The sequence below is a fragment of the Kribbella pratensis genome, assembly GCF_004365355.1.
Taxonomy (GTDB): Bacteria; Actinomycetota; Actinomycetes; order Propionibacteriales; family Kribbellaceae; genus Kribbella.
This window is the reverse complement of sequence record NZ_SODP01000001.1, coordinates 813,473-871,143: the sequence shown is the minus strand read 5'-3', so window position 1 is coordinate 871,143 and position 57,671 is coordinate 813,473. Positions and strand designations below refer to the sequence as shown.

Genomic DNA, 57,671 nt, shown 5'->3' with positions numbered 1-57,671 from the left:
CGGCCGTCGCCGCGAAGGACGGGTTCAACTGGGGGTACGACCCGTACCACTGGCTCGCGCCGGAGGGTTCGTACGCGACCCAGAAGGACGGGCTGGCGCGGGTCTCGGAGTTCCGCACGATGGTCGGCGGGCTGCACAAGTCCGGGCTGCGGGTCGTCCTCGACCAGGTCTACAACCACACGCCGGCCGCCGGCGAGGCGCCGACGTCGGTGCTCGACCAGATCGTGCCGGGCTACTACCAGCGGCTCAACGCCACCGGCAAGGTCGAGAACTCGACCTGCTGCAGCAACATCGCCACCGAACACGCGATGGCCGAGAAGATCATGGTCGACGGCACCGTCAGCTGGGCGAAGAACTACCACGTCGACGGCTTCCGCTACGACCTGATGGGCCATCACTCCAAGGCGAACATGCTGAAGGTCCGCGCCGCGCTCGACAAGCTGACGCTCGCCAAGGACGGCGTCGACGGCAAGTCGATCTATCTGTACGGCGAGGGCTGGAACTTCGGCGAGGTCGCGAACGACGCGCTGTTCGTCCAGGCCCGCCAGGGCAATCTCGGCGGGACCGGGATCGGCACGTTCTCGGACCGTCTCCGCGACGCAATGCGCGGCGGCGGACCGTTCGACGACAACCCGCGGATCCAGGGCTTCGGCTCCGGCGAGGCGAGCGACCCGAACGGCGACCCGATCAACGGCACGGCGGACGAGCGTGCGAAGCGGCTGGCGCACGACACCGACCTGGTCCAACTCGGCCTGGCCGGCAACCTGCGCTCGTTCACCTTCCGCTCCGTCGAGTCGGGTACGACGGTGCGCGGGGACGGAGTCGACTACAACGGCTCGCCGGCCGGGTACGCCGATCAGCCGGACGAGGTGATCAGCTACGTCGATGCCCATGACAACGAAACGTTGTGGGACACGCTGACGTACAAGCTGCCGACGGATCTGCCGATGCCGGACCGGATCCGGATGAACACGTTGTCGCTGGCAACGACCGCGCTGGCCCAGACGCCGTCGTTCTGGCACGCGGGAGCGGACCTGCTGCGGAGCAAGTCGCTGGACCGCAACTCGTACGACTCCGGCGACTGGTTCAACACCCTCGACTGGACCGGCGCAGACAACGGCTTCGGCCACGGCCTCCCGCCGAAGGCCGACAACGAAGCCAAGTGGCCGTACATGAAGCCACTGCTCGCCAACCCGGCGCTGAAGCCGTCGCCGGCCGATGTGGCCACGGCGTCTGCCGCGGCGGCCGATCTGCTGAAGCTGCGGTTCTCGACGCCGCTGTTCCGGCTCGGCACCGCCGACCTCATCAACCAGAAGCTCAGCTTCCCGCTGAGCGGTACGACGCCTGGTGTGATCACGATGCGTATCGACGACACAGTGGGCCCGAATGTCGACCCGGCGCTGAAGGGCGTGGTCGTGGTGTTCAACAGCACGGGCTCGGCCGTATCCCAGCAGGTGCCTGGGCTGAGCGGCGCCAACCTGTCGCTCTCACCGGTGCAGGCTGCCGGGTCGGACGCTGTCGTCAAGCAGACGACGTGGAATGCCGCCACCGGTACGGCGACAGTCCCGCCACGCACAGTCGCCGTACTCGTCCAGCGTTAGAGCCCGGCGAAGCGAGCAGCAGCTACGAAGGCCGCCAGCGCCAGAAGAATGGTGTTGGCGGCCGTCGAGCGTGGCTCGCGGAGCGACGAGTGTGAGGTGGCGGCGCCGATCATCACAATCACCAGACCGCTGGCCGCGAGCGGGGTGAGGACGCGGGCTGTGTCGGTCAGCCATGGGGCGAAGAGGCCGGCGACCGCCAGCAGTTCGCAGACAGCGACGAAGCGGACCAGCGGCATCGGGAACGGTGCGATGCCGGTCTGGCCGCTGGCGATCAGGCGGGCGCGGGACATCGCGGCCTTCAGGACGCCCGAGATCGTGAAGACGACGGCGAGCATGCCGGTGAAGATCCAGGTGATCGTGTTCATGTCGATCGCAGACGATCGACAATCGACTCCTGTGACAATCGGCATGCTGTCACCGGGAAGACCGGTCGATCGTCTGTGAAGGTGTGATGGAGGAACTCAGACCGCTGCTGCTCTCGATCGCCTACCGGATGCTGGGCACGTTCGGTGACGCCGAGGACGTCGTCCAGGAGGCGTACCTGCGCCTGCATCGCGAGCCCGAGGTCGCCTCCCCCAAGGCGTTCCTCACCACCGTGACGACCAGGCTCGCGATCGACCAACTGCGCTCGGCACGTCGCCAACGCGAGCAGTACTTCGGCCCGTGGCTGCCCGAACCCGCCGTGGACGAGTACGTCGATCTCGCCGACCGGGCCGCGCTCTCGGACTCGCTGTCCACCGCGTTCCTGGTCGTCCTCGAGCGCCTCTCCCCCGACCAGCGCGCGGTCTTCCTGCTCGGCGACGTCTTCGGCTACTCCTACGACGACCTCGCCGGCATCCTCGGCAAGACGCCGGCCAATTGCCGCCAGCTCGCCGTCCGCGCCCGGCGCCGGATCGCCGACAATCGACCACGCTTCGATCCCTCGCCCCAGGAACGCGACGAACTGGTACGCCGGTTCGTCGCGGCGGCCGAGGAGGGCGAACTGGAGGCCCTGGTCGCGCTCCTCACCCCGGACGTCACGTTCACCGGCGACGGCGGCGGCAAGGGCGGCTTCCCCCGGCCGGTGCATGGCGCCGGCAATGTCGCCCGCCTGCTCATCGGCGCGTTCGGCAAGTTCCGCCAGCTGACCACCGCGCCGGTGCATGTCGGCGGTCAGCCGGCGCTCAGGATCCACGACCGCAGCGACCGCACCGTCGCGATCTGGTCGTTCGTGGTGGCCGAGGGCCGCATCAGCGCGATCCACGGCATTGTCAACCCCGACAAGTTGACCCACGTGCAGCCGTCAGTGCAGCCGTCAGTGCAGCCATCGGTGCAGCCATCAGTGCAGCCCTCGGGGCCGGCGCCGGTGCAGCCGTCAGGGCACGCGGACGACGAGCGCTGACGGATCCACCTCCGCGACGAGCGACGTACCTTCGGCGATCGCGTCGCCGTCGAGCTCGCGGCCTACCACCCGGTCGGCGCGCACCTGGATCCGCTTGCCGGTGAAGCGCTCGACATGACGCTCGCGCCAGGACTTGATCACCAGACCGAGCGCCAGCCGCGGCCAGTGGCTGATCCGGCGCGGCGCGAGCACGACCACGTCGATCCTGCCGTCGTCGGGCGTGGCGTCCGGGAAGAGCGGAATGTTCGCCTGGAGCGTGCCGACATTGCCGATCACCACGGTCCGCGCGCGACGGCGTACCGGCGGCTGGTCGTCGACGACGATCTCGACATTGACGAACGGGTGGTTCAGGTTCTTCAGCGTCGAGACGACGTACGCCGCCCAGCCGACCCGCTTCTTCAGGTCGTCGGGCGCGTCCTCGATGATCGCGGCGTCCAGACCGAGCCCGGCCATCACCACGAACCGGTCGCCCGGCAGCTGGTCGCCCTCGATCAGCACGCTGTCGATCCGCTGCTCCGAACCGTCGAGCAGCTCGTGCAGCGCGACGTCGAGCTCGAGCGAGATGCCGAGGTTGCGGGCCAGCAGGTTCCCGGTCCCGCCGGGCAGCACCGCCGCCGGGATCGCGGTCCCGGCCAGCTCGGCACACACCACGCGGACGGTGCCGTCACCGCCTGCGACGAGCACGAGATCGACCTGTTCGTCGATCGCCTGCCGGGCCATCCCGACCCCGGCATCGTCCTCGGTCGTCTCCAGCCACAGCGGGTCCGCGTACCCCCGCTCGGCCAGCGCGGTTTCGACGGCACGACGGAACGCGTCGCCTTCGACCTTGACGGGATTCACGATGACGGCTGCCCGCCTGGCAGGACTCACTTATTTTTGTCCGTTCGGAGAGATAGCGTGCTCGGCGTGAGCAGACTTCCACGGAGTACGCCAGAAGCCCAGGGGCTGTCCGCCGCGGCGCTCGACAGTTTTGTCGGGGCGCTCGACGCCGGCGAGCCGGAGATCCAGACCATTATGCTGCTGCGGCACGGGCAGGTCGTCCTCGAGGAGGCCTGGGCGCCGTACCGGCCGGAGGATCCGCACCTGCTGTTCTCGGTGTCGAAGAGTTTCACGTCGACGGGCGTCGGGCTGGCGATCGACGCGGGTCTGCTGTCGCTGGACGACCAGGTGATCTCGTTCTTCGACGCCGACGAGCTGCCGGAGACGGTCAGCGACAACCTGGCCGCGATGAAGGTCCGGCACCTGCTGACGATGACGACCGGGCACTCGCAGGACACCGTCGAGGCGCTCAGTCGCGACCGCCGGATGGTGAAGATCTTCCTCGGCCTCGACGTGGCGCACGAGCCCGGCACGGTGTTCGTCTACAACAGCGGCGCGACCTACATGCTGTCCGCGATCGTGCAGCGGCTGACCGGTGAGCGACTGCTCGACTACCTGCGGCCGCGGCTGTTCGAGCCGCTCGGCGCGACCGAGGCGACCTGGCAGGTGTCGAGGGAAGGCATCACGACCGGCGGCTGGGGTCTCAGCATCAACACCGAGTCGCTGGCCTGCTTCGGGCAGCTCCTGCTGCAGCACGGCGAGTGGAAGGGCGAGCAGCTCGTCCCCGCCGAGTGGTACGAGGCGGCCACCTCGAGGCAGGTGCCCAACGACAACGAGGAGAACCCGGACTGGAAGCAGGGCTACGGCTTCCAGTTCTGGCGCGGGCGGCACAACACGTACCGCGGCGACGGCGCGTTCGGGCAGTTCTGCCTGATCTTCCCGGAGTACGACGCTGCGCTGATCATCACCAGCGCGACCACCGACATGCAGGGCATCCTGAACACGGTCTGGGAATATCTGCTGCCCGCGCTCGAGGGCAAGGACGTCCCGTCGGTCTCCCGCCCGTCGCGGCTGGAGTTGCTGCCGCCAACTGGTTCAGCGCCGGCAGGTGGCGATGGGCGGACGTATCGGTTCACCGGTCGCAACGATGCCGGGCTGACCGCCGTCCGGCTCGACCCGGACGGCACCGGGGTCTTCACCTTCGAGGAGTTCGGTGGGTCCGGATCGCATGACATCGTCTGCGCGCCTGGCGATTGGCGCGAGCAGTCCGCTCCGGGCACAGTCAACGACGCAAGCCCCGAGGCCGGGATGCGGGTCGTCACGAGCGCGTACGGCGACGGCGACGCGTTCGTGGCCACGGTCCGCTGGGTCGAAACGCCGTTCGTTGCCAGGTTCACCTGTCGGGTCGCCGGTGATTCGATGACCGTCGACGGCAAGCTCAACGTGTCGTTCGGTCCGACCGAGTTCACGCTGACGTCCGAGGTGTGATCCGGGTCATGTCACAAACCTGAGGTCGCCGCGTGTCCTCCGGGTCGTCACAGCAGACGACGGAGGACGACATGAAGGTCTTGGTAGCAGGTGCGACCGGTGGATTGGGTCGGTCGTTGGTGCCGCAGCTGATCGCGGCCGGGCACGAGGTGACCGGGATGACCCGGTCGGAGTCCGGCGCGAGCAGCGTGCGGTCGTTCGGGGCGGACGTCGTGCTCGCGGACGGGCTCGACGCCGCCGCGGTCCGCACGGCCGTGGAGAAGGTCCGCCCGGAGGTCGTCGTACACCAGATGACCGCGCTCAAGGGCGGGATCGACTTCAAGCACTTCGACGACAGCTTCGCGATGACGAACCGGCTGCGGACCGAGGGCACCGACAACCTGCTCGCCGCATCCCAGGCTGCCGGCGTACGACGGTTCGTCGTCCAGTCGTACGCCGGCTGGAACTTGCAGCACGGTGGATCCGCCACGAAGACCGAGGCGGACCCGCTCGACCCGAACCCGGTGCCCGCGCAACAGCAGACGATGGCCGCGATCAAGCATCTCGAATCGGCGGTCCTGAACGCGGACGGGATCGAGGGCGTCGCGCTGCGGTACGGCAGCTTCTACGGTCCGACCGGCGACATCGGCAAGGGCGGCTCGATGGTGGAGATGATCCAGAAGCGCCGCCTGCCGCTGATCGGCGACGGCACCGGGATCTGGTCGTTCATCCACTACGACGACGCGGCGTCGGCGACCGTGAAGGCGGTCGAGAGCGACGTGACCGGGGTGTTCCAGATCGCGGACGACGACCCGGCGCAGGCGGCGGTCTGGTTGCCGGAGTTCGCCCGCATTCTCGGCGCGAAGCCGCCGCGGCACGTGCCGGCCTGGATCGGGCGGCTCGCGGTCGGCGATGTCGGAGTCGCGGCCTTCACCGAGATCCGCGGGGCCGACAACACGCTGGCGAAGCAGACCTTCGGCTGGCAGCCCGGGTACGCGTCCTGGCGCGAAGGCTTCCGCAAGGGGCTGTGAGGCAGCCAACGGTGAGGGATCTCGGTCCCTCACCGTTTGCCGCATCCGGTGAGAGGATTCCTTTACTTTCGCGTTACACGCGAGGACGACCGCTGAAACCGGCGCGTCCTGAACTGGACAAGACCCGCCGGGACGGCGGGGCGCCCCTAGGGTTCCGCTGCTGGTCGAGCTGACGGCAGGACTGGTCCGAGAGGGGAGGCGGCGCTCGCAGCAGAGCGCCGTTCCACGGCGGGACAAAAGCCCGGGAGGCCTTGAAAGGCCCCGGGCTGCTGTGCGTGCATTCCGGGCCTGATCTCCAACGGAGGCCGGAATGTCAGCACCCCCTGAAACACTGACCACGGATCAACTGGGCGCACGCGATCTCGGCCACTTCGGCTATGCCCAGCAACTCTCGCGCCGCGTCGGCAGCTATGCCTCGTTCGCGGCGGGCTTCTCGTTCGTCTCGATCCTCACCACCGTCTTCCAGCTCTTCGGCCTGGGTTTCGGCTTCGGCGGTACGGCGTTCTTCTGGACCTGGCCCGCGGTCCTCGCCGGGCAGTTGATGGTGGCGTTGTGCTTCGCCGAGCTCGCGGCGCGGTACCCGTTGTCGGGCGCGATCTACCAGTGGGCCCGTCGTCTCGGCGGGGCCGTGGTCGGCTGGTTCGCGGGCTGGACGATGGCGATCGCCCAGATCATCACGCTGGCCACCGCGGCGATCGCCCTCCAGGTCGTTCTGCCCGCGGTCTGGCCCGGGTTCCAGCTGGTCGGCAGCGATCCCGCGCTCGCGTCGAAGGACGGCGCCGCGAACGCCGTACTCCTCGGCTGCATCCTGCTCGCCGCGACCACTGTGCTGAACGCGACCAGCGTGCGGATCACCGCGGTCGTGAACTCGGTCGGGGTGACGTGTGAGCTCATCGGCGTCGTTCTGATCGTGGTCCTGCTGACGATGCGCGCCGAGCGCGGTCCGTCCGTCGTACTGCACACAACGAACCTGGACAGCACGACCGGGTACGTCGGTCCGCTGCTGATCTCGGCGTTGATGGCGGCATATGTGCTCGTCGGCTTCGACAGCGCGGGCGAGCTCTCGGAGGAGACGCACAAGCCGCGCGCGACGACACCGCGGACGATCATCCGGGCCGTCGTTGCCTCCGGTATCGGTGGTGCGTTCCTGATCGTCGCGGCGCTGATGGCCGCGCCTTCGTTGACCGACGGCAATCTGGCCACCCAAGGTCTCCCCTACGTGCTGACGAGCAGGCTCGGCACGACGCCCGGGAAGCTCCTGCTGCTCGACGTCGCGCTCGCGGTCTGCGTGTGCACGCTGGCGATCCAGACTGCCGCGGCCCGGATGATCTTCTCGATGGCACGCGACAACGTCCTGCCGGGATCGCGTCAACTGCGCAAGGTGTCCGAGCGGACCGGTACGCCGGTAGCCGCGACCGTCGTCCCTGGCGTGCTGGCCGCCGTCTGCCTGGTCGTGAACGTAGGAAACGCGGGCCTGTTCCTGGGCCTCGCGAGCGTCTGCATCATGCTGCTGTACGTCGCGTACCTGATGGTGACTGCGCCCTTGCTGGTCCGCCGCCTGACCGGTGGCGGTCTGCCCGCCGGAGTCGACGAGAACGGCAAGCCGCTGTTCTCGCTCGGGCGCTTCGGTCTGATTGTCAACACCGTCGCAGTCGCGTACGGGCTCGCGATGGCCATCAACCTCGGCTGGCCGCGCGCCGAGGTGTACGACCCGGCCGGTGACGGCTGGTACCTCCACTACCTCCCGCTGATCACCCTCGCCGTCGTCGCCGCCGGCGGGCTCCTCGCGTACCGGACGCAGCGCACCGCGTACTACGCCTCCATCGGCGTACCGCTCCGCACAGGCGCGCCGACCGTCGAGGCAGAGGGAGCCAGCGCGTGAACCACGAGATTCCCGGCGATGCTGCCTGGTCCGTGCCTGTTCGTGCGGGTCGCACCGTCACGCTGACTGCTCTGGCGGACGGCGCGAATGCGACGGTGCTCATCATCGGCGCAGACCGCCTCGACCGCCTCAATATCCCCGACACCCTGAAGTCCCAGATGTCCGCACGCATCAAGCCCGGCATGGTGCTGATGTCGGACCGCGGTCTCGCCCTCGCTACCGTCATCGCCTCAACCCTCGACTGGCACGACTGCCTCACCGGCGCCCTCCCGGACCGCCTCCTCCTGCTCGAACTCACCAAGCACGGCTTCGGCGAAGCGGACCTGCACGGCTGCATCCACTTCTTCAGCAAGGTCGCCGTCGCGGACGACCCGCGGGCCTCACTCGCCTACGTCCCCGACCACGCCCACGCAGGCGACACCGTCACCCTCCGGGCTGACCAGGATCTCCTGATCTTCGTCTCGACCGCACCCCACGCACTGTCGGACGGCCCCGCCGCAGGCGTCGCCGTACAGCTCGAATCGCCTTCACACGTTGAAGATCCCGTCCTGCGCGAGGAAGCGGTCCGCGCACTGCGCCTGACCCGGGAGCTGATCGCATGACCATCACCGCGACGACCGTCGCCCTCGACTCCGTCGTCGAAGCCGGCGACGGCGCACTCGTCAGCGTGCCGGCCGGTGGGCGCCTGCGGATCGTCGACCTGCACGGGAACCAGGCCGTCGACACGCTCTTCTACGACGCCCACGACATCGACAACCGGTACTCCGCCTTCGACACCATCCGCGAGCAGCGCGCGGTGTTCCTGACCACCGGATCGCGCCTGATCTCGACCAGGCTCGACGAGCTCGCCGTGATCACCGACGACACCTGCGGCCGGCATGACACCGTCGGCGGCGCCTGCTCGCAGGAGAGCAACGTCATCCGGTACGGCGAGTTCACGCGTCACCAGCACGCCTGCCGGCAGACGTTCCTGCGGTACGGCGCACAGGCCGGCATCGGCCAGCGTCAGCTCACCCACAACATCAACTTCTTCATGAACGTACCGGTGACGTCGACCGGCGGGCTGACGTTCGAGGACGGACTGTCGGCGCCGGGCAAGTACGTCGAGGTCACAGCGAGCCGCGACCTGTTCGCGCTGATCAGCAACTGTCCGCAGGTCAACAATCCCTGTAACGGCTGGGATCCGACGCCGATCCAGCTGCTGGGCTGGTGGTGACGTTGGCCGTCATCACAGTTGTTGCCCAAGGCACCCAAACCACGGTGCAGGATCTCGCCGGCCGGCCCGGTCTGTGGGATGTCGGCGTACCGCCGTCCGGAGCCGCCGACGAACTGACGTTCGCGCTGCTCAACGCCGCGGTCGGCAACCCGGACACCGCGGCCGGACTCGAGTGTGTGCTCACCGGACCGGTGCTCACCTGCGACGAGGATCGGCTGGTCTGCGTCGGCGGCGCGGTGCGCAATGCGACTGTCGACAAGCTGCGCCTCAGGCCCGGGATGGTCATCCGGTGGCCGGCCGGCTCCGTGCTGGACATCGGCCCGCTCGACGGTCCCGGGATGCGCGGGTACGTGGCGATCCAGGGCGGCCTCGACGTACCGCGGGTGCTCGGCAGTCGGTCGACGTTCATCCTCGGCGGTTTCGGCGGTCACGGCGGGAAGCCGCTCGAGGCCGGCGACCAGATTCCACTCGGCCGGCAGGAGAACCTGCTGTCCCCGTTGTCGGTGGAGCTGCCGACGATGTCGGACTCCTGGCAGCTCCGCGTGATTCCCGGGCCCCACGGAGCGCCCGAGCATCTCACCGCCGAAGGCGTCGACGCGTTCTTTGCCAACAGCTGGATCGTCGACCATCGGTCCGACCGCACCGGCGTCCGGCTGATCGGGCCGACGCCCGGCTGGGCGCGGACCGACGGCGGCGAGGCCGGTCTGCATCCGTCGAACGTGCACGACTCGGCGTACCCGGTCGGCGGCATCATGCTGTCCGGCGACACCCCGGTCATCGTCGGCAAGGACGGCCCGTCGCTCGGCGGATTCGTCGTACCCGCCGTCGTGATCGAGGCCGACCGGTGGATGCTCGGACAACTGCGCGCCGGCGACTCGGTGCAACTAGTTCCGGTGACACTAGTTGCAGCGACCGAGGCAATCGAGCACCGCCGCCGTTGGCTGACAGACCTGCGCCAGGAGCCAACCTCCGTCGCCGTTTCAACCGGTACGCCGAGTCGTCCGGAGCTCCTGCACCACGGCGAACAGTCCGGGACCGCGCCGTCGTACACGATCAGATGTGCCGGCGAGCGCCACCTACTCGTCGAGGCCGGACCGGCCGAGCTCGACCTCACCGTCCGCGTCTGGATCCACCTGCTGGCCCAAGCCCTCCGGGAGAACAAGCCGGCCGGCGTCGCGGAGATCGTCGAAGGCGTACGGTCCGTGCTGGTCGCGGTCGACTCGTCCCGGCTCTCACTGGCCGCGCTCGCGGAGCGGCTGGCGTTCCTCGCCGCCGGGCTGGACGATCCCGAGACCGTGGTGTTGCCGGCCCGCGAGGTGGTGCTGCCGATCGCGTTCGACCACCCGGAGGCGCACGAGGCGATGCGCCGGTACGCGACTTCGGTCCGGCCGGACGCCCCGTGGTGCCCGGACAACGTCGAGTTCATCCGGCGGGTCAACGACCTCGACACGCGGGACGAGGTCTTCGAGATCGTGCAGGCCGCGACATACCTGGTGGTCGGCCTCGGCGACGTCTATCTCGGTGCGCCGGTCGCGGTGCCGGTGGATCCGCGGCATCGGCTCGTCACCACGAAGTACAACCCGGCCCGGACGTGGACGCCGCAGAACGCGGTCGGGATCGGCGGGATCTACCTGTGCGTGTACGGGATGGAGGGTCCCGGTGGGTACCAGTTGGTCGGACGCACTGTCCCGGTCTGGCGGCTGTCCCCCTCCGACGAGCAGCCTTGGTTGCTGAGGCAGTTCGACCTGATCAGATTCACGCCGGTCAGCGCGGAGCAACTCGCCCACGAGCGGGCCGAGATCGCCGCCGGGCGGGCAGACCTGAAGACCACCCCGGCGACGTTCTCGATCTCCGACGTACGCCGGATCGAGCAGGAGGCACCTGTGGACATTGCGACCGTGCGGGCCAGACGCCGCGCCGCGTTCGAGGCCGAGCGGGCCCGGTGGGGCGCATGAACAACGAGTGGATCACCAGGGTCGACCCGGTCGAGCCGGCGGACGGGCCACTGCGCGGGCTGACGATGGCGCTCAAGGACAACATCGATCTCGCCGGGGTGCCTACGACGGCCGGGGACCCGCGCAACTCGCGGCCTGCAGTGGACAATGCGTTCGTCGTCGAGCAGCTGATCGCGGCCGGCGCCGTACCGCTAGGGAAGACGAACCTCGATCAGTACGCGACCGGGCTGGTCGGCACGCGATCGCCGTACGGCGCTTGTCACTCGGTCTTCTCCGAGCGGCATGTGTCCGGCGGATCCAGCTCGGGCAGCGCGGTCGCCGTCGCGACTGGGCAGGTCGACTTCGCGCTCGGTACGGATACGGCGGGCAGCGGGCGGGTGCCTGCGGCGTTCAACCGGCTCATCGGGATCAAGCCGAGTCGCGGGCTCGTGTCGGCGCGCGGCGTCGTACCGGCGTGCCGGTCGCTCGACTGCGTGACGGTGATGGCTCGGGACGTGGCGACTGCGCGGGCGGCGTACGAAGTGATGGTTGCCTATGACCCCGATGATGCCTGGTCGCGGCGTGCCGTAGATCTACCTGGCCCGCGGGGCGGGCGCGTGATCGGCGTACCGGATATTGGGTTGGACCTGGATCCGCTGCACGAGGCCGCGTGGCAGGAGACGCTCGCTGAGGCTCACCGGCTTGGTGAGGTTGTGAAGGTGGATGTGCGGCCGCTGTTGGAGGCGGCTGAGCTGCTGTACTCCGGGCCGTGGCTGGCCGAGCGGTGGCTCGCGTTCGGCGACAAGCTCGACGACGTTCCGGCCGTCGATCCCACAGTGCGGGCGATCGTGCGGGGCGGTGCGGCGTTAACCGCGTCCGCGGCGTTCGCAGGCTTCGATCGGCTCGCGACGCTCGCCCGGGCGAGTGAGCATCTGTGGACGCAGCTCGATGCGCTGCTGCTGCCCGTGACGCCCGGGCATCCGACGCTGGCAGGGGTCGCGGCGGATCCGATCGGTGTGAACAGTCGGCTCGGTCGGTTCACGAACATGGTCAATCTGCTGGATCTGTGCGCTGTCGCGTTCCCGGGGCCGGATCGGGCCGACGGCTTGCCGTTCGGGATCCAACTGCTGGCACCGGCCGGTCACGATCATGCGCTGATCGATCTGGCGGCGCTGTGGTGCGGTGAACCTGTGCCGACGCCGGCTGATGGGACCGACGTCCTGCTGGCGGTCGCGGGCGCGCATCTGTCCGGGCAGCCTCTGAATGACCAGCTGGTACGGCGTGGCGCTCGGCTCGCGTTCGGTGCGCGCACCGCAGCGTCGTACCGGATGTATCTGGTGGACGGGCCTCGGCCGGGGCTGACCAGGACGTTGACGGATGGGGACGGTCCGGGGATCGAGGTTGAAGTCTGGCGGGTGCCGGCGGCTGAGCTCGGCGGATTCGCTGCGACCATCGAACCGCCGCTGGCGATCGGGCCGCTGGAGCTGTCGGACGGACAACGGGTCCTCGGCTTCGTGTGCACGGCGGACGCTGCGGACCCGGCCCGTGACATCACCTCAGCGGGAGGCTGGCGCGCGTACCTGTCCGGCCGCTGAGCCTAAGGTTGGTGGGCATGAGCCTGACACCCGCCGAACAGAAGGTGCTGGACCGGATCGACGAGGACCTGCTGGTCCGCGTCACGCAGGACCTGGTCCGCGCCCACGGGCAGAACCCGCCCGGCGAGGAGGCCGCCACCACGGCCGTCCTCGCCGCGGCGGCTGGTGAGCTCGGGCTCGACGTACAGCTGTCACCGGTCGAACCCGGCCGGGACAACCTCACGATCACGCTTGCCGGAGGCAACAATCCCGGCCTGCTGCTGCTCGGCCACACCGACGTCGTCCCGGTCGGCGACGGCTGGACGGTCGACCCGTACGGCGGCCTCCTCCGCGACGGCCGCATCCACGGCCGCGGCGCATCCGACATGAAGGGCGGCCTCGCCGCAGCCCTGATCGCCCTGGCCGCCCTCCGCAACACTCCCCTGTCCGGCCCGGTCGAACTAACCGCAGTAGTAGACGAAGAAGAAACCGGCAAAGGCATCCGCGCCCACATCGCCGCCGCTGTGGATAACGCCGGACCCGGCAAGCCCATCGCCGATAGACTTGAAGCGGAAAGGTCAGGGGCGAGGCATGACTCACCCAGTCGGTCCATCAACAGCCCGTCCGTGAAGAGCCCGTCGCAGCGGTACGTAGGCTGCATCACCGCCGAGCCGACCGACCTGCAGACGATCATCGCCGCCCGTGGTGACTCTTATCTTCAGGTTTCGGTGCACGGTCGCGCCTCGCATGCGGGCAACCCCGACGGCGGCGCCAACGCGATCTACGGCGCGGCTGCCGTCGTCGCCGAGATCGAACGCCTGCACGCGGAGCTCGCGACCGCACCCCATCCCCTGCTCGGCCCGGCGACCTGGAGCGTCGGCCAGATCAACGGCGGTACCGGCGGCTCGATCGTCCCCGCCGAATGCGTGGTCGTCGCCGATCGCCGCCTCCTGCCCGGCGAGTCCCCCGCCGAAGTACTCGCCGACCTCGGCCGCCGCGTAGCCGCCCTCCACCTCGAGGACCGCGGCCTGACCGTCGAACTCGCCATGCCCATGGAGATGCCCGCCTTCGAGACCCCCGACAACGCCGACCTGGTCCGCATCACCGAAGCCGCCCGCCTCGACGGCGGCGGTCAGCCGATGCCGCTTGCCGGCTGGACCGCAGCCTGCGACGGCGGCTACATCGCCCGCGACCTCGGCGTACCCGTCGTGGTCCTCGGCCCCGGCTCCGTCACCACCCAGGCCCACCGCGCCGACGAGTCGGTCCCCATCACCGACCTCGTCACCGCCGCCCGCACGTACGCCCTGGCAGCCCTCCGCCTTCTCACGTAGGCGTCCCGCGTGAGGTTTGACTCTGACACTGTGTGAGGTCGTAGACCGGCGGTATGAGGACAGCTGGAGAGATTGCCGAGTGGATCCGGACCGGGGAGGTCACCTCGCGTGAGGTGACCGAACAATTGCTGGAGAGGATCGCCGACGACAAGACGATCAACGCGGTAGTCGAGGTCCGGCCGGAGTACGCCCTGGCCGCGGCGGATGCGGCAGATGCGACATCGCCGGTCGGCCCGCTGCACGGCGTACCGATGACGGTCAAGGACTGCCTCAACGTCGCGGGCCTGCACACGACCTGGGGCAATCCGGCGTTCGCGGAGTATGTCGCCGATCAGGACGCGACTGTGGTGGAGCGATTGCAGCGGGCCGGCGCGATCATCATCGGGAAGAGCAACGTGCACACGATGCTCGCCGACTTCGGGCAGACCGCGAACGAGATCTACGGGCGGACGAACAACCCCACCGACCTCGGTCGCACGCCCGGCGGCTCGAGCGGCGGCGGGGCGGCCGCACTCGCCGCGGACCTCACCTACCTCGAGTACGGCTCGGACCTCGTCGGCTCGATCCGGCTCCCAGCGGCGTACTGCGGGGTGTACGGACTCAAGCCGACCAACGGTCTCGTCCCGCAACGCGGTTTCCAGGTCCCCCGTATGCCGTACCTGCCGAGCGAACTGCCGAACTTGTCGACACTCGGACCACTCGCCCGCTCCGCCGCCGATCTGCGCATCGCTCTCCGTGCGACCGCCGGCCCCGAAGCGCCGTACTCGTGGCAGCTGAGGCCGCCGCGGCACCAGCGACTCGAGAACTTCCGCGTCGGCGTGGTGACCGATCACCCGGCAGCGCCGGTCTCCGGCGAGGTCGGCGACGCGATGGCTGCCACCGTCGACCAGCTCGCCCGGAGCGGCGCGAAGATCATCGAAGGCTGGCCGGACGAGGTGGATCCGGGTGAACAGGCTGAGGAGTTCGGTCGGCAGGTCGGTCTGTTCTTCGCACTGCACGGAGGCGAACCGACCGAGCTGACCGTCGACGAACTGCTCGCAACCGAACGCGCGCGGATGCTCGCTCGAGCCAAGTGGCAGCGGTACTTCGAGGACGTCGACGTCTTCCTCTGTCCGACCAGCTTCACGGTCGCCTTCCCGCACGGCTCGACGACAATCGACGGACAGCCGTACGACGCGCAGGTGTTCTGGATCTCCCACGCCGCATTGATCGGCCATCCCGCGCTCAGCATGCCGATCGGGCGCACCACGAGCGGCCTGCCCGTCGGCGCTCAGGTCATCGGTCCGTGGCACGAAGACGACACCGCGATCACCTTCGCGGAACTGCTGGCTGGTTGACTGCATCCCATGTTCGCGATCGGTGAATTCGCGCGGCACGGACGGGTGTCGATTCGGATGCTGCGGCACTACGACGCCCTCGGCCTGCTCCGGCCCGCGTACGTCGACCCGTCGACCGGTTACCGCAGTTACACCGCCGGGCAGCTCGCCGATCTGAACCGGATCGTCGCGCTGAAGGATCTGGGCTTCACGCTCGAACAGGTCGGCGCGCTGATTGCGGACAATCTCGGTCCGGCTGAGCTGCGCGCATTGCTGACCATGCGACGAGCAGAATTGCAGACGACTGTGGCCGAGAGTTACGCGCGGCTCGCGCAGGTCGAGTCGCGGTTGCGCGGTCTGGAGGCCGATGTCCCGCCTGCGGACATCGTCGTCAAAGAGCTCCCCGCCGTGCGGCTGGTTGCTCTGACGGCGACCGCGGCGAGCTTCACACCCGAGGACATCACGCCCGTGGTGCGCCCGCTCTGCGCGGAGCTCGGCCGACGGTTGCCCGATGCCGACGTACGTCCGGCCGGCCGATTGACCTGCCTGTACGAACGCAATCAGGAATCCGAGGACGAGGTCCTCGTCCGGGCGACCGTCCCGGCCGCGGTCGATGCCGGGGGCAACCTCAATGGACTCGACGTGATCGACCTACCGGCGACGCGAGCCGCGACGCTGGTGCACCGCGGGCCGATCGATCAGGTGTTGCCGGCGTGGCAGGCGGTGGCGCGCTGGATCGACGAGAACAACCATCGCGCGGTCGAACCGGCGCGCGAGCTCTACCTCGACACGCCGGAGGACCCCGCCGACTGGGTCACCGAACTCCAGGAACCGATCAGCTAGCCGGATTCTTCTCGGCGAGTGATGCCAGCCCGGCAACGATGACCGCGATGCCGAATTCGAACCGCTCGTCGCCGGCCGCGCCGGATGTGAGCGCGCCCGCCAGCGCCACGGTCAACGGGAAGCGGTCGGCCGGCAGCGACTCGAAGTACGACCGCAGTCCGCTGACGAATCGCTCGACATCATCGGGCGTCCAGTCCGTCGCGCTCTGCACCGTCTCCTCGAACGCGATCGCCGTCACGTAGAGCGGAATCAGGTCGACCGCCCACGCCGCGGCCTGGTCCGGGATGTTGCCGGCCTTCAGCAGCGTCAGCATCCTCTCGGTGCTCATCAGCGCCCGCTCCCCCAGCGGTACGGCGCCGATCGCGGCCCGCGCGACGCCCGGATTCGCCCGCATCGCGCGCAGCATCTCGCGCATCATCGCCTTCAACTGCTCCTGCCAGCGGGCCGGATCCACCGGCTCGTCGTACCTCATCTGCGCGGCCGCCCGCTCGACCAGGAGCTGATCCAGCTCGCGCTTGTTCGCGACATGCGCGTAGAGCGACGCCGGTCCGGTGCCGAGCGCCTGCGCGACCTTCCGCATCGAGACCGCCTCGTACCCCGACTCCACGAGCACCCGCATCGCGGCGTCGACGATCCGCTCCCGGTTGAGCGGCTCCTTCGGCGTCCGGGCGGGCTTCGCGGGGGTGATCGGCTGCCACGGCGATTGCGTCATACGAACACTGTACTTGACGCGAACACTGTTCGGTAGTAGAACGGTGTTCGTCAACGAACACCGTTCGCAATCTCTTCGAGGGGGCCGCTATGAGCACCGCACTTGACAACCCGCCCGGAACCACGAGCGTCGCGCGAGGTACGCCGTACCGCTGGCGCTGGATCGTGCTCGCGACGATCCTCATCGCCGCCCCCTCGATCCGCGCCGAGCTGGGCGGCTCCGAGTCCGCCATGCAGTGGATGCTGGCCGGCTACACACTGGCCTTCGCGATCGGGCTGATCACCTTCGGCCGGCTCGGCGACCTGGTCGGCCGCCGGCGGCTGTTCGTGATCGGCGCCCTCGGGTTCACCGTCGCCTCCGCGGTCTGCGGCCTGGCGACCAGCCCCGAGCTGCTGATCGGCAGCCGGGTCGCGCAAGGCCTCCTCGGCGCGGTGATGATCCCGCAGGGCTTCGCGATCCTGAAGTCGATCTTCCCGTCCGAGGAGCTCGGCAAGGCGTTCGCGATGTTCGGTCCGGTGATGGGGTTGTCGGCAGTCGCCGGCCCGATCCTGGCCGGCGTACTGATCGACGCGAACTGGTTCGACGCCGGCTGGCGCACGATCTTCTTCATCAACGTGCCGATCGGTATCGCCGCCCTCGTAGGCGCATGGAAGTTCATGCCTGAGGTGAAGACGCCCGGCGCCTCCCGCCTCGACACCGTCGGCGTACTGCTGGTCAGCCTCGCCTCAGGGCTGCTGATCTACCCGCTCGTCCAGGGCCGCGAGCTCGGCTGGCCGGTGTGGACGATCCTCATGCTGGTCAGCTCGATCGTCGTCTTTGCGCTGTTCGGCTGGCGGGAGCGCCGCTCCGGCAACCCGGTCATCGACCCGTCGCTGTTCCGCAACCGCGGGTACGTCGCCGGCCTCGGCGTGATCACCACATTCTTCCTCGCGATGAACGGCTTCATGCTCGTCTTCAACCTGTTCACCCAGCTGGGACTGCACTACAGCCCGCTGAAGGCAGGCCTCGCGATGGTGCCGTTCTCACTCGGCATCGCGATCGGCGCCCCGCTGTCCGGCGGCCTGCTCGCCCCGAAGCTCGGCCGCAAGGCGCTGCAGCTCGGCGTTGCGGTGATGACCGTGGCGATGGCCGGCGTCTGGTTCACGCTGCACGCGTACGGCGACGCGACAACCGTCTGGAACCTGGTGCCGGCGACGCTCGCCACCGGGATCGGCGCCGGCCTGGTGTTCGCTCCGCTGTTCGACATCATCCTGGCCTCGATCGACGACCAGGCTGCCGGTTCGGCGTCCGGCGTGCTGACCGCGATGCAGCAGTACGGCGGAGCGATCGGCGTCGCAGTGATCGGCACCGTGTTCTTCCAGTTGCTCCCGGCGCACGCGTTCCTCGGCGCCACCAAGACCTCGGTCCTGGTCGCGATCGGGCTCTTCGTGGTCAGCTTCGCCGTCACCTTCGCACTCCCGAAGCGGGCGCGCGAATCGGCGGTCAGCCACGGCTGACGAAACCGTCACCAAGTCTGGACGTGCCGAAGCCCCTGGTCACCGGGAGGTGCCAGGGGCTTCGGGGGTAGATCAGTTGAACGAGTCGCCGCAGGCGCAGGAGCCGGTCGCGTTCGGGTTGTCGATCGTGAAGCCCTGCTTCTCGATCGTGTCCACGAAGTCGATCGACGCACCCTTGAGGTACGGCGCGCTCATCCGGTCGGTGACAACGCTCACGCCACCGAAGTCGGCCACCACGTCACCGTCGAGCTGGCGCTCGTCGAAGAACAGCTGGTACCGCAGCCCGGAGCAACCGCCCGGCTGCACGGCGACCCGCAGCGCGAGGTCGTCGCGGCCTTCCTGGTCGAGCAGCGCCTTCACCTTGGCGGCGGCCCCGTCGGTGAGGAGAACACCAGTGGCGACGGCCTGCTCGGTCTGCGCTTCAGTCATCCCTGACTCCAGTCATCTACTAAGTGCCGACAGACAGCTCGTCAGCACGGAAGTCTCTTGTCAACACGCACCAACGTCGGCCGGTCCGCGCTCATTCCCATGGTCGCACACCAATTTCACGGATCAACTACCACATCGTCGAAATGGTCGATCCCTGATCAGCGTGCCCAGGTGCGGGCGACACGCTCCGCGACCGTCGCGAGCGAGCCGTGCGGGTCCGCGAACGCCCGCTCCTCGCCGACCACGTCGACCAGCGCGTACGCCGACTCGACGCCCATCGTACGCATCTCCCGCGACCCGATCAGCACCTTCCCGGCGAGTACGACGCAGGGCCGCATCGCGTCGTTCGCGACCTTCGCGACGCCGGCGATCACCTTCCCGTCCCGGGACTGGAAGTCGAACGCGCCCTCACCGCTCAGCACCAGGTCGACCCGCGCGGCCTTCTCCTTCAGGCCTGTGAGCTCTGCCACCAGGTCGATTCCGGACACGCGCTCGGCGCCGAGCAGCAGCAACGCATAGCCGAGTCCCCCCGCGGCACCCGCGCCCTTCTTGTCAGCCGTCTTCCGATCGGCGAGCTCCGCGAAGTGCGTCAGCCAACCGTCGACCGCAGGCTTCCGCTCGTCCCCGATGCCCTTCTGCGAGCCGAAGATGTTGGTCGCGCCGCGCAGCCCGAGCATCGGGTTCTCCACGTCACTGGCTGCGACGAACTCGACCCCCGCGACACGGTCACGCGCCGGCTGCAGGTCCACCGCGGTCAACCCGGGGAGCCCGGCGGCTCCACCATCCAAGTGACCTGACTCACCCGTCGCCCCGAGGGCAGCGAGCATGCCGGCGCCGGCATCGTTCGTCCCCGAGCCGCCGAGGCCGAGGATGATCCGCTTTGCTCCGGCGTCGACCGCGGCCGCGATCAGCTGCCCGACGCCGTACGTCGTCGCCTCCTCGGGCCGACGGTCCTTCGGCTCCACGAGATGCAGTCCGCACGCCTGCGCGGTCTCGACGTACGCCGTCTCGCCTGCCATCAGGACCGTCGCCGGAGTGTCCTCACCGAGCGGGCCACGGACCGTGACCGAAAGCAGCTTGCCGTCGACCACCGCGGACAGCACGTCGATGAAGCCGGGCCCACCGTCCGCCATCGGCGCGACGAGCACCTCGGCTCCCGGATCGCGCCGCCGCCACCCCTCCTCGATAGCCGCAGCCGCCTCCACAGCCGTCAACGTCCCCGCGAACTTGTCCGGCGCAATCAGGATCCGCATGCGCACATCCTCTCCCACCCTTCGCACTCGCCCGCCTACGGTCCAGCGTGCGGCATGTGGACAGGACGTAGTCATGTACGTACACGACTCCACCCGCCTCGGCACTCCGCGAATCCCCCGCAAACGCCGGACACCTCCTGTCCTTGTGCAGGCAGATCACGATTGACGGGCCCGGCGGGCACCAGTTGGATCGTCGGTATGAAGTCGATCCTGTTCGCGCTGCGCGTCAGTGAGCTGGAGCGTTCGCTCGCCTTCTATCGGACGGTCGGGTACGTCGATCTCGGGACGGTGCCGTTCGACGACGGCTCGAGCCTGGTCTGGCTGCGGCTGCCCGATGAGCCGTCGGTGTCCCTCGAACTCGTCCACCGCCCGGCGGACGGTCCGGTGGAGATCGGCGGCTTCCAGCACTTCGCGATCGAGGTCGCGTCGCTGCGCGAAACCATCGACCGGCTGGCCGCGGCTGGCCTGCAACCAGGCGAACCTGAGTTGCCCGGCGGTGCCGACGGCCCGAAGACTTCCTGGCTCACCGACCCCGACGGCTATCGCGTCGAGCTGGTCGAGTGGCCCCCGAGCGGCCCGCCGACGGTCGAGTGACAATGCCGAGTTGGCCCACCACGGCAGTCGAGGCGATCGCGGTGCAGGAGAAGCTGCGCGGGCTCGTCGAGGTTGTGGATGTGGGACCGGCGCCGCGGTACGTGGCGGGCCTGGACGTCGCGTACGACGGCGATCGGCTGGCGGCCGCGGTCGTCGTACTCGATCGGGGGACTCTCCGCGAAGTGGACCGCGCGGTTGTGCGTGGGGAGACGACGTTCCCGTATGTGCCGGGACTGTTCGCGTTCCGGGAAGTGCCGGCGTTGCTCGCCGCGCTGGAGCGGCTCACGACCAGACCGGAACTGTTGGTGTGTGACGGCCAGGGGCTCGCGCATCCGCGGCGGTTCGGGCTCGCCTGCCATCTCGGCGTGCTGACGGGTATCTCGGCGATCGGGGCCGCGAAGACCACTTTCGTCGGAACACACGCCCACCCCGCACCGGAACGCGGCGCGACCGCAGACCTGCTCGACGGTGACGAGGTGGTCGGGGCGGCGGTGCGGACCCAGGACGCAGTCAAACCGGTGTATGTGTCGGTCGGGCATCGCGTGAGTCTCCCGACCGCTGTCGAGCACGTCCTGCACCTGGCACCGCGCTATCGGTTGCCGGAGACAACACGCGTGGCGGACCGAGCATGCCGGGAAGGACTGCAGGGTGGATGACGCGCCGAGGGTGCCCGGGTACACGCGACACGAGTACGGCGACCGCCTCGGCGCCACCGCCGTACTGCGGATCGGGGCAGCCGCGGCCGTGATGGACGGCGAGCGACTGCTCCTGACGAAACGCACCGACAACGGCGAGTGGTGCCTGCCGGGCGGCGCGATCGAACCAGGCGAACGCCCCGCGGAGGCAGCCGAGCGGGAAACACTCGAGGAAACCGGGCTGTCCGTGCGAGTGACCGGTCTGATCGGCGTCTACTCCAACCCGGACGTCGTGGTCGTCTACCCCGACGGCAATCGGGTGCAGATCGTCGGTGTGGTGTTCCGCGCCGAGCCAGTCGGCGGCGAGGCCGGCACTTCGGCGGAGGTAAGCGAGTCCGGGTGGTTCACGGCTGAGGAGGCCGCCCGACTGACGGTGATCGCCGGCCATCGGTCGATTCTGCCGGCGGTGTTCGGCGGTGAGTTGTACTTTGACAGGCCTGACGGATAACCGCTATCTATTAGCTAACCGTTAGGGGGTCGGGCGTGCAGGATGCGGTGCTGGCGATGCTTGCCAAGGAGCCGTCGCATGGTTACGAGCTGCGGGCACGGTTGCAGCAGAGTCTTGGCCCGCTCGGCGAATCGATGAATCCAGGGCAGATCTACGTGACGCTGGGCCGGCTGGAGAAGGCCGGCCTCATTGTCTGCGAACCGTCGGACAGCCCCGACCGCAAGGTGTATGCGCTGACGCCCTCCGGGCAGCAGCGGGTTGCGGCCTGGCTGACCGAGGTCGCCAGGCCGAAGCCGGATCTCGCGGAGTTTCATCTGAAGCTCGTCGTGGCCGCGGCCGCCCGGCTCGCCGACCCGGTCGAACTCGTCGCCGCTCAACGCCGTGAGCTGCTGCGGATCCTGCGGGAGGCGCAGCTGGCCGCATTGGCGGAGCCGGCCGGCTCCACGGCGGTTGTCCTGCTCGAAGGCGTCATGTTGCGATTCCAGGCCGACCTGCGCTGGCTGGACATCTGCGAGCGCACCTGGTCGACACCCCACAACGAACCCGAGGACACATGAACGTGCTCCAGACCCGCAGACTGACCAAGGAGCACGGTGCGGGCGCGAGCCGGGTACGCGCCGTCGACGAGGTCGACCTCGACGTACCGGAGGGGCAGACGCTGGCGGTGATGGGCCCCAGCGGCTGCGGCAAGTCCACGCTGCTGCATCTCTTGGGTGGCCTGGAGCGTCCGACGGCCGGTGAAGTGTGGATCGGACAACGCCGTACCGACAGCCTCAGCGAGCGCGCCCTCGCACGTCTGCGCCGCCGGTCGATCGGATTCGTCTTCCAGGCCTTCCATCTGGTCGACGAGTTGAGCACCGCCGAGAACGTCGAACTGCCCGCACTGCTCGCCGGCCGGTCGCTGCGCGAGGCCAGGAGACGAGCGGACTTCCTGCTCGACCAGGTCGGGCTGGCCGACCGCGCCCGGCACCTCCCCTCCGAACTGTCCGGCGGCCAGCGTCAACGGGCCGCGATCGCCCGCGCGCTCGCCAACGAGCCACAGGTCGTGCTCGCCGACGAGCCGACCGGCAACCTCGACACGGCCGCGACCACCGACGTACTGCGGATCTTCGCGGAGCTCCGCGCTGCCGGGCAGACTCTTGTCATCGTCACGCACGACGAACGAGTCGCCGCCACCGCGGACCGGCTGATCTCGATGCGCGACGGCATGTTCGTCGACGACACCCGACTGCTCGACGGGACCGGGCGGCTCGCCGGCCTCATCGGACTGGAGGGCTGAGTGGGCCGGGTCCTGCTCGTCGTACGCCTGGTACTGGCCGACGTACGGCGACACAAAGCCCACGCCGCGATGCTCGTACTCGCGGTGACAGCAGCCGTCGCCACGCTGGCGCTCGGACTGTCGCTGAACGGTGCCTGCGAAGCGCTCTACCGGCAAACACGCGCCGCAACAGGCGGACCGGACGTCGTCGCGCTCGCTCCGGACTCCGGCCCTGACGCGACCCGGGAACTCGAGTCCCTGGCTACCCATCCGGAAGTCGTCGGACACAACGGTCCGTATGCCGTGGTGTACAGCGACCTCGCAGTCCACGGCCGGAGCTCTGGTGTGGTCGTGCACGGCGCCAGCCTCACCCCAGGACCGATCAACAGACCGCTGGTCACGTCAGGCGAGTGGATCCGTCCAGGCGGCGCTGTAGTGGAACGCGGTCTGGCCACCGCACTCGGCGTGAAGGTCGGCGACCGCGTCACCGTGTCGGACCGCAGGTACCCGGTCGTCGGGATCGCCGTGACCGCGGCGACCTCGATCTACCCGTGGGCGGCAGGCATCGGCCCACTGGGCGGACCGAGCGACCCGAGCGGCCTGGTCTGGATGACTGCGAAGGACGCCAGTGCGCTGGCCGGACGGGACCTGACGGTCACCACCGCAATGGACCTCAAGCTGCGCGATCCCTCCGCTACCAACGCCTTTCGCTCTTCACTTCGCTCCCCCACGACCAGGCTGACCCTGCACTCCTGGCAGTTCATCGCCACCCAGGACACGGTCATCCTCAGCGGCACCGAGCCGATCCTGGTCGTCGGCGGTTGGTTGCTCGGCTTCCTCGCGATCACCGGCGTCGCCGCGCTCGCCGCCGGACGGATCGTCGAGCAGACCCGGCGGGCCGGCCTGCTCAAGGCCATCGGAGCGACGCCCGGTCTGATCGCCGCGGTCCTTCTGACGGAGTTCCTCGCGCTCGCGGTGCTAGCTCAGGTCCTGGGGCTCGCCGTCGCTCGCCTGGTCGAGCCGGCGATCGCCAACCCCACCGCCAGCCTGATCGGCTGCGTCGTCGGGCCGGACGGCACCACGCTCGTCGCGACCACTCTTCTTGTCCTGGCCGTGGCATTGCTGACCATGCTTCCGCCGACGGTGCGCGCGCTTCGGACGGCCACGGTGAGTGCGCTCACCAGCCCCGCGCAGTACCTTCGCCACCGCCCTCTGCTGACCACGCTGTCCGCGGTGCTCCCGACGTCGCTGCTGGTGGGGTTGCGGTTGACCGCGCGCCGACCGGGTCGCGCCGTACTGCACGCTTTCTCCACCGCGGCGACCGTCACCGGCATCACCGGATTGCTGATCGGCATCGCCCAACCGGTCAGACCGTACGCCGCGCTGCCGAACATCCGGGACGAGCAGAACTACCGGCTACTTCTCGCGGTGACCGTCATGCTCGTCGCACTCGCCATCGTCAACACCATCGCGATCACTTGGATGACAGCGATGGAGTCGCGGGTGAGCATGGCCGTCACTCGCGCACTCGGCGCGACGCCCGGCCAGGTCTCGGCCGGGTTGTCCTTTGCCCAACTCCTGCCCGCCGTTCCAGGTGCAGTCGCCGGCGTGTACCTGGGCATCTTCCTTTTCGGCATCTTCAGTGTCGGCCAGATCGCAATGCCGCCCGCGTCCTGGTTGCTCGCGGCGGTCCTTGCGACGCTGTTCGCAACCGCAGCGCTCACAGCCTTGCCCGCCCGGTTCGCCGCCCGGCATCCGGTCGCGCGGACGCTGAGCGCCGAGACGGTCTAGCGGATAACGGCCTAGCGGCGGATCAGGCGGCGGAGGAGTAGGGCGAGGGCGGCGCCGATCAGATACGGCGCTGCGCGGCGGGCCAGGACGGGGAGGAGGGTGCTGCCCAGGTTGAGGGAGACCGCTGCGGGTTCCGACGAGGTCGGCGGTGGTGGCGCGTCGGGTGGAGGCGGGGGCGTGGCAGCGGGTGGAGCGTCGTCAGTCGTGGAGGCGTCTTGGGTCGCCGAGGTGTCGGCGGACGGTTTGGTGTCCGCGGGCGGTGTGGTGTCGGCGGGCGGGGTGCCGGCGGCTGGTGTGGTGTCCAGCTTGGTTTTCAGGCAGGTGGTGAACTGGTCGAGGAGTTTGTTCGACACGTCCTGGATCAGGCCGCGGCCGAACTGGGCGGGGCGGCCGGTGATTGTCAGGTCGGTGTCGACGGTGACCTCGGTCGACCCCGGACCGGACTCGGCCAGCCGGGCCGTGACGCGGGCGGTCGCCGTACCGTTGCCGCGCCGGTCCTTGCCCTTGGCCTCGATCACCGCGTGATGATCGGCCGGGTCACGTTCGAGGAAGGTGCCGTTGCCGGAGTACTGCAGGGACACCGGCCCGAGCTTGACCTTGCACGAGCCGGTGAACTCGTCCCCGTCGTACGACGTCAGGGTGGCGCCGGGGAAACACGGCACCACCCGTTCGAGATCGTTGAACGCGGCCCACGTCTGCTCGACCGGAGCCGGTACGACGAACTTGTGCTCGAGCTTCACGCCGTACCCGCCGCCGCCAGGACCGCACGCCGGGTGAGCACCGTGGCCAGATGCCGCCGATAGTCCGCGTCGCCGTTGAGATCCGTGACCGGTGACGTCCCGTCCGCAGCCCGCGCGGCGGCTTCCCGTACGGCGTCGGCGGTCGCGGGCCCGCCGACCAGCGCTTGCTCGACCGCGGTCGCCCGGACCGGCGTCGAACCCATGTTGCCGAGCGCGACCCGCGCCTCCGCGATCGAGTCGCCGTCGAGCCGGACCGCCGCCGCAACGGACACGATCGACCACGCTTGCGCGACCCGGTTGAACTTCTCGTAGTGCGCGCCCCACCCGGTGTACTTCGGCACCCGCACCTCGACCAGCAACTCGTCCTCGCCGAGCGCCGTACTGAACACGCCTTGGAAGAAGTCCGCCGCGGACACGGTGCGGCGACCGTCCGGGCCGGCGATCACGAACGACGCGTCCAGCGCCACCGCGACGGCCGGCAGATCGGCGGCCGGATCCGCATGGGCCAGTGAACCGCCGAACGTGCCGCGATGCCGGATCTGCGGATCCCCGACCGTTGCCGTCGCCAACGAGATCAGCCGGGCATGCTCGTTCACCACCGGCGAGGACTGGACGACGCTGTGCGGTGTCATCGCGCCGATGACCAGCACGTCGCCGTCGTCGCGTACGCCGCGCAGCTCGTCGATCTTGGCGAGGTCGACGATCGTGTCCGGCGCCGCCAGCCGCAACCGCAACGCCGGCATCAGGCTCTGCCCACCGGCCAGCACCTTCGCGTCGGAGTGCTCACGCAGCAACCCCAACGCCTCGTCGATGGTTGCGGGAGCGAAGTACTCGAACGGCGCCGGGATCATGACTGCGCTCCTTCCTGGATTGCCTTCCACACGCGGTACGGCGTACACGGCATCACCACGTCGGTGACGCCGAGCGGCCGGAGCGCGTCGACGATCGCATTCACGACCGCCGGCGTGGACGCGATCGTGCCGGCCTCGCCGACGCCCTTCACGCCGAGCTGGTTGGTCGTCGCCGGCGTCTCGGTCCGCGCCGTCTCGAACCGCGGCAGATCGGGTGCCCCTGGCAACAAATACTGATCGAACGAGCCGGTGATCAGCGTCCCGGAGTCGTCGTGCACAGCCTCCTCGTAGAGCGCCTGCGCGATGCCCTGCGCGAGACCGCCGTGCACCTGGCCCTCGACGATCAACGGATTCACCACCACTCCGACGTCGTCGACGCTCACGTACGACCGGATCTTCGTCTCCCCGGTCTCGGTGTCGACCTCGACCGCGCACAGATGCGTGCCGTGCGGGAACGAGAAGTCGTCCGGATCGAGGGTCGCGTCCGCGTCGAGACACCCTTCCGCGGATCCGTCGAGCTTGTGTCCCTGGAAGACCGCGAACGCCAGCTCCGCCAGCGTCATCCCCGCATCGGTGCCGCGAACGCCGTACCGGCCGGCGGAGAAGTCGAGGTCGTCCGTGTTCGCCTCCAGCAGCTGGGCCGCGATCGGTTTCGCCTTCTCGATCACCTTGTCGGCGGCCGCCAGGACTGCCATCCCGCCGACGGCCAGCGAGCGCGAGCCGTACGTGTCCAGGCCGCGGACGGCGACCTGCGTGTCACCATGCAGTACTTCGACATCCTCGAACGCGACACCCAGGCGATCCGCGACCAGCTGGCTCCATGCGGTCTCGTGGCCCTGCCCGTGCGGACTCGTCCCGGTGACCACCTCGACCTTCCCGGTCGGCAGCATGCGGACGGCCGCATGCTCCCAGCCGCCGCCGACGTACCCCATCGAGCCGAGCCAGCGCGACGGCGCCAGCCCGCACATCTCGGTGTACGTCGAGATGCCGATGCCGAGCTGGACCGGGTCGCCGGACTCCCGGCGCTCCGCCTGCTCCTTGCGCAGGTCGTCGTACCCGAAGAGCTCGCGCGCCTTCGCGGTCGCTGCCTCGTAGTTGCCGGAGTCGTACTGCAACCCGGACACCGTCGAGAACGGGAACTCCTCGTGCTTGATCCAGTTCCGCTCGCGGATTTCCAGCGGGTCGACGCCGACCCGGGCGGCGAGCTCGTCCATCACCCGCTCGATCGCGTACGTCGCCTCCGGCCGGCCCGCACCGCGGTACGCGTCGGTCCAGGTCTTGTTCGTGAAGACGTTCGTGATGCCGAGGTGGTACGACGGGAACTTGTAGATCCCGTTGTACATAAAGGCTCCCAGCAGCGGGATCGCCGACGTCACCAGGCCGAGGTACGCGCCCATGTCCACGGTCAGCTCGACCTTGAGCCCGGTCACCGTGCCGTCCGCAGTCGCCGCCAGCGTGACCTGCTGCCACTGATCCCGCCCGTGGTGCGCGGCCATCAACGACTCGGACCTGGTTTCGCAGTACTTACAGGGCTTTCCGGTCCGGCGGGCCGCGATGACCGTGAGGACTTCCTCCGGGGTGAACTGGAGCTTGCCGCCGAACCCGCCGCCGACGTCCGGCGCGATCACCCGGATCTTGCTCTCCGGGATGCCGAGTACGAGCGCGATGAAGATCCTCACGAAGTGCGGCACCTGCGTCGACGACCACACCGTCATCTGCTCGGTGGTCGGGTCGACGACGATCGCGCGCGGCTCCATGAACGCCGGGATCAGCCGCTGCTGCCGGATCTCCTTCTCGATCACGATGCCGCCGTTGCGAGCGGCCGCGATCGCCGCCTCGACGTCACCGCCGGTGCCGGATTCTGCCGAGTCGTACGCCCAGACCGCGGACACGTTCGTCCCGAGGTCGGGATGGGCGATGACCTCGTCGCGCGCCGCGGCCCTGAGCTCGAGGGCCGGCGCGAGTTCCTCGTAGTCGACGTCGACCAGTTCGGCGGCGTCGTTCGCCTCGGCGGCCGTCCGGGCGATGACCATGGCAACGATCTCGCCGGCGAACGCGACATGGTCGACCGCCATCGACGGATGCACCGGGGCCTGCTGGTCGGAGACGACTGCCCAGGCATTGGGCAGCGCGCCCTGCTCGTCGGCGATGTCCGCACCGGTGATCACGGCAACGACCCCGGTCGCCGCCCGGGCCGCCTCGGTGTCGATCGAGGTGATCCGGGCGTGCGCGAACGGGCTGCGGACCATCGCGATGTGCTGCATCCCCGGCAGCACGATGTTGTCGGTCCAACGGGTCCGGCCGGTGATCAGCCGGGCGTCCTCCTTGCGGAGTCGCGGGTTGCCGATCTCGGTGGCGGGGCGATCCTCGGTGGTCGTCATTGCGCACCGCCCGCGGCGGCAGCGGCCTGCACGGCCTTGACGATGTTCTGGTAGCCGGTGCAGCGGCAGAGGTTGCCTTCGAGCCCGAGCCGGACGTCCTCGTCGCTCGGATCCGGATTGTCGGCGATCAGATCGATGGATTGCATGATCATGCCCGGTGTGCAGTATCCGCACTGCAAGGCGTGATGCTCGTGGAAGGCCTGCTGCATCGGATGCAGCTGACCATTGGTCGACAGCCCTTCGATCGTGGTCACCTCGTGACCGTCGGCCTGGACCGCGAGCAGCGAACACGACTTCACGCTCCGCCCGTCCAGGTGGACCGTGCAGGAACCGCAGTTCCCGGTGTCACAGCCGACCACGGTGCCTGTCTTTCCCAGCTGCTCGCGCAGGTAATGCACGAGCAGCGTGCGCGGTTCCACCTCGTCGGTGAAACTGCTTCCGTCGACCTTCACTGTGATCCGGGTCATTGCCCCGCCTCCAGATGTCAGCACCGCCGTACGTTCGATCCTGCTCCCCGTGTCATGTCGCCCACAAGGTCCGACCAGTTGTTCATCAGTGGTGAATCAGTGGTGAATCAGTGGTGAATCGGTCCCGCCGCCGCCGAGAGCCGTTGCCCGGCGCCGCCCCAGCGCTGGGCGATGATCTCGGCCGCGATACTGACCGCGGTCTCCTCCGGCGTCCGGGCGCCGAGGTCGAGACCGATCGGGCTGGCCAGCCGGGCCACCTCCGCGTCGGTCAGTCCGGCCTCCCGCAACCGCTTCAGCCGGTCGTCGTGCGTCCGCCGCGAACCCATCGCCCCGATGTACGCGACCTGTGGCAGGCGCAAGGCGACTTCCAGCAGCGGTACGTCGAACTTCGGATCGTGCGTCAGTACGCAGATCACCGTCCGGTCGTCGATCCGGCCCGCCGCGGACTCCCCCGACAGGTACCGGTGCGGCCAGTCCACGATCACTTCGTCGGCCGACGGGAACCGGGACGCGGTCGCGAACACGGCGCGCGCATCGCACACGGTCACGCGGTACCCGAGGAAGGAACCGAGCCGCGCCACCGCGCCCGCGAAGTCGATCGCGCCGAACACCAGCAGACGCGGCACCGGCGCGTACGACGAGACGAACACCCGCATCCCCTCGCCCCGACGCTGCCCGTCCGGCCCGTACTCCAAGGTCTCCGTTCTCCCGTTCGCCAACAGCCCCCGCGCGTCGTCCAACACAGCATCATCCGCCCGCTCCGAGCCCAGGCTCCCGCTCAAACCAACCCGCCCCTCGCTCCGCTCGGGGCGGGGAAGAGAGGAGGGCGCCGCACCTGACGGGGCCAGGCCGGACGTCGGGCCGGGGGTTGGGTCGGGGCGGACGATGAGGCGGCGGCCGAGCATCGATGGGTCGGGATGGGCGACGACCATGGCGACTGCGACCGGTCGGCCGGCGGCGATGTCTGCGGCGACCTCCGCCAGTTCCGGGAAGGAGTCCCGGTCGACCTTTTCGACGAATACGTCGATGATGCCGCCGCAGGTGAGGCCGACCGCGAACGCGGACTCGTCGCTCACGCCGTACCGCTGAAGGACGGGCTCGCCCGACTCGAGGACCTCCTCGCCGAGCTGGTAGACCGCGCCCTCGACGCACCCGCCGGAGACACTGCCGACCGCCTCCAGACCGGGGCCGACCAGCATCACCGCGCCGGGCGGCCGCGGCGCGGACTCGAACGTCGCGACAACGGTGCCGACGGCAACCGATTCGCCGGCGTTCCACCAACTCAGCAACCGGTCGAGAACATCACGCATCGGCGACCACCTCCAGAAGTTCGGCGAAGCTGGTCAGGCTGTGCCCGGCGACCAGGTCGTCCAGGTGCGGCAGTACGGCGACGATCCCGGCCTGCACGGGTTCGTATCCCGGCTTCCCCCGGTGCGGATTGAGCCACACCACGCGGTGCGCGAGACCCGCCAGCCGTTGCATCTGTGCTCCGAGCAACGTCGCGTCGCCGCGCTCCCACCCGTCGCTGCACACGACTACGACCGCCCGCCGCGCCGTACCACGCTGCCCCCAGCGGTCGAGGAACACCTTCAGCACCTCTCCTAGCCGGGTCCCACCCGACCAGTCCGGTACGACGTCGCCCGCCGACCGCAGCGCGAAGTCCGCGTCGCGTCTACGCAGCGCCGGAGTCACGCGCGTCAATCGCGTGCCGATCGTGAAGACTTCCACCGCGCGTGGTGCCTGCTGGACCATCGTGTGAGCGAGCCGCAGCAGGCTGTCGGCGTACGGCCGCATCGATCCGGACACGTCGATGAGTACGACAACCCGTCGGGGCCGGACGCTACGGCGGCGGTAGTGCACGCGGCCTGGTTCGCCGACCTGCCGGAGTTGCGCGCGCAGCGTTCGCCGCGGGTCGACGTCGCCGCGATGTGAAGGGCGGCGACGGGTGGCGCGGCGTACCGGGGCTCGTGGCCGGAGCGTGCCGAACAGGCGGGCCAGCTCGGCGCGGTCGCTGGCGGACAGGTCGGCGACATCACGATGCCGGAGGACCTCGGTCGAACTCGCGGCGACGTTGAGCGTGCGGTTGCCGTCCTGCCCCTCGCCATCGTCCGCGAGCGCGGCCTGCACGGAGGCTTGCGGAGTACGGCGGACGACGCCGCGCGATCGCTGTCCGGAGAACCAGGCGGCGAACACCTCGTCGTACCGGGCTGTGTCGTCAGGGCCGCTGCAGAGCGCGGCGCGCCCGGCCCAGTAGACGTCGGCGGTCATCGTCGCGTCGAGGGCGGCCACCGCACGCAGGAACAGGTGAACCCGGTCCGCGGTCACGGCGAGGCCGGCCTGGCGGAGCGCGGAGGCGAAGCCGGCCAGCGCGAGATCCGGCTCCGCGCTCGTCGGCTCGGTCGTCATGGTCAGCTCGCCAGGAGCCGGTCGAGTGATTCGCGGACGCGGTCGGTGTCCTCGCGGTACTTGAGCACGGCCCCGAGGGTCGCGGCCGCGGTCTCGACGTCGAGGGCATCGGCGCCGAGTGCTTCGAGGGCGCGGGCCCAGTCGAGGGTCTCCGCGACACCGGGCGGTTTGAGCAGATCGAGCTCGCGGATCCGGTGCACCGAGCGCGCGACCTGCTCGGCCAGCCGGGCCGAGACCTCGGGCAGCCGAGTGCGGACGATCTCGACCTCGCGGGCCAGGCCGGGATGGTCGATCCAGTGGTACAGGCAGCGGCGCTTGAGCGCGTCATGCACCTCGCGGGTCCGGTTCGAGGTGAGTACGACGATCGGCGGCACCTCGGCGGTGATCGTACCGAGTTCGGGGATCGTCACCTCGTACGTCGACAGCACCTCGAGCAGGAACGCCTCGAACTCGTCGTCGGCGCGGTCGATCTCGTCGACGAGCAGCACCGCGGGACTCTCGCGGAGCGCCCGCAGTACCGGACGGGACAGCAGGAAACGCTCGTCGAAGAGGCTCTTCTCCACCTCCTCGACGACGGCGTCGGAGCTGGTTGCCTCGACGGTCCGCAGGTGCAGGATCTGGCGCGGGAAATCCCAGTCGTAGAGCGCCTGCGAGGCGTCGATGCCCTCGTAGCACTGCAGCCGGATCAGATCCAGGTCGAGCGCCTCGGCGATCGCTGCGGCCAGTGAGGTTTTGCCGGTGCCGGGCTCGCCTTCCAGCAGCAACGGCCGGTGCAGCGCGAGCGCGAGATAGCCGACCGTTGCCAAGCCCTCTCCGGCGAGGTATCCGGTCGCCCGCAGACGCTCGGCCAGCTCAGCCGCCGAGCCGACGGCACTCACTCCTTCAGCATTCACCTACTTTGCCGCGCTGCCAACAGTCAGCCATGGCCTTTCGGTACGTCGTCCGGCGTGTCGGCGTCGGCGCCGTCGCCCACGTCGTCGCAGGCGACCAGCTCGACCCGGTGCGCTCGAAGGTAGTCACGGGCTCCCGCGTCTCCGTGAGCCGACGCGATCACGCCGTCCCAATGCGCACGCCCGATCAGCGCCGGATGGCCCGGCGACCCGTCGTAGGTAGCCCGCACGAGTGCATCCGTACTCGCGCTCTCCAGAACTCTCCGAACCGCAGCACTCGTCAACCCAGGCAGGTCTACCGGCACAACCACAACCGCCTCAGCTACACCCGCCGCCTCCGCCGGCGGCCCGGCCGAGGCGGCGGACGAGGTGGCGGACGAGGTGGCGGCCGGGAGGTTCCGGAGGGACCCGAGGCCGGCTCGGAGGGAGGCGCTCATGCCTTCGGGCCAGTTGGGTGCTTCGACTACCTGGACCGGCTCGGTGGTGAGCTCGGCGCGGACCTCGTCTGCGGAGGCTCCGACGACCACTACGACCGGTGAGCAGCCTGCCTCGGCGAGCACCTGCGCCGTACGGACGACCCACGGCACACCCTGCCCGTCGCGGATGAGCGCCTTCGGCCTGCCCATCCGACGGCCGGCACCGGCGGCCAGCACCAGACCAGCGACGGGCACGTCGGGCGGAACCAGACCAGCGACGGGCAGGTCCGGCGAATCAGTGCTCTTCACACTGGGAGGGTACTGATTTCACACTCTGAGCAGTGACGCGCGCCACGCGGAGCGCGGCGGCCGACGTGCAACGATGTCTGGCGTGACGACGATCGCAGGCGGTTCCAAGGCCCTTCCGTTGCTGTTCCTGGGGCAGAACACGGACCCGCACTCGGAGCGTGGAGTCGAGTGCCCGGGAGCGCTTCCGCCGGCATCCGACCCGGATCTGGTCGAGCGGGCGCTGAAGGCGAAGGCGGCGCTGGGCGACCAGGTGTTCGTGCTCGGGCACCACTACCAGCGCGACGAGGTGATCCAGTTCGCGGACGTCACCGGTGACTCGTTCAAGCTCGCGCGCGACGCCGCCAACCGGCCGGACGCGCCCTACATCGTGTTCTGCGGTGTGCACTTCATGGCCGAGTCCGCCGACATCCTCACCAATGACCGGCAGACCGTGATCCTGCCGGACCTGGCAGCCGGTTGCTCGATGGCCGACATGGCGCGCATCCAGCAGGTGGAGGCGGCCTGGGACGCACTCGCCGACGCCGGCGTCGCGGACGTCACCGTGCCCGTCACCTACATGAACTCGTCGGCGGACATCAAGGCGTTCTGCGGTCGCAACGGCGGCGTCGTGTGTACGTCGAGCAACGCGGAGACCGCGCTCAACTGGGCGTTCGACAAGGGCGAGAAGGTGCTCTTCCTGCCCGACCAGCACCTCGGCCGCAACACCGCCGTACTGCAGCTGGGCCTGAGCCTCGACGACTGCGTCGTGTACGACCCGCACAAGCCGGGCGGCGGGCTGACCCGCGAGCAGCTGGCCGCGGCGAAGATGATCCTGTGGCGCGGGCACTGCTCGGTGCACGGCCGCTTCACCGCCGAGTCGGTCGACGACGTCCGTTCGCGAATCCCCGGCGTGAACGTGATCGTCCACCCGGAGTGCCGCCACGAGGTCGTCACGAAGGCCGATCTGGTCGGGTCGACCGAGTACATCATCCAGGCCCTGGAGACCGCGGAGCCCGGTACGTCGTGGGCCGTCGGCACCGAGCTCAACCTCGTGCAGCGACTGGCGAAGCAGCACACCGACAAGAACATCGTGTTCCTCGACAAGACGGTCTGCTACTGCGCCACGATGAACCGCATCGACCTGCCGCACTTTGTCTGGGCGCTCGAGAACCTGGTCGCCGGCCACGTAGTCAACCCGATCAAGGTCGACGCCGACACCGAGAAGTACGCGAAGCTGGCCCTCGACCGGATGCTCGCGCTGCCGGGCAAGACGGCCCGCGACTAGAGCGTGGGCGCCACGCCCTCGTAGCCGACGGCATCGATCCGGGCGACCAGCGGCTCGAGGTCGGCGATCAGCTGGTCGATCTCGGCCGGCGCCAGGCAGTCGTATGCCGGGGCGGCGAGCCGGTCCGTGACCGCCTCGATGTGGTCCTTGAGCTCACGCCCTGCGGAGGTGAACTTGTCCGATTCGTCGACGAGGCCGCGATCGCGCAGACCGTCCACTACGGCGGCCAGTTGCTCGTCGTCGAGCGGGCCCAGCCGGCCGTACTCGCGCGGTGTCTGACCCCCGTCGATCGCCGCGAGGACATGAGCCTCCTGGCCGTCGATGCCGGCGGCAACCAGCGCGATGTTGTGGCCGTCGCCGCGGTGTTCGCGGAGCAGCGTTGCCGCATGCCACAGCTTGGCGACCGGCTCGTCCGGGACAGGTAGCGACCGCAGTCCGGAGTACAGGATCCGTCCTTCCATCGGGGCGTTGGTGGCCGCTCGGATGGCGAGGTCGGCGGCCCGGGCGAGCTCCGGGCTGTCGGCCAGGTCGCCGAGGATGCGTCGCAGCGCGGCGACGCAGCCCTCCCGGTTGGCGGCGAGTGCGGCCTCAGGGGTGGCGACGTCCCAGCAGCTCGGGATGCACGCGGCGACCTCACCGGGGGCGAAATTGTAGAAGAGCGCATCCACGACCTCGGCCGGGACGCGGCCCAGCGGCGCGGACCGCGAGGCGAAATACCCCGGCCAATAGCCCTCGTAGCCGAGTGCCTGAAGCGCGTGCATCGCGTCGTCGGCCATGTAGGCGACGAGGTGGATCGGTTCCAGCAGGTGCCGCGTCAAGCGGTTGGCGACGGCGTCCTTGGTGCTGGTCGTCATGATGGGCCTCCGGTGCCGGACCAGCCGGTTGCCGGTCTCTTACCTTCGCTACGAACCCGCTCGACGCCGTTCGACACCCGGCCCGGAAAGGTTTTCAGTGCGACACGCGGGCCGGTGCGTACCACTCGGCGAGGATCTCGGGAAGCCGATCTGGCCCCCAGCGATCGACCGGCGTGATCCGGCCGCGGAGCGACGCGAGGCCCTTGGCCAGCCCGCCGACGACATCGCCCTGCCACGGGACACTCACACCCTCGTCGGGGCCGACGATGACAGCCGGCCCGCCGCGATCGACGCAGACCACGGGACAGCCTGAAGCCAGCGCCTCGGTGACCGCCCAGCCGGCAGCCTCCCGGAGCGCGGGCGCGATGAGTGCGTCAGCACGGAACATCGCCGCCAGCACGTCCTCCCGCGGCAGCGCCCCCATGAACTCCACCCGGTCGCGCACCCCGAGCTGCCACGCCAGCCCCTCTGCGCGTCCCCAGTCAGGACCGTCGCCGATGATGCGGAGCTCCCAGTTGGAGGCCTCGGGGCGGGCCAGCGCACTGACCGCGAGCAGCACGCCCTTCCACGGGATCAACCGGCCGACGAACAGGGCAGTTTTGATGCCGGGGGCACCGAACGGCTCGTACGGACCGGAGGCGGTGAAGCGCCGGATCGCCACATTCGGCTGGACGACGATCTCCGTCGCGTACGGCCGGAACGCCTCCGCCACATCGTTGTTCTGAGCAACCATCAGGTCGGCGGTCTGCGCCATCCGCCGCCCGGTCAGCCGGCGGCGCAGTCCGGTGTACGCACGGCGTACCAGCTCCCCCACGACGCCGCGCGGACCGAGCCAGTGCGCCATCGCCAGCGGCGCGGTGGTCGAGCCGCCGACCGGTCCCCAGATCACCTTCGCCGACGACTCCTCCACCACGCCGGCGCCCATCCAGTCCACGGCGAAGGTCAGATGATGGATCACGTCGAACGACTGCTCGGCGTGCAGCCGTCGCGCCGTACGCCGGGCCAGGCCCTGCCACAACGGGTAGTACCAGTACACGTCCGACGGCCGGCGCCGCAGGCGCAGGATCCACCGCGGCATCTCCAGCGGTACGACGGTCAGCCCGGGCACCGGCCGGACCGCGAGCTCCGCGTCGATCTCGTGGCGGAACTTGCCGCGGGTCAGCAACCACACGTCGTGGTCCCGCGCGGCTGCCTTCGCCCACGCCCATCCCGCGCCCGGCTCGGACCCGCCGGTCGGCCGGCAGGCGTACGCGCTGAGCAGTACCTTCGGCCGGCCCGGCATCAGCTCATCCCCTCCAGAAGCCTGCGCAGATCGGTGCTCGAGGTGGAGGCGGTGTACGGGAAATAGTGCACCTGTGCGCCGACCTCACCCAGCAGCCTCTCCAGTCTCTTTCCCTTTTCCGTTCCCTTCCAGTCATCGCCCTTGAAGAGAACGTCGTAGCGCAGTTGTTTCCACATCTCGAATTTGTCGCTCGACCAGTCGCTGACCACCTCGTCGACGAGGTCGAGCGCTCGAACGACGTCCATCCGCTCCTGGTGCGGAACCACCGGCGGACGGCCCTTGATCCGGGACACCACGTCGTCCTCGACCACACCGGCGATCAGGTGGTCGCAGTGCTCGCGGGCGCGACGCAGGATGTTCAGATGCCCGATGTGGAACATGTCGTAGACACCGGGGGCATACCCGACGATCGCCATCAGGCCTGCACCCCCAGCGCCGCCATCTCCCGGTACCACTTCGCGACGGCGCCCGCGAGGAAGAGCAGGTTCAGCACGAGCAGAGCGCCGTACAGCACGACGAACACCGACGGTGTGCCGAAGGCCAGGAACACCAGGCACAGCACGCCGTAGTCGGTCGGTGCGATGAGCAACGACTTGATCACCGAATCGCCGCGCTGGTTGGGTTTCGCCGCTGCGCCGTGGCGCCGCCGCAACTGGTCGATCAGGATCAGCCCGAAGAACAGCACCGACGACAGGCAGACGTAGGCGAGCGGGACGAGCAGGACCAACTCGTTGTCAAAGGCATCGAACCGGTAGAACGAGATCAGTACCGCGCTGTGCAGCAGCACGATCTTGACGGCGTCGATCATGTGGTCGAGCCACTCACCCAGCGGCGACCCGCCACCGCGCAACCGGGCCAGCTGTCCGTCCGCGGAGTCCAGTCCGTACCCGAGCACGAGCAGCAGCGTCATGACCAGCGCCAGCAGGAACGACGGCCGAACCGTTGCCACCAGCACGATTCCCACCAGCGAACAGAACCCCGAAGCCAGGCTGACCTGGTTCGGCGTCCGCCGCCCGAGGAACGCGGCTGCCGCGAACACGCGCCCGATCCGCCGATTCACGAACCGCGAGTACGCCGGAGTACCGGCGGACGGCTTCTGCGCCTGGGACAGTTGCGCGACCGTCTCCCGCAGCGACGAGCTCATGCGACGGAGCTGCGCGACTGCCGCTGGTCGATCGCGGCGCGCAGGATCGGGCTGCGGGAGCCCCGGCCGGCCGGCAGGACGGTGATCAGCGCGGGCGGAATCCCGTCCAGCTCGTCAACGCCCAGCACACCGTCGGTGCCAGTGGCAGCGAACACGGTCTGTACCCCCAGTACGCCGGTCAGCCACTCGGACCGCACGTCGTCCACGGCAACTACTTCGTCGACGCACCGCAGGTGCTCGAGGATCTGCGCCCGCTCGAGCAGCGGCACGAACGGCCGCGCGCCCCAGGCCGCCATCGCCCACTCGTCGGACAGCACTGCCACCACCAGCCGGTCGCTGTGCCGGCGCGCCCGCTCGAGCACGTCGACATGCCCGACGTGGAACAGGTCGAAGACCCCGGCCACACAGCCGGTCCGCGGCCGGCTGATCCCGTTGCCCAAACTGCCATCCCCCAACACGAATTCCTGCGATCCCTGTGGCGCGACGCTGCCCCCTGCGTCCCGCGGAACTTTATACCTGTCCGGCACGGCGCGCCCAGGATCCTCGACGCGTCCGGCCGCTGTCGGCGTGCCGGGCGATCGCATCGGTATAAATCCTCTCCGTGGCCACCAGGTCACGCTCCGGAGTGAAGCGATTCAGGTAGACCTGCCGGGCTCGTTCGCCGAAGGCTATCGAAGTCCGGGGATCAGCCACCAACCCGATCGCCTTGCGCAATCCCTCGGAATCACCGGGCACGGTCAATGCACCGGTTTCTCCGTCGTCAACAAGCTCCGCGAGCGCCCCGAGCCGGGAAGCGACCACCGGGACACCGTGCGCGAAAGCCTCGACCACCACGAGTCCGAAGCTCTCATACGAACGTGCCGGTACGACGGCGACGCGCGCGGATCGCAGCAGCTCCATGCACTCTGCCCATGGTCGTTGACCAAGCACCTGAACAGACAGGTCTTTTCCGGCCCGTTCGTCGGCCGCGGCCCGCAGCGGACCGTCGCCGACCACGATCAGCTTGCCGAGCGAGGAGTCCCACGCCTGCAGCAGATCCGCGAACCCCTTGTCCTCGCTCAGCCGCCCGAGGAACACCACGCCGTCCCCCGCCCCGCTACGCACCTCACCGGAGTGCGGCACGGCGTGCGGCTTCACCTCGAACCGCTCCGGGTCGAAGCCGGCCGCGGCGTACCGATCGCGGACGAACCCGGACGGCACGACGAAGGTGTCGACGTACCGCTGCCAGGTGTGCAGCGTGTTGTGGACGCCGATGCTCGCCGCCAGCGGCAACGTCTGCACGCGGGATTCGCGGTAGCAGCTGTGCCGCACCGCGGCCAGCGGGAGCTTGCCGACGCACGACTCGCACGGCGCGCCGTCGCGCTGCAGCACCGCGTTCGCGCAGAGCAGCCGGAAGTTGTGCAAGGTCGCGACCACCGGAAGGTCCAAGCGGTACGCCGCCCGCAGCACCGAGGCGCTGAACAACGGAAAAGTGTTGTGAACATGCACCAGATCGGGCCGCTGCGCTTGCAATAGAAGTGTTAAATCGCGTTCCGCCGAAAATGACCAAACGGAGCGAAACGGTAACAGTGCGCGATCTTTCCGGCTCAACTGCGCGATGTCGTCGCTGTTTCGGGCGTAGAGGTCGATCTCATGTCCTGAGTTGCGCAATAAATCAACCGTTTGCGCGACAACGGTGTTCTCGCCACTGGGTTGACCGGTCCGGTAACGGTTGTGCAACATGGCGACCCGCATGGCACTACCTTAAGTCCCGTCCTCGTCACGCAGACGGCTACACCTGGTTTCCCGCTCCCAGGAGAGTGCATTGAGGAAGTTGTGGTTCGCAGCGCTTATCGCTGCTGCGCTGGCCGTCGTTACAGTCGCGCTGCCCGTGATCGCCAACGAGAACAAGGCAACGACCGCGGCCAGGTCCGTGACCGCGGAGCAAGCCGCCTCCCGGGTGTTGCCCTCGCATCGGTCGGCAAAGACGACCACGACTCCCGGCAAGCCACAGCCGAAGGCCACCCACAGCACCGCGGCGCCATCGAAGAAGCCCGGCGCATCGACGACGCCGACCAAGAAGCCGACGACCACTCCGACGGAGCCGGTCGAGCCCAAGCTCCCCACGACCCCCACCGTGGACTCGGACGAGGCCGGCCCGGCCGTCGCCGGTCCGTGTGTCGGCACGGTGATCGAGCCCGGCGACGACGCCCAGTCGATCGTGAACTCCAAGCCCGCCGGTACGACGTTCTGCTTCGCGGCCGGCCTGCACCGCATCAGCTCGACGATCCGCCCGAAGGCGAACCAGGTGCTTGCGAGCTCGAAGCGCGCCGTCCTCACCGGATCGGTCCCGCTGACCGGGTGGGCGAAGTCCGGGTCCGCCTGGGTGGTGCGGGGCGCGCTGCCGGCGGCGTACGGCAAGAGTGGTGAGTGCGAGGACAACAAGGCGAACATCTGCTACCTCCGTGAGCAGTTGTTCCTCGACGACGTTCACCTGACCCGGGTCGCCAGTGTCTCGGCGGTCAAGGCCGGCACCTTCTACGCGGACTACGGCGCGAACACGATCTACCTCGGCAGCAACCCGGTCGGCCACGCCGTGGAGATGTCGAAGACGGCGACCGCGATCGAGTCGAACGCGACCGGGGTCGTGGTCCGCGGCCTGACCATCGAGCACTTCGCCAGCGCACCGCAGGCCGGCGCGCTCGTCTCGGGTCCGGGCTGGAAGGTCACCGCCAACGACGTCCGCTGGAACCACGCGGTCGGCGTGATGCTGGTGAAGGCCAACAGCGCCAAGGTCGACAAGAACCTGATCCACGACAACGGCCAGCTCGGCCTCGGCCAGTACAGCTCGGCCGCGGCGGCCGTCACCCGCAACATCATCAGCTCGAACAACACCGACGGCTTCTGGATCGCGGACTGGGAGTCCGGCGGCATCAAGTCCACCCGCTCGTCCGGTACGGTCAGCGGCAACGTGATCAAGTCCAACAAGGGCGTCGGGATGTGGGCCGACGTCGCCGACGACGGCCGGGTGATCAGCGGCAACCAGATCGTCGGCAACGCCGCGGACGGCATCCGCTACGAGATCAGCCGCAACGGCACGATCGAGGGCAACACGGTGACCGGCAACGGCTTCGGCACCGGCCGCGGCTCGGGTACGTCGCTGTGGGACGGCGGCGGGATCAACATCAACACCTCGTCAGGCATCACGATCAAGGGCAACAAGGTCTCGGGCAACGTCAACGGCATCGCGATCCAGTCCCGGACGCGGGGCAGCGGCCCGTGGGGGACGTACCTGCTCCGCGACGTACAGGTCACCGGGAACACGATCGAGATGACCGCCGGCACGCAGACGACCGGCATGGTCCAGAACGCCGGCGCCGCCGTACCGGCCGGTGAGGTCGTTTTCAGCGGCAACAAGTACGTGCTGGACGACCTCGGCACGCAGCGGTTCAGCCGGTTCGGCGCGAAGCTCACCGCGGCCGGCTGGCAGTCGGCCGGGCTCGATGCCGTCGGCACCTTCCTCGCGAACTGATCGCTTGCTCACCGCAACATATTTGTGCGCTACGTATTGCCATGACTACGTGATGTAGGGGTAATCTGCAAAGCGAAGCCGCGCCATGGGGGGTGCGCTCAGGGCTCACCTGTGCCACCGGAGGCTCCGCTATGAAGAGAGCAGTTCTGGCAATAGTTGCAGTCAGCATCAGTCTGGTTGCCCCTGGCCCCCTGCCCGCGCAGGCCGCCACGACACCCGCGACACCGCCCGCGGACGGCACGTTCCGCAGCGGGCCCGCGCTGGCGCCCACCTGCAGCGGGGTCACGATCAAGACCACCGACAACGCCGCCCAGGTCGTCGACGAGTGGCCGTCCGGTACGACGTTCTGCTTCGCGTCCGGGCTGCATCGCATCTCCGAGACGATCCACCCCAAGGCCGACCAGGTGCTCGCGAGCGACGACGGCGCCGTACTCACCGGATCCGTGCGGCTGACCAAATGGGCCCTGTCCAACGCCGCCTGGGTGACGACGGGCGTCCTGCCGCCGGCGTACCCGCAGACCGGGCAGTGCGAGGACAACAAGACCAACATCTGCTACCTCCGCGAGCAGGTGTTCTACGACGGCAAACACCTGACCCGGGTGGCCTCGCGCGACAAGGTTGCCCGTGGCACCTTCTACGCCGACTACGCCGCCAATGCCATTTACCTGGGTGACATCCCGGTCGGACACACGGTGGAGATGTCGAGTACGCCGACCGCGATCGAACCTGGCGGGAACAACGTCACCGTGCGCGGTCTGACCGTCGAGCACTTCGCCACTCCCCCGCAGGGCGGAGCGGTCGTGCTGGGCCTCGGCTGGCACGTGTACGCGAACGAGATCCGCTGGAACCACGCAATCGGCGCGATGCTCCAGAACGCGGACAGCGCCGTCCTCGAGAAGAACTGGATCCACGACAACGGTCAGCTCGGCGTCGGGCAGTACAGCACGCTGAAGGGCACGATCTCGGCCAACGAGATCAGCGACAACAACACCGACGGCTTCTGGATCGCCGACTGGGAGTCCGGCGGCGTGAAGACGACCTGGTCGAGCGGCGGTTCGGTGACCGGCAACCTGATCCAGGACAACCGCGGCATCGGACTCTGGAGCGACGCGTACGACGACAGCCGCACGTTCAGCAACAACCAGATCATCGACAACGCCGCCGACGGGATCCGCTACGAGATCGGCCGCAACGGCGTGATCGCGGACAACTCGATCAGCGGCAACGGCTTCGGCACCGGCCGCGGTTCGGGGACGTCGCTGTGGGACGGCGGCGGGATCAACATCAACACCTCGTCGAACGTCCAGGTCCGTGACAACGTGGTCGCGAACAACGTCAACGGGATCTCGATCCAGTCCCGCACCCGCGGCTCCGGCCCGTGGGGCACCAACGTGCTCCGCGACATCGTTGTCTCCGGCAACCAGGTGACGATGCGCGGCGGCACCACCGCGACCGGCATGGTGCAGAACTCCGGTGCGGCGATCCCGGCCGGCGAGGTCAGCCTGGACAACAACGTGTACATCCTGGACAGCCTCGCCGCGGAACGGTTCCAGAAGACCGGGCAGTGGTACACCGCGAAACAGTGGCGCGCGACCGGTCAGGACACCGCGAGCGCGTTCACCATCGGCAGAGCCATCCTGGACGCAACCGGCATCCTCACGATCCTCCCCCAGTGAACCAACGCCCACCTACTCCCGCCCATCCCACGCCCCGCCACAACGCCCGCCCACCCCACCCGTCTGCCCGTCTGCCCGTCTGCCCGCGGACGCCGCTGGCGGGTTGTTTGGTCGATGGCGGGTTGTATGGCGGCATCGGCCGAACAACCCGCCAGCGGCGCCCGCGCGGCCGGCAGGGGCCGGGCGAGGCGGCCCCGTGGCGGGTGGGCTCGGGTCGGGTCAGGTTGTCAGGGCGCTGACGTGGTCTACCAGGAGATCGCGGAAGATGGTTGAGTCGCGGAGATCCGGGGTGAAGATGGTGTCGACGTTCAGGAGGGCGTCGACAAGCTCGGCCGGGTCGGGGGTGTCTGCGACGGCGGTTTTGAGGCGGTCGGCCTGTGGGTCGTCGAGATCCGGGGTCCGCAGTACATAGACCATCCAGGCGGCGACGGCGAGCGAGATCGTGCGCGGCTCGGCGCCGGCGGCCAGGCGGTCGCGGACGGTGCCGAGCATGCGGACCGGCAGCTTGACCGAGCCGTCCATGGCGACCTGACGGGTCCGGTGCTTCAGCGCCGGATTCGCGAACCGCTCCAGCACGCTCGCGCCGTACGCCGCGAGGTCGAGGCCGTCGGGTGGGGTCAGGGTCGGTACGACGTCGTCGGTCATGAGTGCCTGCGACAACCGGGACAGCTCCTCGTCGCGGACGGCCTCGGCGATCGTCTCGTAACCGCGCAGCGCGCCGAGGTAGGCGAGCATCGAGTGGGTGGCGTTCAGCATCCGCAGCTTGGCCTGCTCCCACGGCGCGACGTCCGCGGTCAGGACGGCGCCACCCTGCTCCCAGGCCGGACGGTCGCCGGCGAAGTCGTTCTCGATCACCCATTGCAGGAAGGGTTCCGCGACCACCACGGCCTCGTCGCGTACGCCGAGCAGCCGCGCCGCTTCCGCACGGTCGTCCTCGGTCGTGGCGGGCACGATCCGGTCGACCATGCTGGCCGGGAACCTCGTCGCCTCGAACGTCTCGGGAAACTTGCCCAGGGCATCGAAGTAGTCGGTCACCAGCTTGCACAGGAACGGGCCGTTGGCAACCAGGTTGTCGCAGGACACGATCGTCAGCGGCTCCTCGCGCCGCGCGATCCCGGCAGCCAGTTGGCCGACGACCGTCCGCGGCGGGCGGCCGGTCAAGTCGGCCTGGATCTCCGGGTCGTCCAGGTTCAGCCCGGTGCCGGCTGCACGATAGCCCTTCTCGGTGACGGTCAGCGTCACCACGGTGACCGCCGGGTCGGCGATCCGTGCGACCACCGCGTCCGGGTCCTCAGGGGCGGTCAGTACGTCGCGGATGCTGCCGATGACCTGGACGGTCGGATCACCGAGGCCGCGCTCCAGAACGGAGTACAAGCCGTCCTGCGGCGCCAGCTGGTCGCGGACGGTGGCAGAGCGCTGGCTGACGCCCGCGATCCCCCAGCGAGTCTCGCCGGTCGCAACCGCCGCGCGCTCGGTCACCACCGCCTGGTGGGCCCGGTGGAAGGCGCCGAGGCCGAGGTGTACGACGCCGACCGACAGTGCGTGCGGGTCGACCTCGGGCGTGAGGGGCAGATTGGTGAAGCTGAGCCTGGTCAAGCGACGGCACCTTCATTCTGAGGGTTGGGTGTGTGGCGCTGGTCCGGTGCTCTCCCGGACGATCAGCTCCCCGTGCAGTTCTCCGTGCAGTTCCCCCCGCAGTTCCCCGTGGGCGCCGGCCGAGGCGGCGGCGCTCTCCGGGTCGTCGAGCATCGTGAGCAGCAGCTCCACGGCGATCCGGCCGGCCTCCTGCTTGGGCAGGCGGACCGTTGTCAGCGCGGGTCGGGCCATCGACGACATTGCGATGTCGTCGACGCCGACCACGCTCAGGTCGCCGGGGACCGAGAGTCCGCGGGCGTGCAGGCGGGCCAGCAGACCGATCGCGACGAGGTCGTTGTAGGCGACGACAGCGGTGGCGCCGGTTGCGATGACCTGGTCGGCGGCTGCCATCCCACCTTCGTACGTCGGAGCGAAGTTGCCGACCGGGACGAGCTTCGCGCGTAGCTCCTCGGCCGCGTTGCGGAGGCCGAGGCCGCGGTGCTGCGTGGACCAGGAGGTGGCCGGGCCGCCGACCCAGGCGATCCGCTGGTGGCCGAGGGCAACAAGATGGGCGACGGCCTGGCGCATGCCGCCCTCGTTGTCGTAGGTGACGCCTGGAATCCCCTCGGCGGCACGGTTGACCAGGACGACCGTGGTGTCCTGGGCGATAGCCGCGAGTTCGTCGTTGCCGGCCCGGGGCGAGCACAGGATGACGCCATCGACCTGTTTGGACAGCGCACGCACGAGTCCGGCCTCGGCTGCCGGGTCCTCGTCGGTGTCCGCGACGAAGACGGCGACGTCGTGGCGGCGGGCGCGCGCCTGCACACCTTTGGTCACGCTCGCGAAGAACGGGTTGGCCAGATCCGGCACCACCAGGCCGATCGTCCCGGTCCGCCCGGTGATCAGCCCGCGAGCCGCTCGGTTCGGCTCGTACCCCAACTGGTCGACCGCAGCAGCAACCCGCGCTCTCGTTGCCGCATTCACCATCCCCGGCAACGACAACGCCCGAGACACCGTGGAAGGCGACACACCCGCCAACCGAGCCACGTCCCGAATAGTCGCCGCCACACCCACCTCCATCACCCACCGAGCCAACCGAAGCCCACCCGAGCCAACCCGCAGCCAACCCGAGCCCGACTCGACCCGAGCCAACCCGAGCCCGACTCGACCCGAGCCAACCCGAGCCCGACTCGACCCGAGCCAACCCGAGCCCGACTCGAGTCGAGCCCAGCCCGAGGCCAGCTCAGCCCAGTCACAGCCGGTTGCATCCATTCCCTCCCCCGCCCCGAGCGAAGCGAGGGGCGGGTGCTGGTCGGTTTGAGTCTGCAATCGGTTGCAAGCTGTGTCAAGCGGTCAGGGTATGGACGGCTACTTGTGCCGACAATGAGTGACTGCAATCCTTTGCAGGATACGTTTCAGCCCATCGCATCGGAGGACCCATGTCGAAGGCTCTGCAGCCTCACCCGGATCGTGCTTTCCCGGCCGGGGAGGCGCGTGAGGTCGCCCGCCGGATCCACGCTTCGACGAAGGACCTGCCGCTGCTCTGCCTGCACGGGCACGTCGACATCGGACTGTTCGCCACCGACGCGCCGTTCGGCGACCCGGCCGAGCTGCTCGTCGTCCCGGACCACTACGTGACCCGGATGCTGGTCTCCCAGGGTGTCTCCCCCGACAAGCTCGGCCTCCCCCGCCGCGACGGCAAGAAGACCGCCGAGCCGCGAGAGATCTGGCGCGAGTTCTGCGCCAACTGGCACCTGTTCCTCGGCACGCCGAGCCGCTACTGGCTCGAGCACGAGTTCGCCGAGGTCCTCGGCATCACCGTGCACCCGTCGGCCGACAACGCCGACGAGCTGTACGACCAGATCACCGCACGCCTCGCCGAGCCCGAGTTCCGCCCACGGGCCCTGCTCGACCGTTTCAACATCGAGCTGATCTCCACCACCGACGCGGCCACCGACGACCTCGCCCAGCATGCGAAGCTCGCCGCGGACCTGCCCGGTCGGGTCGTCCCGACCTTCCGCCCCGACGCCGTCGCACATCCCGACCGTGCCGGCTGGCCAGAACTCATCGCCCAGCTCGGCACAGCGGCCGACGTCGACACCACGACGTACGACGGATTCCTCGAAGCGATCCGGCAACGGCGGCAGGCGTTCGTCGCGGCTGGTGCGCGCGCCACTGACCACGGCCACCTGAGCGCGGCCGCCGTACCGCTGTCGGATGCGGAAGCGGCCCGGATCTATGCGGGTGCGTTGAAGGGCGACGTGACCGCTGACGACGCGGCGGCGTTCGCGGGCCACATGCTGTACCAGTCGGCGGTGATGTCGGCCGAGGACGGGCTGGTGATGCAGCTGCATCCCGGCGTACTGCGGGATCACGACCCGGCGATCTTCGCGACGTACGGGCCGGATCAGGGGCACGACATCCCCGTGGCGACCGAGTTCACGCGGTCTTTGCGGCCACTGCTCGAGCGGTTCGGGCACGCGGACGGCTTCCGGATCGTGCTGTTCACCGTTGACGAGACCGTGTACTCCCGGGAGCTCGCGCCGCTGGCCGGCGTGTACCCGGCCGTCCGGTTGGGCGCGCCATGGTGGTTCCTCGACAGCCCTGACGGGATGCGGCGGTTCCGTGAGCTCGTGACCGAGACGGCGGGCTTCTACAACATGTCCGGCTTCGTGGACGACACCCGCGCGTACCTGTCGATCCCGGCCCGCCACGACCTGGCCCGGCGGATCGACGCCGGGTACCTCGCCAACCTCGTCGTCCAGCACCGCCTCGACGAGGACGACGCGTTCACCGTCGCGAAGGCACTCGCCTACGACCTCGCGAAGGACACGTACCTCTAGAGCAGGTAGTCTCACGCAGATCTGTTCGCCGGGGGCGGGTACAGCACCGTCGGGTCTGTGAAGGGAACTGAATGAGGCGCGGGGTTTGCGTGGCCGTTGGTGCCGCGCTGCTGATGGTGTCGGGTTGCTCGGGCAAGGGAACAACCGAGCCGCCCAAGTCAGCGCCGTCCGCGACCACCACAGTCACCGTCCCCACCGCTCCCCCGACCGCAGCGGCCGCCGTACTCGGACCGACCGGCCCGAGTACGGCGAAGCCCTGCAGCGGCACGAACATCCCGGTAGGGACCGATCCGCAGCCGATCATCGATGCGGCGCCGCAGGGCACGACCTTCTGCTTCGCCAAGGGCGTGCATCGGCTCACCCGTCCGATCCAGCCACGCAGTAATGACACGCTGGCCGGCAACACGGGCGCCGTACTCAGCGGCTCTGTCCGGCTCACTGGATGGAAGCGAGAAGGCAGCGGCTGGACCGTCCAAGGCGCACTGCCCGCGGCGTACCCGCTGAAGGGTCAGTGTGAGGACAACAAGGCCAAGCCCTGCCAGCTCGGCGAGCAAGTGTTCCAGGACGGCAACCACCTGACCCGCGTCATGAGCCTGAGCCAGCTCAGGCCAGGCACGTTCTTCGGTGACTACCAAGCCAACGCCATCTACCTGAGCGACGACCCGACCGGCCACGTCATCGAGATGGCGAAGACGCAGACCGCGATCGACAAGTCCGCGGACAACGTCACGGTGACCGGCCTGACCATCCAGCAGTTCGCCAGCCGCCCGCAGGCCGGCGCGCTGCAGGCCGGCCGCGGCTGGAAGGTGACCGCGAACGACGTCCGCTGGAACCACGCCGTCGGCATCATGGTGATCGAGGGCGACGACACCGTGGTCAGCCGCAACACCGTCGCCGACAACGGCCAGCTCGGCATCGGGCAGTACAAGTCGGCCGGCGTGAAGATCACCGCGAACCTCGTCACCCGCAACAACACCGACGGCTTCTGGATCGCGGACTGGGAGTCCGGCGGGATCAAGTCCACCCGCTCGTCCGGCGAGGTCAGCGGCAACGACATCATCGCGAACCGCGGTATCGGGATGTGGAGCGACATCGCGGAGTACGACCGCCGGATCACCGGGAACCGGATCCGGGACAACGCGGCCGACGGCATCCGCTACGAGATCAGCTACTCGGCCGTCATCGACCAGAACGTTGTCGAGCACAACGGGTTCGGCACCGGCCGCGGGTCGGGCGGCACGCTCTGGGACGGCGGCGGTATCAACGTCAACACGTCCGCCGACGTACAGGTCCGCGGCAACCTGATCAAGGACAACCGCAACGCGCTGTCGATCCAGTCCCGTACGCGCGGCGACGGTCCGCGGGGCACCTACGTACTGCGCAACGTCCTCGTCGAGGGCAACCTGATCGTGATGAGTGACGCGGCCTCGTCCCTCGGCGTGGTGGAGAACAAGCGCTCCCCAACGCAGCCCGGTGCGATCACGTTCCGCCGCAACAGCTATCAGGGCGCCGACCACTTCGCGTACCGGGGCAAGACCATGACCTGGTCCGAGTGGCAGCAGTCCGGTTTCGACCAGGACTCAGTGAGCAGCTAACCCTCGTCTTCGATGTCGGATGCGGTCGGCGTCGCAGATAGCCGCGGCGACCAGCATGTGCACGGTCATCGACGACAGGTCGGACAGGCCGCTCTCGTTGAGCGAGGCGGCGGTGACATAGGCCAGCAGCAGCGCGCCGGAGGCCCGGATGTACGGCGTGGGCGCGCGCAGGACCGAGACCCACGCGACGATCAGCGCGACCGCGACGATCGCGACCGCCAGCAGACCGGTCTCCCAGTACAGGCCCAGCCAGCTGTTGTCGATCGCCATCACGTCGACGTCGCCCTCGCCACGGGTCAGCAGGACCCGTTTGTTGCCGAGGCCGTGGCCGATGATCGCGGTCTGCGTCGACACCTTCTCGTCGACGACCGCCTGCCAACTCGTCGTCCGGCCGCTCAGCGAGGTGATCTGCCGCGTGCCCTGACCGCGCAGCAACCAGGTGTGCAGCGACCCGATGGTCAGGAACGCGAGCCCGAGCAGCGCCGGCACCGCGAGGCACGCGATCCGGCCGAGCCAGGTCTTGCGGGTGATGATCAGCGCCACCACGAGCCCGAAGGCGAGCGCGGCCGCCGACGTCCGGGTGCGGCTGGCCGCGATCAAGACGCCGCCCAGCCCGATCAGCGTGACGGCCGGCAGTACCGACAACTTCCGGCAGACCAGCCCGATCAACGCCAGCCCGAGCAGGATCGCCCCGACCTCACCGACGCGCGGCGGCAGCATCGGGATGATGACACCCTGCAGCCGGGAGCCGGTGCCCAGCGATCTCAGCGGCCGCCAGGCCTGGCCCGGGTCGTAGACAACGCTCAGTACGACGGTTGCCGCCAGCAACAGGTGGGCCCACAGATGCGCCCGCACCAGTCGCTCCGGCACCTCGACCAGCGGCCGCCACAGCAGGAAGACGAACAGCAGCCCGATCAGGAACCGGGCCAGCCGGGTCAATGGCCCCATCGGCTCCGCCAGCAGGAACGCGGTCGCACACGCGAACAGCACGTACATCACGTACAGCCAGCTGGCCGGATTCACCCGGGTCCGGAACCCCGGCTTGGTCGCTGCGAGCGCGACCAGGAAGACCACCCCGAGCAGCACGCCCTTCGCGATGCTGTTCGTGGACCCGGTCGTGCCCTGCGGCGCCGCGACCCGCGACGACCAGGGCTGTACGCCGAGCACGAACAGGCACCACAGCATGAGCCAGAACCAGGCCGGCCGCTGGATCTCGCCCTCGACCGTCCCCGGCACCGCCGGGGCCAATCGATGCGCGCGCGAGTAGGTGCTCTGCATCAGCGCATCGGCGGAGCCGAGTCCAGCGGCTTGTAGTTCAGCGGGATCCCGAGCGTCTCGTCCTGTGGCGCCGCTCCGATCAGTACGACACCGAGCACCGGCGCGCCCGCGAACTGCAGTGCACCGGTCAGTCGTGCGACGTCCATCTCCTTGTCGAGACCGACCTGGACCACCAGCACGGAAGCGTCGACCGCCGCGGCCAGCGGCGCGATGCCGTGCCGTCCGACCGAGGCCGGGCCGTGGATCACGACGGAGTACCCCGGCGGCAGGTCCGCCACGATGCCGGGCACGAGCGACGGGCCGACCGCCTCGGCGGTCTCCTCGTGGTTCAGGCCGGGCGGCAGGACGTACAGGTCCGCGACCGTGCCCGGGCGGAACAGTTTGCGGGCCCGGATCGCCCGGGTCGCGGCCGGCTCCATCACCAGGTCCGTGAGCCCTTCATGACCGGTGAGATGCGGCAACACCGGCGTACCTTCGATGTCGGCCAGGACCAGCAGGGTCTCGCGGCCGTCGCGAGCGTTCGCCTCGGCCATCGCGAGCGCGATGCCGGCCGAGTTCGGCGTGGGCGACGCCGAGACCACCAGTAGTGCGCCCGGACCGCCGCCCGAGAACGTGCGGGGGCTCAGCTCGCGACGCGCCAGCGCACCACTCGCCTCGGCACCCAACGCGGTGATCTCGTACTGCGGGAGTTCCGGGGCCGACCGCTGCCAGAACCGGCGCCGATGCCCCTCGGAGGCCGCGATCACGGGCGAGCTCGTCGCCCGCGCCGCCTGGTCCCGGGTCAGGATGTACGGCGTCAGGTGCGACCGCAGCAGCGCGAGGCCGAAGCCGAGGACCAGACCGAGGATCCCGCCGACGAGGATGTCGCGGGCAACGATCGGCGACGAGCTGGCGGTGTCGGTCGTTGCCGGCGTCACCAATTGGCTCCCGGCGCCGACCGTGGACAGTGCCTTGAGCATCGCGGCCGCGTCGTCCGCGGCCTGCCGGGCCTCGGTCGCGAGGCCGACCCGCTGATCGCGCAGCGCGGCCGCGGTCTGGTTGTCGCCGCGGCCGACCGCCTCGTCGATCTGGCTGACCAGGCTGCGCGACTGCTGGGTCGCCGTCTTGGACCGGGCCTGCGCCTGCTCGGCCAGGTTGGTGAGCAGTGCCTTGGCTTCGGTGTTGCGCTGCGCCAGGTAGATGCTGGCGATCGCGTTGGCCCGATCGACCGCCGTCTGCGCCGTCGGTCCGTCGGTCGTGACCAGGTAGGCGTTGTCGGTGACCGCCTTCACCCGGGTCACCGACGCCAGCTCCTGGATGGTCTTGTCGTCGGTCGGCATACCGAGCTGCTTCACGACGGCGGCCAGCAGCGTCGGACTGGCCATCACGCGGGCCTGTGTCTCGGCCGGCAGGTCCATCCCGAGCGGACCGGTCTTGTCGGCGCCGTCCGACAGCTTCCCGACCAGCGCCGGCGGCACCGCCGGGCCGATCACCAGCTGGCTCGAGGCCGTCCACCGGGTCGTCTGGGAGAGCGCGAACACGGAGGCTCCGAGCAGTCCGAGCACGATGCAGCCCATGATCAGCCACTTCTGCCGCAGCAGAGACTGAGCGGTTTCCCGCCAGACCACGGTGCCCGGTTCCATTGCCTACCTCACTCCGTTGACGCCAGCGCCTCAGGATATAGGCACCGGAATGTGATCACAGCATCTCCTCCGGTGCCCTACTCTCTTCTCGGGGGAATCTGGGGTTATCACTTTTATGTCCAAGGGGGGACATCGCAGCATGACGAAGAGACGACTGTTCACGCGGCTGGGGGTCGTGGGCACTCTGCTCGCCGGTGCGCTGGTGGTGGCGTTCGCGCCGCCCGCGCAGAGCATCGAGGCCTCGCTCTCGGCGGTCAACAGCTCGACCTGGCAGACCAACGCCAGCGTCCAGGGCATCGCCGTCGCCGCCGGCAAGGCGTACGCCGGAGGCCGCTTCACCAGCGTGCGTCCGCCGGGCGCCGCCGCCGGGACCGGTGAGGTCGCCCAGGCGTACCTGGCCGCGTTCGACGCGACCACCGGCGCACTGGTCACCTCGTTCAACCCGGTGCTCAACGGGCAGGTGTACGCCGTGGCCGCCTCCGCGGACGGCTCGCGGATCTTCGTCGGGGGTGACTTCACCACCGTCAACGGCCAGACCCGGAACCGGATCGCCGCCTTCGACACCGCCACCGGAGCACTGGTCGCGAACTGGAAGCCGTCCGTGTCCTACCGGGTCAAGACGATCGCCGTCTCCGGAACGACGGTGTACTTCGGCGGCTCGTTCGGCCTGGTGAACAGCCTCACCCGCAACAGGCTCGCCGCGGTCACCACCGACACCGGCACGCTGCTGCCGTGGGCGCCGGACGTGAACGGCGACGTGTACGCCGTCGACGCTGCCGATGACGCCTCCAAGGTGTACGCCGGCGGCCAGTTCAGCACCGTCAACGGCACGAACCAGAACACCGTGACGAGCCTCGACCCGGTGAGCGGCGCAGTACTGCCGTTCCCCGGCGCCTCCGCAGTACCGCCGCCGAACGGGTCCTGCACGACCCGGGTGAAGTCGATCGACGCCAGCGGCGACACCGTGTACTTCGGCAACGGCGGTGACGGCGGCGGCTGCTTCGACGGCACCTGGGCGGTCGACATCGCGACCAACACGCTGAAGTGGAAGAACCAGTGCCTCGGCGCGACCGAAGCGGTCAAGGTCGTCAACGGCTGGCTGTACAAGGGCTCGCACGCGCACGACTGCGCCAACCAGGGCGCCGGCGGCTTCCCGCAGGGCTTCGACTACCGCTTCCTGCTGAGCGAGAAGCTGTCCGACGGCTCGCTCGGTCCGTGGTACCCGAACACCGACGCGGACCCGAACAGCGTGACCAACGTCGGTCCGCTGGCGTTCGCGACCAACGGCAGCGACCTCTGGGCCGGTGGCGACTTCCTGCATGTCAACGACGTCGCGCAGCAGGGTCTGACCCACTTCACCAACGCTGTCCCGGGTGCGGCGCCGGCCAAGCCGGCCAAGCTGCTCCCGTACAGCGTCCAGCCAGGCGTCGTACAGATTCACTTCCCGACCGTGGTCGACAACGACGACAGCACGCTGACCTACCGGCTGCTGAAGGGATTCACCAACACCACGATCGCGACCTGGACGGCCAAGTCCACGCCCTGGGACCGGCCGTGGCTGAGCTACACCGACACGTCCTCCGCGCCGGGTGAGTCCACCAACTACCGCGTCGAGGTCACCGACGGCAGCACGACGGTCCGCGGCAACTACTCCGACCCGGTCACGGTCGCATCGACCGCCTCGACGGCGTACGACCAGATCGTCAACGCCGACGGGCCGCAGGCGTACTGGCGGCTCGGCGAAGCCGCCGGCACGACGACGTCGGTCGACGCCTCAGGTCAGAGCAACAACGGCACGTTCACCGGCGTGACGCTCGGCGGCGCGGGTGCGATCGCGGGCAACACGGCGATGACGACCAGCACGAGCACCGGCCGGATGATCGGCGAGAAGGGGTACAGCTTCCCGCAGCAGTTCACGGTCGAGGCGTGGGTGAAGCAGAGCGGTATCGGCCGCGGCGGGCGGATCATCGGCTTCGGCAACGGGAAGACCCAGAGCAGCGCGATCAACGACCGGATGCTGTACATGCGGACCAACGGCTCGATCGTCTTCGGTGTCAACGACGGCGCACAGCGCACGCTCACCAGCCCGTCCGGCGAGAACGACGGGCAGTGGCACCACGTCGTCGGCACGTTCGACAACGGGATGATGAAGCTGTACGTCGACGGCGTCCTCAGCGGCAGCTCGCTGGTGGGTCAGGCGTCGCTGTACTACGGCTGGTGGCGCGTCGGCTACGACCTCACGAACTCGTGGCCAGGCGGCGGAGCGACCCAGACCGGAATGGGGATCGACGAGGCGGCGGTCTACCCGTACGCGCTGACTCCGGCGCAGGTCCAATCCCACTACGCAGCCAAGTGAACTGTGCTATCCAAGTGAAAAGGCCGCTTTCTGCAAGGTTTGGCACAAAGCTATAACGCGGTTGGGAGGCCCGCTTCCGGTGGGCCTCCCACAGCGGTAATGTCCGCCGCTGGTGCGTGATGAGGCACGCGCTGTACGCCCCCGCCTGTCGAAGGACATAAATGAAGAAGTTAGTGCTGGCCCTTGTCACCGCAGCGGCTGTCGTGGCCGCGGCGTTGATTCCCTCGGGACCGCCGGTGGAGGCGGCGACTCCGGGCTTCGCATCCGCCGTATCCGCCATCAAGCAGCCGTCGTGGCAGACCAACAACAGCGTGAACGCGCTGGCCATCGCCGGGAACACCGTGTACGCCGGCGGTCTGTTCACCAGGCTCCGCCAACCGGGTATGGCGTCGGGTCAGGCGCCTGAGACGCTTCGCAGCTACGTCGCCGCCTTCGACCGGACCACCGGCAAGCCGACCGCGTTCGCGCCGACCGTGAACGGCCCGGTCTACGCGATCGCGACCAGCCCGGACGGCAAGTGGGTGGTGATCGGCGGCGACTTCACCATGGTGAACGGCCTGCGGCGCAGCAAGATCGCGATGTTCAGCGTCGCTACCGGCAAGCTCGTGCAGGCCTGGGACCCGGTGGTCGCGGCCCGCGTGAAGGCTTTGGCGATCTACGGCAACAGCGTGTTCATCGGGGGCGCGTTCGGCAAGATCGACGGGGCGGTCCGCAACCGGCTCGGCGCGGTTCGGTTGATCCAGGGCGACCTGCTGCCGTGGAACCCGAACGCCAACAACGACGTGTACGCGATCGACGTGTCCGACAACGGCACCCGGGTGTTCGTCGGCGGTCCGTTCAGCACGATCAACGGCAAGGACCACTACTCGCTGGCGATGCTGAACAACACCACCGGCGCGGCCTTCGACTTCCCGGCCGCGGCGGCGATCCCGAAGCCGACCGCGACCTGCACGACGCGGGTGAAGGACATCGACACCCTCGGCGACAACGTCTACGTCTCCAACGGCGGTGACGGCGGCGGCTGCTACGACGGCGTACTCGCGGCGCAGGTCTCGACCGGCAAGCTGCTGTGGCAGAACAAGTGCCTGGGCGCGACCGAGGCGATCAAGGCGATCGGCAACTGGCTCTACAAGGGCTCCCACGCCCACGACTGCTCGTCGTCGCCAAACGGCTTCTCCAACGGCAGCGGGACGCACTACCTGCTGGTCGAGAGCGCGATCAACGGCAACCTCGGGCCGTGGTTCCCGAACACCGACGCGAACCTGAAGAGCACCACGAAGGTCGGCCCGCTGGCGATGGCCGGCACCGCTACCGACCTGTGGGTCGGCGGTGACTTCCTGCACGTGAACGGCAAGCTCCAGGTGGGCATCACCCGGTTCACTAACGCACCGGGCGGCGCGGCTCCCGCCGTACCGAAGGCGCCGACGCTGAGCGCGACCACGTCCGGCCGGGTCTACGTGACGTACTCCGACGTGTACGACCTGGACAACCTGACGCTGACGTACAACGTGTTCCGCGGTTCGCTGAACGTCGGGTCGCACGCCTACACGTCGTACTTCTGGCAGGCGCGGAAGTCCTACCAGGTGGTGGATCGCGGCCTCAAGCGCGGCTCGACCTACGCGTACCACATCGAGGTCCACGACGGCCGGAACATCATGAAGGGCGCCACCGCAAGCGTGAAGATCCCTTAATCAGCCCGACGTCTGAGGGGCCGGCCCCCAACTGGTGGGTTGGCCCCTGAGATTCTCGCGGCCGAACCCTCCATCTGAGGGGTCAACCCTTCAAACGGACCCGCCCGGCGGGTTGCGCCGTACGGCGGTCAGGCCGTACGGCGGGCGCGGGTGAAGGCAGCGCGGATATCTGCGGCGGTGCGTTCGGGGCGGTTCAGGTCGGACCAGGTGACGCGGACGACCTCGAATCCGAGCGCGCGGAGCCGGTCCTCGCGGTGCTTCTCCTGCACCAGAACGGTTTCCGGCGCCCCGATGTACTTCACCAGCCCGTCGAACTCGACGATCGTGTCGAATTCTGTGAACACGGAGTCGACTCTTCCGATGATCCCGTCCGTGTCCCGGTAGACGACCTGGAGCTGTGGGGCCGGCAGACCCTGGTTGTGCATCAGCACCCGGAGGCGCGATTCGCCGACCGACTCCGAACGTGCGTCGGCGAAGCGGAGCGCGGCACGAGCCGTCGCGCTTCCGGGCCAGAACTCCGTGAGCCGAAGAAGCCTGCGCAGGTCCTGATCGTCGACCAGTCGAGCGTGCATGGTCGCGTCGGCGATGACCACGGTCGCTTCGAACGACGACGTACACGCGGTCTCGACCAGAGCTCGCGGAACGTTTGTGACGGGCAATCCCCCAACTTCGGTCAGGTCTTCAGACGTTAGGTTGCCCCGGTGGAAGCGGACGCCCGCGACGGGTCCGCTATGCCGGCGTACGTCCAGGCGGTTGAGGTGTACCTCCGAAAGATCGATGGCCCACAGCGGGACCCCGTGCAGTACAAGGGCCGACTGGTGGCTGACGGCAACGCTTCCGGGGCGCATCGCGTTCATCACGGCGTACACCGACAGTCGATGCCGGGCCAGCTCCTGGTCCCAGGGTGCGAGCCCGCTGAGGTCCGGCGCTTCGGCGTACTGCCCGTAACGGACGCGTACCCAACGTCCGGCCCGCATCCGGTCACGGATTCCCTGGGGCGTGTACCCGCAGGCGAGCGCTTGCGCCCGGCTGAAGACGCCGCCCTGCTTTCCAGCCAGCCCAGCCAGCACCGGATTCATCCGCCAAGCATCCCGGATCACCCCGCCTCCCACCACGCCGATCGCCCGCCCTGTGGAAAACCCGCCCGCCCCCGCGCCAGCCCCGCGCCCCGCCTGCCCCTCGCCAGGCCCTCGCCAGCCCCCCGCCAGGCGTTCGCCAGCCCCTCGCCAGGCGTTCGACGTCTCAGGGGTCAACCCCGCGGATGGTGGGTTGACCCCCCGGATTCTCGTGGCCGAACCCTCCAACTGCGGGGTTGACCCCTGAGACGTCAAACGGCGATGCGCGGCGGGGGCGGGCGGGGCAGGCGGGGGGCAGGCGGGGGGCAGGCGGGGCGCGGGGCGGCGGGCAGGCGGGGCGCGGGGCAGGCGGGGGGCAGGCGGGGCGCGGGGC

Annotated in this window: 50 protein-coding genes and 1 riboswitch (1 of these 51 cut by a window edge); of the genes, 26 read left to right on the top strand and 24 right to left on the bottom strand. The window is 69.1% G+C overall.

Going from position 1 to position 57,671, the window contains the following annotated elements:
* A protein-coding gene (gene pulA, locus EV653_RS04055; RefSeq protein WP_238159550.1) for a pullulanase-type alpha-1,6-glucosidase crosses the window boundary here: on the top strand, positions 1-1,601 show its final stretch. It extends 4,075 nt beyond the left edge of the window; 1,601 of the gene's 5,676 nt are visible here — the last part of the coding sequence; its start codon lies beyond the left edge, outside the window; the stop codon is at positions 1,599-1,601.
* On the opposite strand, the gene EV653_RS04050 is transcribed toward pulA, so the two are convergent.
* Positions 1,598-1,966, bottom strand: a complete 369-nt coding sequence (locus EV653_RS04050; RefSeq protein ID WP_134098067.1) for a DoxX family protein — start codon at positions 1,964-1,966, stop codon at positions 1,598-1,600. The two genes, pulA and EV653_RS04050, sit on opposite strands and share 4 nt — an antisense overlap.
* Before the next feature lie 86 nt (positions 1,967-2,052).
* On the opposite strand from EV653_RS04050, the gene sigJ reads away from it, so the two are divergent.
* Complete coding sequence (gene sigJ / locus EV653_RS04045) at positions 2,053-2,982, top strand: RNA polymerase sigma factor SigJ (protein WP_134098065.1); 930 nt, start codon at positions 2,053-2,055, stop codon at positions 2,980-2,982.
* Here sigJ and EV653_RS04040 read toward each other — a convergent pair.
* Positions 2,956-3,852: a diacylglycerol/lipid kinase family protein gene (locus tag EV653_RS04040; protein WP_134098063.1), complete on the bottom strand. Its 897-nt coding sequence runs from the start codon at positions 3,850-3,852 to the stop codon at positions 2,956-2,958. The genes sigJ and EV653_RS04040 overlap by 27 nt on opposite strands.
* A gap of 36 nt (positions 3,853-3,888) precedes the next feature.
* Between EV653_RS04040 and EV653_RS04035 the strand changes: the two genes are divergently transcribed.
* The 10 genes from EV653_RS04035 (at position 3,889) to EV653_RS03990 (ending at position 16,395) form a co-directional block, all read left to right on the top strand.
* Positions 3,889-5,289, top strand: a complete 1,401-nt coding sequence (locus EV653_RS04035) for a serine hydrolase domain-containing protein (protein ID WP_238159549.1) — start codon at positions 3,889-3,891, stop codon at positions 5,287-5,289.
* Positions 5,290-5,360: 71 nt separating this feature from the next.
* Positions 5,361-6,299, top strand: a complete 939-nt coding sequence (locus EV653_RS04030; protein WP_134098059.1) for an NAD-dependent epimerase/dehydratase family protein — start codon at positions 5,361-5,363, stop codon at positions 6,297-6,299.
* A gap of 135 nt (positions 6,300-6,434) precedes the next feature.
* Positions 6,435-6,549, top strand: a riboswitch (guanidine-I (ykkC/yxkD leader).
* A 60-nt stretch (positions 6,550-6,609) separates the two neighbouring features.
* Positions 6,610-8,181: an amino acid permease gene (locus EV653_RS04025; protein ID WP_134098057.1), complete on the top strand. Its 1,572-nt coding sequence runs from the start codon at positions 6,610-6,612 to the stop codon at positions 8,179-8,181.
* Positions 8,178-8,783 carry a DUF1989 domain-containing protein gene (locus tag EV653_RS04020; RefSeq protein WP_134098055.1) on the top strand — a complete coding sequence of 202 codons (606 nt, stop codon included), beginning with the start codon at positions 8,178-8,180 and terminating at the stop codon, positions 8,781-8,783. Before EV653_RS04025 ends, EV653_RS04020 begins: the two co-directional genes overlap by 4 nt.
* Positions 8,780-9,397: an urea amidolyase associated protein UAAP2 gene (locus EV653_RS04015; protein WP_134098053.1), complete on the top strand. Its 618-nt coding sequence runs from the start codon at positions 8,780-8,782 to the stop codon at positions 9,395-9,397. The genes EV653_RS04020 and EV653_RS04015 overlap by 4 nt, the downstream gene beginning before the upstream one ends.
* Entirely contained in the window at positions 9,391-11,352 is a 1,962-nt protein-coding gene (locus tag EV653_RS04010; protein ID WP_238159548.1) for a 5-oxoprolinase/urea amidolyase family protein, read from the top strand. Before EV653_RS04015 ends, EV653_RS04010 begins: the two co-directional genes overlap by 7 nt.
* Complete coding sequence (atzF, locus tag EV653_RS04005; protein WP_134098051.1) at positions 11,349-12,926, top strand: allophanate hydrolase; 1,578 nt, start codon at positions 11,349-11,351, stop codon at positions 12,924-12,926. The genes EV653_RS04010 and atzF overlap by 4 nt, the downstream gene beginning before the upstream one ends.
* A 17-nt stretch (positions 12,927-12,943) precedes the next feature.
* Positions 12,944-14,236: a M20 family metallopeptidase gene (locus EV653_RS04000; protein WP_134098049.1), complete on the top strand. Its 1,293-nt coding sequence runs from the start codon at positions 12,944-12,946 to the stop codon at positions 14,234-14,236.
* Between the two features lie 53 nt (positions 14,237-14,289).
* On the top strand, positions 14,290-15,573 hold the full coding sequence (locus EV653_RS03995) for an amidase family protein (RefSeq protein ID WP_134098047.1): 1,284 nt from the start codon (positions 14,290-14,292) through the stop codon (positions 15,571-15,573).
* A 9-nt stretch (positions 15,574-15,582) separates the two neighbouring features.
* Positions 15,583-16,395 (top strand): MerR family transcriptional regulator, encoded by an 813-nt coding sequence (locus EV653_RS03990; RefSeq protein ID WP_134098045.1) that lies wholly within the window; start codon positions 15,583-15,585, stop codon positions 16,393-16,395.
* On the opposite strand, the gene EV653_RS03985 is transcribed toward EV653_RS03990, so the two are convergent.
* The gene (locus EV653_RS03985; protein ID WP_134098043.1) at positions 16,388-17,107 is read right to left on the bottom strand and encodes a TetR/AcrR family transcriptional regulator; all 720 of its coding nucleotides are present in this window, start codon (positions 17,105-17,107) and stop codon (positions 16,388-16,390) included. The genes EV653_RS03990 and EV653_RS03985 overlap by 8 nt on opposite strands.
* Before the next feature lie 89 nt (positions 17,108-17,196).
* On the opposite strand from EV653_RS03985, the gene EV653_RS03980 reads away from it, so the two are divergent.
* Positions 17,197-18,603: a DHA2 family efflux MFS transporter permease subunit gene (locus tag EV653_RS03980; protein ID WP_134098041.1), complete on the top strand. Its 1,407-nt coding sequence runs from the start codon at positions 17,197-17,199 to the stop codon at positions 18,601-18,603.
* Positions 18,604-18,675: 72 nt separating this feature from the next.
* Here EV653_RS03980 and EV653_RS03975 read toward each other — a convergent pair whose 3' ends face one another.
* Both EV653_RS03975 and EV653_RS03970 read right to left on the bottom strand, forming a co-directional pair.
* Positions 18,676-19,032 (bottom strand): HesB/IscA family protein, encoded by a 357-nt coding sequence (locus EV653_RS03975; RefSeq protein WP_130446795.1) that lies wholly within the window; start codon positions 19,030-19,032, stop codon positions 18,676-18,678.
* Positions 19,033-19,190: 158 nt separating this feature from the next.
* Complete coding sequence (locus tag EV653_RS03970) at positions 19,191-20,285, bottom strand: glycerate kinase family protein (RefSeq protein WP_134098039.1); 1,095 nt, start codon at positions 20,283-20,285, stop codon at positions 19,191-19,193.
* Between the two features lie 198 nt (positions 20,286-20,483).
* On the opposite strand from EV653_RS03970, the gene EV653_RS03965 reads away from it, so the two are divergent.
* The 6 genes from EV653_RS03965 to EV653_RS03940 are packed head-to-tail and all read left to right on the top strand — an operon-like array spanning position 20,484 to position 25,071.
* The gene (locus tag EV653_RS03965) at positions 20,484-20,879 is read left to right on the top strand and encodes a VOC family protein (protein WP_134098037.1); all 396 of its coding nucleotides are present in this window, start codon (positions 20,484-20,486) and stop codon (positions 20,877-20,879) included.
* Positions 20,880-20,881: 2 nt separating this feature from the next.
* Positions 20,882-21,535, top strand: a complete 654-nt coding sequence (gene nfi, locus EV653_RS03960; protein WP_134098035.1) for a deoxyribonuclease V — start codon at positions 20,882-20,884, stop codon at positions 21,533-21,535.
* Positions 21,528-22,022 (top strand): NUDIX domain-containing protein, encoded by a 495-nt coding sequence (locus EV653_RS03955; protein WP_305000363.1) that lies wholly within the window; start codon positions 21,528-21,530, stop codon positions 22,020-22,022. The genes nfi and EV653_RS03955 overlap by 8 nt, the downstream gene beginning before the upstream one ends.
* A gap of 35 nt (positions 22,023-22,057) precedes the next feature.
* Positions 22,058-22,579: a PadR family transcriptional regulator gene (locus tag EV653_RS03950; RefSeq protein WP_134098033.1), complete on the top strand. Its 522-nt coding sequence runs from the start codon at positions 22,058-22,060 to the stop codon at positions 22,577-22,579.
* Positions 22,576-23,301 (top strand): ABC transporter ATP-binding protein, encoded by a 726-nt coding sequence (locus EV653_RS03945; protein WP_134098031.1) that lies wholly within the window; start codon positions 22,576-22,578, stop codon positions 23,299-23,301. Before EV653_RS03950 ends, EV653_RS03945 begins: the two co-directional genes overlap by 4 nt.
* Positions 23,302-25,071 (top strand): ABC transporter permease, encoded by a 1,770-nt coding sequence (locus tag EV653_RS03940; RefSeq protein WP_134098029.1) that lies wholly within the window; start codon positions 23,302-23,304, stop codon positions 25,069-25,071.
* A gap of 11 nt (positions 25,072-25,082) precedes the next feature.
* On the opposite strand, the gene EV653_RS03935 is transcribed toward EV653_RS03940, so the two are convergent.
* From EV653_RS03935 to EV653_RS03900, 8 genes are all read right to left on the bottom strand, one after another.
* Positions 25,083-25,811 carry an SRPBCC family protein gene (locus EV653_RS03935; protein ID WP_134098027.1) on the bottom strand — a complete coding sequence of 243 codons (729 nt, stop codon included), beginning with the start codon at positions 25,809-25,811 and terminating at the stop codon, positions 25,083-25,085.
* Entirely contained in the window at positions 25,808-26,662 is an 855-nt protein-coding gene (locus EV653_RS03930) for an FAD binding domain-containing protein (protein WP_134098025.1), read from the bottom strand. The genes EV653_RS03935 and EV653_RS03930 overlap by 4 nt, the downstream gene beginning before the upstream one ends.
* On the bottom strand, positions 26,659-29,043 hold the full coding sequence (locus tag EV653_RS03925; RefSeq protein WP_134098023.1) for a xanthine dehydrogenase family protein molybdopterin-binding subunit: 2,385 nt from the start codon (positions 29,041-29,043) through the stop codon (positions 26,659-26,661). Before EV653_RS03925 ends, EV653_RS03930 begins: the two co-directional genes overlap by 4 nt.
* Complete coding sequence (locus EV653_RS03920; RefSeq protein WP_134098021.1) at positions 29,040-29,510, bottom strand: (2Fe-2S)-binding protein; 471 nt, start codon at positions 29,508-29,510, stop codon at positions 29,040-29,042. The genes EV653_RS03925 and EV653_RS03920 overlap by 4 nt, the downstream gene beginning before the upstream one ends.
* Before the next feature lie 107 nt (positions 29,511-29,617).
* On the bottom strand, positions 29,618-30,820 hold the full coding sequence (locus tag EV653_RS03915; protein ID WP_134098019.1) for an XdhC family protein: 1,203 nt from the start codon (positions 30,818-30,820) through the stop codon (positions 29,618-29,620).
* Positions 30,813-31,916, bottom strand: a complete 1,104-nt coding sequence (locus EV653_RS03910; RefSeq protein ID WP_134098017.1) for a vWA domain-containing protein — start codon at positions 31,914-31,916, stop codon at positions 30,813-30,815. The genes EV653_RS03915 and EV653_RS03910 overlap by 8 nt, the downstream gene beginning before the upstream one ends.
* A 2-nt stretch (positions 31,917-31,918) precedes the next feature.
* Positions 31,919-32,794 (bottom strand): AAA family ATPase, encoded by an 876-nt coding sequence (locus EV653_RS03905; protein ID WP_134098015.1) that lies wholly within the window; start codon positions 32,792-32,794, stop codon positions 31,919-31,921.
* A 38-nt stretch (positions 32,795-32,832) separates the two neighbouring features.
* A complete protein-coding gene (locus EV653_RS03900; protein ID WP_238159547.1) occupies positions 32,833-33,531 on the bottom strand; it encodes a nucleotidyltransferase family protein in 699 nt (232 codons plus the stop codon).
* An 82-nt stretch (positions 33,532-33,613) separates the two neighbouring features.
* Between EV653_RS03900 and nadA the strand changes: the two genes are divergently transcribed.
* Positions 33,614-34,795 (top strand): quinolinate synthase NadA, encoded by a 1,182-nt coding sequence (nadA, locus tag EV653_RS03895; protein ID WP_134098013.1) that lies wholly within the window; start codon positions 33,614-33,616, stop codon positions 34,793-34,795.
* Here the strand turns inward: nadA and EV653_RS03890 are convergent.
* The 6 genes from EV653_RS03890 to EV653_RS03865 all read right to left on the bottom strand — a co-directional run bounded on the left by EV653_RS03890 (position 34,792) and on the right by EV653_RS03865 (position 39,809).
* Positions 34,792-35,649: an SCO6745 family protein gene (locus EV653_RS03890; protein WP_134098011.1), complete on the bottom strand. Its 858-nt coding sequence runs from the start codon at positions 35,647-35,649 to the stop codon at positions 34,792-34,794. The genes nadA and EV653_RS03890 overlap by 4 nt on opposite strands.
* Positions 35,650-35,743: 94 nt before the next feature.
* Positions 35,744-36,931: a glycosyltransferase gene (locus tag EV653_RS03885; protein WP_134098009.1), complete on the bottom strand. Its 1,188-nt coding sequence runs from the start codon at positions 36,929-36,931 to the stop codon at positions 35,744-35,746.
* Complete coding sequence (locus EV653_RS03880; protein WP_134098007.1) at positions 36,931-37,347, bottom strand: adenylyltransferase/cytidyltransferase family protein; 417 nt, start codon at positions 37,345-37,347, stop codon at positions 36,931-36,933. The genes EV653_RS03885 and EV653_RS03880 overlap by 1 nt, the downstream gene beginning before the upstream one ends.
* A complete protein-coding gene (locus EV653_RS03875) occupies positions 37,347-38,075 on the bottom strand; it encodes a CDP-alcohol phosphatidyltransferase family protein (protein ID WP_134098005.1) in 729 nt (242 codons plus the stop codon). Before EV653_RS03875 ends, EV653_RS03880 begins: the two co-directional genes overlap by 1 nt.
* Positions 38,072-38,515: an adenylyltransferase/cytidyltransferase family protein gene (locus EV653_RS03870; RefSeq protein WP_238159546.1), complete on the bottom strand. Its 444-nt coding sequence runs from the start codon at positions 38,513-38,515 to the stop codon at positions 38,072-38,074. The genes EV653_RS03875 and EV653_RS03870 overlap by 4 nt, the downstream gene beginning before the upstream one ends.
* Positions 38,516-38,585: 70 nt before the next feature.
* The gene (locus EV653_RS03865; RefSeq protein ID WP_134098002.1) at positions 38,586-39,809 is read right to left on the bottom strand and encodes a glycosyltransferase family 4 protein; all 1,224 of its coding nucleotides are present in this window, start codon (positions 39,807-39,809) and stop codon (positions 38,586-38,588) included.
* A 70-nt stretch (positions 39,810-39,879) separates the two neighbouring features.
* Between EV653_RS03865 and EV653_RS03860 the strand changes: the two genes are divergently transcribed.
* The gene (locus tag EV653_RS03860; RefSeq protein WP_238159545.1) at positions 39,880-41,586 is read left to right on the top strand and encodes a right-handed parallel beta-helix repeat-containing protein; all 1,707 of its coding nucleotides are present in this window, start codon (positions 39,880-39,882) and stop codon (positions 41,584-41,586) included.
* A 131-nt stretch (positions 41,587-41,717) separates the two neighbouring features.
* Positions 41,718-43,262 carry a right-handed parallel beta-helix repeat-containing protein gene (locus tag EV653_RS03855; protein ID WP_134098000.1) on the top strand — a complete coding sequence of 515 codons (1,545 nt, stop codon included), beginning with the start codon at positions 41,718-41,720 and terminating at the stop codon, positions 43,260-43,262.
* 219 nt (positions 43,263-43,481) lie between these two features.
* Here the strand turns inward: EV653_RS03855 and EV653_RS03850 are convergent, their stop codons facing one another.
* Both EV653_RS03850 and EV653_RS03845 read right to left on the bottom strand, forming a co-directional pair.
* Positions 43,482-44,858: a mannitol dehydrogenase family protein gene (locus tag EV653_RS03850; RefSeq protein ID WP_134097998.1), complete on the bottom strand. Its 1,377-nt coding sequence runs from the start codon at positions 44,856-44,858 to the stop codon at positions 43,482-43,484.
* A 12-nt stretch (positions 44,859-44,870) separates the two neighbouring features.
* A complete protein-coding gene (locus EV653_RS03845) occupies positions 44,871-45,851 on the bottom strand; it encodes a LacI family DNA-binding transcriptional regulator (protein ID WP_238159544.1) in 981 nt (326 codons plus the stop codon).
* Between the two features lie 425 nt (positions 45,852-46,276).
* On the opposite strand from EV653_RS03845, the gene uxaC reads away from it, so the two are divergent.
* A complete protein-coding gene (gene uxaC / locus EV653_RS03840; RefSeq protein ID WP_134097994.1) occupies positions 46,277-47,680 on the top strand; it encodes a glucuronate isomerase in 1,404 nt (467 codons plus the stop codon).
* Positions 47,681-47,769: 89 nt separating this feature from the next.
* Entirely contained in the window at positions 47,770-49,275 is a 1,506-nt protein-coding gene (locus EV653_RS03835) for a right-handed parallel beta-helix repeat-containing protein (RefSeq protein WP_238159543.1), read from the top strand.
* Here the strand turns inward: EV653_RS03835 and EV653_RS03830 are convergent.
* A complete protein-coding gene (locus EV653_RS03830) occupies positions 49,261-50,553 on the bottom strand; it encodes an O-antigen ligase family protein (protein ID WP_134097992.1) in 1,293 nt (430 codons plus the stop codon). The two genes, EV653_RS03835 and EV653_RS03830, sit on opposite strands and share 15 nt — an antisense overlap.
* Positions 50,553-52,175, bottom strand: a complete 1,623-nt coding sequence (locus EV653_RS03825) for a Wzz/FepE/Etk N-terminal domain-containing protein (protein WP_134097990.1) — start codon at positions 52,173-52,175, stop codon at positions 50,553-50,555. Before EV653_RS03825 ends, EV653_RS03830 begins: the two co-directional genes overlap by 1 nt.
* Positions 52,176-52,314: 139 nt before the next feature.
* Here EV653_RS03825 and EV653_RS03820 point away from each other — a divergent pair, with 139 nt between their 5' ends.
* Positions 52,315-54,531, top strand: a complete 2,217-nt coding sequence (locus EV653_RS03820; protein WP_134097989.1) for a LamG-like jellyroll fold domain-containing protein — start codon at positions 52,315-52,317, stop codon at positions 54,529-54,531.
* A gap of 161 nt (positions 54,532-54,692) precedes the next feature.
* Positions 54,693-56,222: a fibronectin type III domain-containing protein gene (locus EV653_RS03815; RefSeq protein ID WP_134097987.1), complete on the top strand. Its 1,530-nt coding sequence runs from the start codon at positions 54,693-54,695 to the stop codon at positions 56,220-56,222.
* Positions 56,223-56,350: 128 nt separating this feature from the next.
* Here EV653_RS03815 and EV653_RS03810 read toward each other — a convergent pair whose 3' ends face one another.
* Positions 56,351-57,301, bottom strand: coding sequence for a type IV toxin-antitoxin system AbiEi family antitoxin domain-containing protein (locus tag EV653_RS03810; protein ID WP_134097985.1), 951 nt, complete (start codon positions 57,299-57,301; stop codon positions 56,351-56,353).
* Positions 57,302-57,671: the final 370 nt, after the last annotated feature.

Coding starts and splice junctions, on each gene's coding strand:
- EV653_RS03815 (WP_134097987.1), top strand. CDS start 54,693: ATGAAGAAGTTAGTGCTGGCCCTTGTCACCGCAGCGGCTGTCGTGGCC.
- EV653_RS03890 (WP_134098011.1), bottom strand. CDS start 35,649: ATGACGACCAGCACCAAGGACGCCGTCGCCAACCGCTTGACGCGGCAC.
- EV653_RS03995 (WP_134098047.1), top strand. CDS start 14,290: ATGAGGACAGCTGGAGAGATTGCCGAGTGGATCCGGACCGGGGAGGTC.
- EV653_RS03965 (WP_134098037.1), top strand. CDS start 20,484: ATGAAGTCGATCCTGTTCGCGCTGCGCGTCAGTGAGCTGGAGCGTTCG.
- uxaC (WP_134097994.1), top strand. CDS start 46,277: ATGTCGAAGGCTCTGCAGCCTCACCCGGATCGTGCTTTCCCGGCCGGG.
- EV653_RS03810 (WP_134097985.1), bottom strand. CDS start 57,301: ATGAATCCGGTGCTGGCTGGGCTGGCTGGAAAGCAGGGCGGCGTCTTC.
- EV653_RS03990 (WP_134098045.1), top strand. CDS start 15,583: ATGTTCGCGATCGGTGAATTCGCGCGGCACGGACGGGTGTCGATTCGG.
- EV653_RS03865 (WP_134098002.1), bottom strand. CDS start 39,809: ATGCGGGTCGCCATGTTGCACAACCGTTACCGGACCGGTCAACCCAGT.
- EV653_RS04000 (WP_134098049.1), top strand. CDS start 12,944: ATGAGCCTGACACCCGCCGAACAGAAGGTGCTGGACCGGATCGACGAG.
- atzF (WP_134098051.1), top strand. CDS start 11,349: ATGAACAACGAGTGGATCACCAGGGTCGACCCGGTCGAGCCGGCGGAC.
- nfi (WP_134098035.1), top strand. CDS start 20,882: ATGCCGAGTTGGCCCACCACGGCAGTCGAGGCGATCGCGGTGCAGGAG.
- EV653_RS03830 (WP_134097992.1), bottom strand. CDS start 50,553: ATGCAGAGCACCTACTCGCGCGCGCATCGATTGGCCCCGGCGGTGCCG.
- EV653_RS03975 (WP_130446795.1), bottom strand. CDS start 19,032: ATGACTGAAGCGCAGACCGAGCAGGCCGTCGCCACTGGTGTTCTCCTC.
- sigJ (WP_134098065.1), top strand. CDS start 2,053: ATGGAGGAACTCAGACCGCTGCTGCTCTCGATCGCCTACCGGATGCTG.
- EV653_RS03910 (WP_134098017.1), bottom strand. CDS start 31,916: ATGACGACCGAGCCGACGAGCGCGGAGCCGGATCTCGCGCTGGCCGGC.
- EV653_RS03920 (WP_134098021.1), bottom strand. CDS start 29,510: ATGACCCGGATCACAGTGAAGGTCGACGGAAGCAGTTTCACCGACGAG.
- EV653_RS04025 (WP_134098057.1), top strand. CDS start 6,610: ATGTCAGCACCCCCTGAAACACTGACCACGGATCAACTGGGCGCACGC.
- EV653_RS03885 (WP_134098009.1), bottom strand. CDS start 36,931: ATGCCGGGCCGGCCGAAGGTACTGCTCAGCGCGTACGCCTGCCGGCCG.
- EV653_RS03925 (WP_134098023.1), bottom strand. CDS start 29,043: ATGACGACCACCGAGGATCGCCCCGCCACCGAGATCGGCAACCCGCGA.
- EV653_RS03855 (WP_134098000.1), top strand. CDS start 41,718: ATGAAGAGAGCAGTTCTGGCAATAGTTGCAGTCAGCATCAGTCTGGTT.
- EV653_RS03945 (WP_134098031.1), top strand. CDS start 22,576: ATGAACGTGCTCCAGACCCGCAGACTGACCAAGGAGCACGGTGCGGGC.
- EV653_RS03985 (WP_134098043.1), bottom strand. CDS start 17,107: ATGACGCAATCGCCGTGGCAGCCGATCACCCCCGCGAAGCCCGCCCGG.
- EV653_RS03875 (WP_134098005.1), bottom strand. CDS start 38,075: ATGAGCTCGTCGCTGCGGGAGACGGTCGCGCAACTGTCCCAGGCGCAG.
- EV653_RS03980 (WP_134098041.1), top strand. CDS start 17,197: ATGAGCACCGCACTTGACAACCCGCCCGGAACCACGAGCGTCGCGCGA.
- EV653_RS03970 (WP_134098039.1), bottom strand. CDS start 20,285: ATGCGGATCCTGATTGCGCCGGACAAGTTCGCGGGGACGTTGACGGCT.
- EV653_RS04030 (WP_134098059.1), top strand. CDS start 5,361: ATGAAGGTCTTGGTAGCAGGTGCGACCGGTGGATTGGGTCGGTCGTTG.
- EV653_RS04050 (WP_134098067.1), bottom strand. CDS start 1,966: ATGAACACGATCACCTGGATCTTCACCGGCATGCTCGCCGTCGTCTTC.
- EV653_RS03825 (WP_134097990.1), bottom strand. CDS start 52,175: ATGGAACCGGGCACCGTGGTCTGGCGGGAAACCGCTCAGTCTCTGCTG.
- EV653_RS03930 (WP_134098025.1), bottom strand. CDS start 26,662: ATGATCCCGGCGCCGTTCGAGTACTTCGCTCCCGCAACCATCGACGAG.
- EV653_RS04015 (WP_134098053.1), top strand. CDS start 8,780: ATGACCATCACCGCGACGACCGTCGCCCTCGACTCCGTCGTCGAAGCC.
- EV653_RS03820 (WP_134097989.1), top strand. CDS start 52,315: ATGACGAAGAGACGACTGTTCACGCGGCTGGGGGTCGTGGGCACTCTG.
- EV653_RS03880 (WP_134098007.1), bottom strand. CDS start 37,347: ATGGCGATCGTCGGGTATGCCCCCGGTGTCTACGACATGTTCCACATC.
- EV653_RS03915 (WP_134098019.1), bottom strand. CDS start 30,820: ATGCGTGATGTTCTCGACCGGTTGCTGAGTTGGTGGAACGCCGGCGAA.